Raw genomic sequence first — 57,671 nt, forward strand, 5'->3', positions numbered from 1 at the left:
CTATAGGGGCATAGTTTAAAGGTAGAACTAAGGTCTCCAAAACCTTCAGTGTGGGTTCGATTCCTACTGCCCCTGTTAAATCACGGTTCAATTTTCATAGTTTAATCTATGAAAATTTTTATTATTTGCCGATGTGGCGGAATTGGCAGACGCGCACGACTCAAAATCGTGTTCCGTGAGGAGTGTCGGTTCGACCCCGACCATCGGTATCATTACAAGAGTATAAACCTAAAGGGTCAATGCTTTGAGAAACCAGCGCATTGGTCTTTTTTTTTAGTATTTTAAGTTATGGAAAATAATTTATAAAAGTTCGAATAATTGTAATATATTTGATGATTTTTACGTTTCTACCTTAGATATAATAGAAACAAAGAAAGGTGGAGGGAACGGATGAGAAAACGTAAACTAAGTTTTAAGGAATTAGTAATGGATAATAAGCAGGAAATTATAAGTGATCTTAAAGCATTAGAACGAATTGAGACAAAAATTGATGATAAACATTCGGAAAAATAAGTATTTTCCTGAATAATAATAGTTGAGCAACCAAGCCGGGTTGCTCTTTTTTATTATATGAGAAAGTATTTCGCTAAGATGAGGAACAACCATCATGATAATAACGATTTCTTCACGTAAACGATTTTATGGTCCTCATTATCAAAAATAACACAAGAATCTCGTCGATAGCGGCGAGGTTTTTTTGTATGTATTTTATTAAAAATTGTAGTTTAATATTTTATCAAAAAAAATAAAACTTATTGTTTCAGTTTTTGTTCTAATGTAATATACTATATACAAATGAGTATAGCACATTTATAATAAACCTAAAGAATGTAACATATTTAATATAAACAAGGGGGTGGTAATTATTAAATTATCTAAGCGTCAGGATGAAATCCTCCAAATTGTTAAAAAAAACGGTCCTATTACAGGGAAAGACATCGCTGAGAAACTATCATTAACTAGAGCTGCACTTAGACCGGACCTTGCCATTTTAACAATGTCAGGTAACTTAGATGCAAGACCGCGCGTGGGTTATTTTTTTAATGAAAGCTATGAAACAAAACAACAGGCTAAAAGGTTTATCCACCAAAAAGTAGCGGATTATAAAGCCCATCCGATCGTTGTTGGGAAATCAGCCTCCGTCTATGATGCGATCGTTCAGCTGTTTTTAGAGGATGTGGGCACACTTTATGCGGTTGATACAAATGGACATCTTGCCGGGGTTGTTTCTCGAAAGGATTTGCTCAGAGCATCACTAGGAAATCAAAATCTAAGTGAATTACCTGTTAGTGTCATTATGACGAGGATGCCAAATATTATTACGATAAATCCGGATGAGACCTTGCTCGAAGCAGCCAAAAAGATGATTCATAATCATATTGACTCCTTACCAGTTGTAAAAGAAGTCGCGGAGCAAAAAAGTACATATTTGCTGGTAGGACGAATCACCAAAACAACAATAACGCGAGCATATTTAGAAATTATGGAAAACAAATCACCCTAAGGAGCGTGGCTGCCATTTTGGTACAGAAGGAAGTTGTTTATGTTGTATCTGACTCAGTAGGAGAAACTGCTGAGTTTGTAGTAAAAGCAGTGGCAACACAATTTAATGGCGGGCAGGTAGAAATACGCCGGAATTCCTATGTGGATGACTTTGAAGATATTGAAGATGTTATTTTATTGGCGAAAAAAGGCCGTTCGATTATAGCCTATACGATTGTTATTCCTTCATTAAAAGACTACTTAGATCGGCGTGCGAAAGAAGAAAACATTTTAGCAGTCGATTTACTAAGTCCTTTAATGAGTGCGTTTGAAACAAGCTTTAATAAACAAGCTCACCATCGACCTGGATTGATGAGGAAAATGGATGAAGAATACTTCCGAAAAATTGAAGCGATTGAATTTGCCGTAAAATATGATGATGGTCGTGACCCGAGAGGAATCGTAAAAGCAGATATTGTCTTAGTCGGTGTCTCACGTACATCGAAGACTCCATTATCCATGTACTTAGCACATAAACGGTTTAAAGTAGCCAATGTTCCTTTGGTTCCAGAGGTACCGCCGCCAGATGAACTATTCGAAATACCACGTAAAAATTGTATCGGGTTAATCATCTCACCCGATAAATTAAATGAAATTCGTAAGGAACGTCTGAAGGCTTTAGGTTTAGCCTCACAGGCTAGCTATGCAAGCTTTGGGCGAATTCTTGAGGAACTTGACCATGCCGAAAAAGTGATGAAGCGCTTAGGCTGTCCTATTATTGATGTATCGAATAAGGCAGTTGAGGAAACGGCCGGATTAATTTTAGACGTGTTAAAAAAGGAGAGGAGCTAACAATAATGGAAAAATTCGTATATTTATTTCATGAAGGAAATGGCAATATGAAAGGTTTACTAGGGGGAAAAGGGGCAAACCTGGCGGAAATGACGCGTATTGGTCTTCCGGTTCCTTACGGTTTTACAATTTCAACTCAAGCATGCAATGCATTCTATGAAGCTAGCAAAACCATCCCTACGATAGTTGAAGTCCAGACCTTAGAAGCTCTTGCACGTCTTGAAGAGAAAATGGGCAAAAAGCTAGGTGACCCCACAAATCCTTTACTAGTTTCGGTTCGTTCCGGTTCTGTCTTCTCCATGCCGGGTATGATGGATACCATCTTGAATCTTGGAATGAATGATGAAACTGTGATTGGGGTGGCCCAATTAACGAATAATCCACGGTTTGCTTATGATTCATACCGTCGATTCATCCAAATGTTTAGTAATGTTGTCCTAGATATTGATACCTACTACTTCGAACAATTATTAGAAGAAATACGCGAGGAAAAAGGCTATTCCACAGATCCTGAAATGAGAGCGGAAGATTGGAAAGAAGTCATAACAGGCTATAAAGGAATCGTTAAAAAGCATAAACGCAAGGAATTCCCGCAAGATCCTAAAGAGCAGTTATTTCTTGCCATCCATGCAGTCTTTAACTCTTGGAATAATCAGCGTGCGATTGTCTACCGCCGCCTTAATAAAATTGCTGACCATTTAGGAACGGCTGTAAATATCCAAAGTATGGTGTTTGGCAACATGGGAAATGATTCAGGCACGGGTGTAGCCTTCACAAGAAATCCATCAACAGGTGAGCATGTCCTTTACGGAGAATACTTAATCAATGCCCAAGGAGAAGATGTGGTAGCAGGAATTCGTACACCACAGCCAATCGCCACATTAAAGGACGAAATGCCTGGAGTTTATAAGCAATTTACTGATACATGCAAGCGTCTGGAACAGCATTATGAAGAAATGCAGGATATCGAATTCACGGTAGAGGGTGGCAAGCTATTCATCCTCCAAACCCGGAATGGAAAAAGGACAGCGCAGGCTGCGATTCGCATCGCGGTTGAAATGGTCGAAGAAGGAATTATTGATAAAAAGACCGCACTACTACGAGTTGACCCAGAACAATTAGATCAACTCCTTCACCGCCGGATTGATGACAAATTTGCAAAAAGAGTTTTAGCAAAAGGTTTGCCGGCATCACCGGGCGCAGCGACAGGTCAAGTCGTCTTTGATGCCGATGAAGCGGAGCAATTAAACAATGATGGTAAAAAAGTAATCCTTGTTCGTCCGGAAACGACTCCAGACGATATTCACGGTATTGTTGCATCCCAAGCGATTTTAACAAGCCGTGGCGGCATGACGAGCCACGCTGCCGTTGTTGCGCGAGGTATGGGGAAAGCCTGTATTTGTGGATGTGAAGCATTAAAGATAGATCTAAAAGCAAAACAATTTACGATTGGAGATACTCTTGTTAATTATGGTGATATCATTACAATTGATGGCTCTACCGGTGAAATCATGCTCGGTGAAATCCCAATGATTGACCCTGAACTTTCGGATGAGTTCCAGCTGTTGCTTGCCTGGGCAGACCAAGAGCGTAAATTAGGGGTTCGAGCCAATGCTGATAACCCAGAAGATGCCAAAAAGGCATTTGAATTTGGTGCAGGTGGAATTGGATTATGCCGGACTGAACATATGTTTATGGATTTAAAACGGATTCCAACCGTGCAAAAAATGATTCTTGCAGAGAATTATAATGAAAGAATGGAAGCATTGAATGAGCTTTTACCAATGCAACAAGGGGATTTCGAAGGCATTTTCGAAGAAATGCAAGGACTACCTGTCACGATCCGTTTACTAGACCCGCCATTACATGAATTTTTACCGGATAAAGAGGAATTGTTAGTGGAGGTAACTAAGCTTCAAATCTTAGATCCACAATCACCAGAATTGAAGAAAAAAGAACAATTGCTGAAAAAGGTTCGTCAATTAGATGAATTTAACCCAATGCTTGGCCATCGTGGCTGCCGTCTTGGGATGATTTATCCGGAAATTTATGAAATGCAAGCGAAAGCCATTTTCTATGCAGCTGCAAAGTTAGCTGAAAAAGGCATCGAAGTGCAGCCGGAAATTATGATTCCTTTAGTTGGCCATGTGAATGAGTTAAAGGATATGCGTAAATTGGTGATTGATGCGGCATTACTCGTCCAAGAAGAAACTGGAAAGAACTTCAAGTACACAATTGGGACGATGATTGAGGTTCCACGTGCTGCATTAACTGCGGATAAAATTGCCGAGGAAGCTGATTTCTTCTCGTTTGGTACCAATGATTTAACACAAACCACCTTTGGATATAGCCGTGATGATGCAGAGGGAAAATTCCTGCAAGCCTACATCGAAAATAAAGTGCTTCCGGAAAATCCATTTGCTGTCCTAGACCAAGAAGGGGTAGGGAAGCTTGTTGAAACAGGTGTAAAGCTTGGCCGTGCAACAAAGCCTTCACTAAAAACAGGTATTTGTGGAGAGCATGGCGGCGAAAAGAGCTCGATTGATTTCTGTTACAAAACGGGCTTGGATTATGTCAGCTGTTCACCGTACCGCGTACCGCTTGCCCGTTTGGCCGCGGCCCAAGCAACGATTCGTCACGAACAAAATAAACAAGAAGTTTTTACTACCGCATAAAATATGAAAGAGGGATGTGTGCAACTGGCACCATCCCTTTTGTTATGCTTGGAATGGGATAGTCGTACAGTTAATGCAAATACTAAAAAAAATTATTTAAAGGAGACTTATTCATGGGGGCTATTGAACGCAGCGGTTATCGATTTGTACCAGAATTTAGTGTCATTCAACAAAATGGGGCTATTCATGTCTACCATCATGATAGCTTCATTGAAGAAATCAAATTCCAGTTTGCAGGAAAGTTTCCTGAACTAGATCAGATAGAAGACCTAGTTGATCAATATTGCAATCAACATCAACTCTAAAACCGAATACTTGTTCGGTTTTTGCTTTTGTGTTAGAATAGACTCATAAAAACCAATTTCTAGAAATGGAGGGAAATCATTGAACAAATTAAATGCCATATACCCTCAAGCGATTGAACATACAAAAATGAAAATATATGAAGATATTAACCATTATTTCGAAACGAAGGACACACCGCCAACCTTTGAGCAATACCTAATTGACCGCAGCCATTATGTTGAGCAAATCTGGATCAATGTTTGGCTGAATAAGTCGACTAATGATGTACCTCGAAATGAAAAAAAGCAATTTTTAAGTGAAAAAGGCTTTGAGGTTCAGGGGATTGACCGCAAGTTGATTAACAAGTTATTTAGAGATGAAATGCGCATGTATCAGCCTTTTGATGCAATGGGCTGGATTAATGAAACATTTGCAGGGAAAGAAAATGAGTGGAAGAGCCACTATCAAGATGCGAAGGTCAATTTTATAAAGCAAGAAGAACTAAAACAACTGGAAGAACAGAGGCATTCGATTCGAAGTGAAATTGAAGACAGCGCCGTCGGGATTCTGGAAGAACAATATGAGTTATTCTATTTATTTGTTCGTTACTTTGTAGCAAAACAGTTAGTGGCTGATCTTCAAAATAATGTAAAGTTTCAATCGGTTGATACCTTTGCATTGGAAGAAAAATTAGTTGATGAAGGCCAATTCAATCCCTCAGCCTATACAACTGTGGCCACTTTTTTTGAAGAACTGACAGGGGATATCCATAAAACCATGAATTGGGGCAGGAGTTTTTATGAATATCAAACCTATTTCTTTGTTTATGAAAGCTTGATTGCTGACTATTTGTCTGAGCTTATTCCAGAAAAAATATTGGAGCAGCTTCCAGCAAACCTTAAAGAAGACTTTTATGATACTTTTCATGAAAAACTATCGGCTTCCTTCGTAAAAGGCAGCATTGCTCAGCTTCTTTACGATATCGAGGGTTATTTTATCGAGGATATCCAAGCAGAATACCTGTCTGATTTAATTAATTTGGCAGAAATTCCATTTGAAGCAAAGGTTCACAAGGAAATTTTCGATAAAGACTTACAAGCGCGTGAGCAGAAAGAAAAAGAAGTGCAAAAAGAACTCGAGCGGAAAAAAGCAGAAGAAGAGCAGATGATGAAGGACATCTTTGCAACGGAATACGACCCTTCATTAAAACGTCAGGTTCGTTATGTTCTCCATATTGGAGAAACGAATACGGGGAAAACCCATCATGCACTTGAAAGGATGAAAGATGCATATAGCGGCATATATTTAGCACCGCTTCGACTGTTAGCACTGGAGGTTTTTGATAAGTTAAATGCCGAGGGGATGCCCTGTTCTTTAAAAACCGGTGAAGAGGAAAAAGTCATTTCAGGGGCAAATCATATATCCTGCACTGTTGAAATGTTTCACGAAAAGGAGTTTTATGAAGTAGTCGTCATCGATGAAGCACAAATGATTACCGACAAAGATCGTGGATTTTCCTGGTATAAGGCGATCACGAAAGCCAATGCAGAAGAAGTACATATTATCGGAAGCAGAAATTCAAAAACGATGCTCCTGCAGCTATTAGGCAGCTCAGATATAGAAATTCATGAATACAGCCGGGATACCCCACTTGAGGTAGAAACGAAGGAGTTTCATATTAAACATATTAAAAAAGGTGATGCACTGATATGTTTTTCACGCAGGCGTGTTCTTGAAACCGCCTCACGATTGCAAAATGATGGTCATACCGTAAGTATGATCTACGGAGCTATGCCGCCAGAAACAAGAAAAAAACAGATTCAACAATTTAATTCGGGAAAAACAAAAGTGATCGTTGCTACGGATGCGATAGGAATGGGCCTTAACCTACCGATTCGCCGGATTGTTTTTTTGGAAAATGATAAGTTCGATGGGACAAGACGGCGTCTTTTGACCTCCCAAGAAGTAAAGCAAATTGCTGGCCGGGCTGGTCGAAAGGGAATTTATAATATTGGCAAAGTGGCCTTTACTCGTGATATCAGAAAAATGAGGAACTTATTGTTACAGGAAGATGAGCCAGTTCATACGTTTGCAATTGCGCCAACGAATTCTGTTTTTGAACGATTTCAACGCTATTATCACGATCTAGGTACTTTTTTTGAGTTATGGGGAAAATTTGAAAGTCCAACAGGGACAAAAAAGGCTTCCTTAGCTGAGGAAAAGTCTCTTTATCAAATGATTGCGGGCACCGAAATCGAAGCAAGACTATCATTAATGGACCTTTATGGATTTTTACATCTGCCTTTTTCGAAAAATGAGCCTATATTGACAAAGCAATGGGAAGAAAAAATGTATGCGATTATCCATGGGAGAGAGCTACCCGAACCAATTGTTAAGGAACGGAGTTTGGAAGAATTAGAACTCAGCTACAAAGCAATCGGGCTTCATCTGTTATTTTTATATCGACTGGGAGAGCGAACGACAGCCATCTATTGGGAACGTCTCCGTGAAGAGGTTAGCGATAAAGTGCAGGACCGGTTAAAAACGGATATAAATAAATTTGTTAAAAAGTGCAAAACGTGCGGGAAAAAACTGCCATGGGATCATTCGTTTCCGACGTGTGAAGCCTGTTATGCAGCGAAGACCAGAAGATATCGGTATGATGAATATTAAGAGTGACCCGAGTTCTTATTTATGGAACTCGGGGGCTTTGGATTATTTTTCTAATAAAATCAATTGAGTATGAATAAGTTAAAATAATACTCTATAATCTGTCCGTTGAAAGTGAAGTGAAAAGAGAATGCAACTATCAATAACAGTAAAAGGCCCAGGTGCTGAAGTTGTTTCTTACCTTATCGCCAAAAATCCAACCAATTTATATGAACGAGGGGAAAAAGGACTGACTGTGCGCCTCGTCTATCCGACGTTTACAAGCGAAGAAGTTCAGTTTTTAATTTATGTAAAAACGGACCCCGTTGACTTGGTAAAAAACTCATCTGATTTTTATGATATTACTCATTACATAAATGACCGTGAATTCGCGGCAAGCAGTATCTTTGTTTCCTCGATTCGTAAAGCCCTGGGAACTGCACTTAACGGGAAGCCGGCAGAGGAATATGCCTCATGGGTCGAGCATCCCTTTGAAATGGAACTAACCTTTGGGCCGATTGCCACTGATTTGAGTAATCGGGAACTTGAAGCGTTATTTGCTCCAATGGGTTACACCATTAAGATTGAATACGGGGAAAGTTTCCTTCGCGAAAAGAGTTCTGCCCGATTTATCACCCTAATAGGAAAACAAACGCTCCAGAATGCACTTAAGCATATTTCGATTTTAATTCCCGTTATTGATAACTATAAGCATTATTTTATTGATGAAAGAGAATTGGAAAAGCTGGACCGCTACGGAGAAGGCTGGCTCGAGAAGCATCCACAAAAGGCGTTCATTTTAAAACGTTCTTTACGGTTCCAAAAGATGATTTCGCAGTCAAGATTTTATGAAAAAGAGACGAAAACTGAGGAGAAGCATGAACCTCCGAAGCTCCGTTTAAATGATCTTCGCTATGAAGCCATTATTAAATATATCAAGGCCCTGCCAAAGAAAGGAACTATTGTCGACTTTGGTGCCGGTGAAGGGAAGTTATCTGTTCAGTTGGGATTTATTGAGGGAGTACAAGAGATTCTTTCTGTCGAGCCTTCCAATAAGGAACGATTAAAGGCATTGGAACGATTCGAACAAGCTAAAGAAAAACGTGGATTTGTCGAGCCCCAATCGTTAGCAGGATCGTTATTTTATTATGATGAACGGCTAATTTACAAGGATGTTATGGTTTTATGTGAAGTGATTGAACATATTGATGAATACAGGTTAGCGGGTGTATTCGAAACCATTTTTAAAGACTATCGGCCCGAAGTGTTGATTGTGACAACCCCTAATCAGGAATACAATGTTGTCTATGAAATGGATGTGGCAATGAGGCACCATGATCACCGCTTTGAATGGACAAGGGCCGAGCTTCGACAAAAAGTGGAAGCTTGGTCAAAACTTTATCCATACCAAGTAAGTTATCAAGGCATCGGTGAAGAAAACCAGCAATTCGGACAACCTACTCAAATGGTCATTTTCAAAAGGGAGGAGATATGATGACGGAAATAAATTTGCCTCATGCGGGTATTGTCTTACTTGTAGGTCCGTCCAATTCGGGTAAAACGACTTTACTAAATCAACTGATTCAAGAACAACAGATTTTTTCATCGGAAGTGGTAAGTTCCGATCAGTTTCGTGTTTTAGTTAGTGATATTGAATTTATTGATTGGAATCGGCGCCCTAAAAATGAAGCAGATGCTCTTTTTTATGAATACCAACAAATTTCAAAAGAAGCGTTTGAAGCGATGGATTATATCATTGCGAAACGTTGTGGTCTCAATAAATTAACGTTTATCGATGCTACACATTTACGTGATTATGAGCGTGAAAAATACCTGCAAATGGCAAAGAGGTATCATGTTCCAGCAATTGCAATCGTGCTGAATCTGGCAGAAACTGAATTGCTCAGACGCGATTTAGCGAGGGATTTCCCAAGGGGTAAAAACCGTATCAAGCAGCAATACCAACATTTCAAGAAGACGCTGCGCTCCATCAAAAAGGAAGGTTTTCGACGCTGTTACATATTCGGTGAAGAAGAACTGCAAGTATTAAATGTGAACCGACTTGATAATCCATTACTAATTGATGTGGGCAATGGCATAGATATTATTGGCGATATTCACGGTTGCTTTGAAGAGTTTAGCGAACTCTTGTCAGAGCTTGGCTATCGTGAAAATGAAGAGGGGTATTTTATCCACTCAGAGGGGCGGAAAATCCTTTCCCTTGGGGATGTGATGAGTCGTGGACCCCGTTCGATCGAGACGTTGCAATTTTTTCAAAAGCATGTGACAGCAGGACTAGCCTATATGATTGACAGTAATCATGGGTGGAAAATCGCCCGCTGGCTTGACGGCAAGAATGTAAAGCTTGCTCATGGTGATGAAAATGTAAAGGCCGAATTTGATGAATATGAAAGTAAATTTGGTAAAGATGAGACCGAGCGTTTAAAGGAACAAATAAAAGAACTGCTGTTAGAGGCAAAATCACATTACGTCATCCGGAAAAATGGTGTCAACGTCGCTGTTGCCGTCCATGCAGGAATCAAGGACCATTATATCGGCAAACAATCGCCGCGCATTTCCGATTTCTGTCGGTACGGAGATACGGATGGTCTCGACGAAACCGGTAAACCCGTCCGAAAAGATTGGTCCATTGCACATCAGTCTAGTGAACATATTCTTTGGGGGCATGATCCTAGAACGCAGCCATTATTGGTTAATAACACCCTCAATATTGACCAAGGTGTTGTTTTTGGCGGTAATCTAACCGCATATTGTTTCCCGGAAAGGAAATTGGTTTCTGTCAAAGCAAAAGTGGATTATGCAAATGTGCCCGACAATCCATTGAAGGAATTGGAAAGTAAGAGGCTCGCACCACCGAATATCGGAAAATTCTTAGATGGATATTCTGTATTAACAGAACAATATGGGGAAATCGCATTTTATGCGGATAGCACGAAATCAGCTTTGGATGATCTTTCTCATTATACCCTGCCCTTGGAGGAAATTGTCTATCTTCCGCCAACGATGAGTCCAACTCCGAAACCATCAAGCTTGCCTGGATATTTAGAGCACCCATCCGATGCATTTGATTACTACCAAGCGAATGGTGTGGATACCATGATTGTTGAGAAAAAGCATATGGGCAGCCGCGGCATTTTGTTTCTTTTTAAAAATAAACAAGTCGCTAAAGAGTATATCGGGAGAGAAACATTAGGTTCGATTTACACACGGACTGGCAGGGCATTTTTCAAAAAAGAACTGGAAGAACAAATTTTACAAGTGTTAAATTCAGATCTTAGTAGTTATTTTGAAAAATACGGCACGGATTTTGTCTTGATGGATGCCGAGATCCTCCCATGGAATCTGAAAGCAAAAGAATTAATTATGAATCAATACGCACATGTGGGAGAAATGGCCCTCTTTGACCGCAGAAAATTACGAGAGCAACTGAAGAAAGCTGCTGCAAACGGTAAGGATGTTGGAAGTTGGCTCGAGGAAACGGATGAAAAGATTCACAATGCCCTAGTGTTTAATGAAGTGTATCAAAAGTATTGCTGGGAAACGGAAGGTTTAGCCGGAATTCAAATTGCACCTTTTCACACATTAGCCCACAGTAATGAAACCTTTTTCGGTCAACCACATACATGGCATATGGAAAAAAATAAAGAATTTAGCGACCTTTCGGATTTGTTTTTGGAAACGGAATATCGAATGGTTAATGATGAGGACTCCATGAAGTCGGCTATCAAGTGGTGGGAAGAAATGACCGAGGATGGGCATGAGGGCTTTGTAGTCAAACCGGAGTCTTATGTGGCACGACATAAAGGTAAACTCCTCCAGCCGGCTATAAAAGTAAGAGGTCGAAAGTATTTGCATATTATCTATGGCATTGATTATTTACAACCGGAAAATTTGTCCCGACTTAAGCAGCGGAATGCTGGGAAGAAACAGCGTAATGCCTTAAAGGAATTTGCTTTAGGTGTGGAAGCGGTGAATCGCTTTGTTAGAAGAGAATCCTTGGAGCGCTACCATGAGTGTGTGTTAGGTGTCCTTGCACTAGAATCGGACCCAGTTGATCCACGACTATAGGTAGAAAAGTCGACGAACTTGTCCTGGCGGCAAGTTCGTTTTTCTATGTGGAATAACTTATTATCATTCGCCCATATGATAGTAAAGAAGGAGTGTGAGAAAATGGCTGTTCATGTAGTAACTGCTGGTGAAAATTTGTGGAAGATATCCACGAGGTATGGGGTTTCCATCCAAACGATTGTTGAGCTTAACGGGTTACCATCAGCGAATACCATTGCCCCGGGGCTTGCTTTGTATCTTCCGGATAACTTGCCGCCACTCCGTTCGTATCGTATTAAGGCTGGTGATCATATCTGGAAGTTGGCCCAGCAATTCAACATGAATCCTGCGGCGATACTTGCTGCCAATCCAGGTGTTCATCCGACGCAGTTGGTGATCGGCCAAACTATTAATATCCCATCCCCGATAAAATTAGACATGGCGACACTGGGGTTTTTAGTGCCATCATCCGAAGTCGCAAATCTAACAACTTTGAATTCTCTCGCATCACAGCTAACGTATTTAGCGGTTGTCGCTTATTCGTTTACTGAGGAAGGTTATGCCTATAATCAGGTCGAAGATAAAGCTATTGTTGCGAGAAGCAATCAATTGAACATCGTCCCATTACTGATGATTCGAAATTTGGCAGGAACTGATTTTAGTGCGGAGTTGGCAGGAAGGGTTCTGGAAAATCCTCTTTATCGCGCGAATTTGGTGGCAAGTATTGTGAATTTAGCGACGCAGCGGGGGTTTGGAGGCGTCAGTATCGACTTTGAATTTATTCCACCGGCCCGCCGGAATGATTTTATTTTGTTTCTAACCGCTTTAAAAAATGGCTTAGGTGGGTTGCTATTACATGTAAATGTCCATGCCAAAACGGCTGATATTCCGACCAATCGGATTATTGGTGCCTATGATTATGCAGGTATTAGTCATGTCGCTGATTTAGTCGCGGTGATGACCATGGATTATGGATACCCTGGCGGACCGCCCGATCCAATTGCCCCGATCTGGTGGTTGGAGCACGTCATTCAATACTCGCTTACTCAAATTAATCCTAGGAAACTACAAATTGCCATCGCATTATATGGATATGACAAGGTTGTGGGCACGAATAAAACGCATGCTCTCTCAGTAACAGCAGCGCAAAATCAAGCCATTTCGCTTGGCGGTCCGATTGAGTTCGACGACTATGCTAAATCACCGTGGTATCGGTACTGGCATGGTAGTGAGGAGCATGTGGTATGGTTTGAAGATATTAGGAGTTTTATAGAAAAGTATCGGTTAATTGATATTTATCAATTAGCTGGGACGACTTTTTGGCAAATTAGTTTGCCGGCACCACAGAATTGGGCCTATCTTAGTAAAAATATCAACGTGGTGAAGAGAATCGTTTAAATTACACGGTGGTTGGCAGGGGGGTTTTGCTTTTGCAACTCAGAAATAAAAAACACAAAAGGAAAGAATGACTACTTGTTCATAGTTTCCTTTCCTTTATAAGAAAAACGATTGAAAGTGAGAAAACCGACAGGGATCCAGATTGTGTACAGTGTATTAAGGTTTTAAATTTTTTTATATATGGGTTCCCTTCCTCCAATTACTTCCATAATCCTTCTTGCTGCTTCTTTGAGTTTATCTCCACAGAAAGAAATATGATCTTCACTAATCTTTGAAGCAAAGCCGATACAGGCAATAACCATTGTTATGTTGCCATAAGGGTTAAAAATAGGTGCTGCAACACCGAAAACATCTGGTGTATGCTCTTCATAACTTACTGCATATCCCTTTTGTTTAACCTCGTTTAAACTTTCCTGAAATGTTTCAAAATCTGTAATGGATTTATCAGTAAATTGTTTAAAATTAACCTTTTGAATAATTTCTTTCGTCCTTTCTTCCTCAAGAAATGCTAAGTAACACTTACCAAAAGAAGCACTGGTTAGCGGGAAATGCTGTCCTAATTTTACTGTCACTTGAACAGGGTTATCAGGCAGATCAAGTTCCTCCTTGGCAACATACATTAATCGATCATTGGATAATGGTTCAAGTAAAACACTTGTTAGTCTTGTTTCTTCGCATACCCACTTGAGGTATGGTTTAGCAAGCTTGAGGTAATCGGTAAACTCTGAAGCTCTAGAGCCTAAGATGATAAGATATGGCCCAAGGTTATACTGTTTAGAATTATCATCATATGAGACATAGCGATAATGATTTAATAATTTTAGAATTCTATGACAAGTACTTTTATTTATTGATAAATTCTTAGAGATTTGTGAGAGGGACCGTTCCTTACTTGTATAACGACTTAAATATTCTAGAATTTTAATAGAGGCCTCTAGAGCAGGAACCTCTGATTTTTCCTTTTCATTTTGTTTTTGCATGAGCAAGCTCCTATTCAAAATTCCTGTACACTATACAGGTGTAAGTTGGGTTAAATTATAATTGTCACCATACTGTTTGTCAATATTGATAATTTTCTAAAAATTACATTGACTTATGAAGTAGATTAATAGTATTATTGTTCCAAGTAAGGAATAGTGTTCCTGGTGTGAAACTAAATTAATAGTAAAACCTCATTCCTAAATGGCCAAATGTAAGAGGAGGATGAAAATTGAGAAATGTTGTCATTATTGATGCAGTACGTACTGCGGTGGGACGAATTGGAGGCAGCTTGAAGGATGTAGAAGTAGACTTCCTTGCTGCAAAAGTTATCGGAGAAATTGTATCACGAACAGGAATTAATAAAAATGAAGTGGAAGAGGTGATTTTGGGACAGACCAAACAAAGTGCGGATACTCCTAATCTGGCCCGATTGGCTCTTTTGCGTGCAGGACTTCCAGTTGAGGTCCCAGGTTATACCGTTCACAGACAATGCGGTTCAGCACTTCAGGCCATTAATAATGCAGCCATGCAAATTATGAGTGGGTTATCAGATGTAATCATAGCCGGCGGCGCCGAATCAATGAGTACAGCACCCTATTATATAAGAAAGGCTCGCTATGGATTCGGTTCAGGAAATGGAGAGATTGTCGATCCTAATACGGAAAGTCAACCTCGTTCACAGCCAATTGAGATCTATGGGAATCTCAACATGGGATATACAGCGGAAAATTTAGCCGAGCAGTATAAAATATCGAGAAAGGAACAGGATGAATTTGCCTTTCGCAGTCAGGAACTTGCCCAAAAAGCAATACAGAATGAGCGGTTTCGAAAGGAAATTGTTCCTTATGAAGTCAAGCAACGAAATGAAGTAAAGACTTTTGAGATCGATGAGCACCCGCGTTTAACCAGTTTGGAAAAGATGGGGAATTTGAAACCGGTGTTTAAAGAAAACGGTACAGTAACTGCGGGAAATAGCAGTGGACGAAACGATGGGGCTTCTGCCGTTTTAATGATGTCGGAGGACGCCGCATACAAGTATGGTTTTAAACCAAAAGCAAAAATTATTGCTCAAGCTGTTTCAGGGGTGTCTCCGGAAATTATGGGGATTGGCCCGGTTCAGGCTACGAAGAAAGCGCTATCTATGGCAGGTCTCGCTTTAAATGATATCGGTTTAATTGAATTGAATGAAGCCTTTGCTGCTCAAGCTCTTGCTGTAATAAAGGAACTTAATTTGGATTTAGAAAGAGTAAATGTAAATGGCGGGGCCATTGCATTAGGTCATCCTCTTGGAGCTACAGGTGCCATTCTAATGACAAAACTTTTGCACGAAATGGAACGAAGAGAAGAAAAGTATGGATTAGTCACACTCTGTATTGGCGGGGGTCAAGGTATTACAACGATCGTAGAAAATATGCAAATTTAGTGAATTTTTTTTGAGAATAATGTCCCGTATACGGAATTTATATTCCGAATGCGGAATAATAAACATAAGCAAATACTTGGAGGGCTTAGAATGATTAATCATATCACAGTGATTGGCGGTGGCACTATGGGAAGAGGTATCGCCTATACCGCTGCATTAGCTGGGTTTGAAGTAACTTTACAAGACATATCTAACGAAGCGATTGAAAACGCAAGAGAATATATCGAAACTTTGTTAAATAAAAACGTGGAAAAAGGATACGTCCAATTAGAACAGGGGACAGACGCAAAGAAAAATCTTTCTTTTACAACGGAGCTTGCAGAAGCCGTAAGTCAAACCGACTTGGTCATCGAAGCGGCCTTAGAAATTATGGAGTTGAAAATCAATATCTTTAAGCAATTAGATGAGCTGGCACCAGCCCACGCTATCCTGGCTACAAATACTTCAACAATGAGTCCGACCGAAATTGCAGCCGCAACGGGAAGGCCAGATCAATGTATCGCCATGCACTTCTTTAACCCGGTTCATCGCATGAAATTAATCGAGGTTATTCGAGGATTGGATACATCTGATTCGACAGTAGAAGTGGTTAAACAAGTAGCGGAAAAGCTGGGGAAAGTAGCAGTTGAAGTCAATGAGTTTCCTGGTTTTGTAACAAGCCGAATGAATTGTCTAATTGGAAATGAAGCCATGAACATGCTAATGGAAGGAGTGGCGTCAGCCGAAGACATTGATAAAGCCCTTAAGTATGGTTTAAATCATCCGATGGGTCCACTTGAATTGGCAGATCTTGTTGGATTGGACAGCCGCCTACGAAATATGGAATATCTGTATCATCAATTAGGAGAAAAGTATCGACCATCCCCTTTGCTTGTGAAATATGTTAAAGCAGGGCGATTAGGAAGGAAATCAGGCCGGGGATTTTTTGATTACACTAATAAATAAGAAATGGGAAGGAATGTGGAGAATATGAATTTTCAATTATCAGAGGATATTAAGTTTTTAAAACAAAGCATTCGGGATTTTGTTGATAGCGAAGTGGATCCGCTTGCAATGGAAATTGAAGAAAAGGATGAAATTCCTGAAAAAATTATGAAAATGTCTAAGGAAATAGGCTTATTTGGATTAAGCATCCCGGAAGAATACGGCGGAACGGGAATAGGAATGGTTGGCAAGTGTGCGATTTACGAGGAATTAGGTAGAACACATAATGGATATACCACCGTCATCGGTGCCCACACAGGGATCGGTTCTGTTGGGATCGTAGAGATGGGAAATGAAGAACAAAAGCGAAAATATCTGCCCGCAATGGCAAGAGGGGAAATGATCGGTGCCTTTGCTTTGACAGAACCTAGTGCAGGCTCACATGCAACGAACCTGAAAACAACCGCGGTAAGAAAAGGAGATAAATATATCTTAAATGGGAGCAAACATTACATAACAAACGCTCCTATCGCGGATGTCTTTACGGTGATGGCAGTAACAGATCCATCGAAGGGAGCAAAAGGAATTACCTCCTTTATCGTCGAGAAAGACTTTCCTGGGTTCACCGTCGGAAAAAACGAAAAGAAAATGGGTCTTCACGGATCCCATTCCGCAGAAATTTTCTTTGAAGATTGTGAAGTCCCTGTAGAAAATGTGCTTGGTCGAGAGGGACAAGGGTATGTCAACGCTTTGAAAATTCTTGCCAATGGCCGGGCGGGACTTGCAGCAAGAAACCTAGGTTCTTGCGATAAGCTTTTAGAGATGTCTATTCAACATGCAAATACTAGAATTCAGTTTGGTAAACCGATTTTTGAACAACAAATTATTCAACATTATTTGGCTGACATGGCTGTTGATATAGAAGCCTTAAGAAGCATGACCTACCGAGTGGCATGGATGGTAGACCAAGAGATGAAGGTCATTAAGGAAGCGGCCATGGTAAAACTGCTGGGTTCCGAGGTTTATAATCGTGTCGCAGATAAAGCAGTACAGATTCACGGAGGAATTGGTTATATTGCTGAATACCCTGTGGAACGTTTTTACCGGGATGCAAGAATAACCAAGATTTATGAAGGAACATCCGAAATCCAAAAAAATATTATTGCATCACAGTTAAAACGGGAATATCTCTAAATTGGTAGAATAGGAGGATTTCAGATTATGAATATTTTAGTTTTAGTGAAACAGACCTTTGATACGGAAGAGAAAATTGTGATCCAAAATGGACAAATTAGTGAGGAAAATGTTGAGTTTATCCTTAATCCATACGATGAGTATGCAGTTGAAGAAGCCGTCAAAATCAAGGAAGATTCAGGGGCAGGAATAACTGTATTAACGGTTGGGCCGAACAGGTCTGAGAGCGTTTTGAGAACAGCACTTGCTATGGGAGCAGACAAAGGGGTTATCGTTGAATTAGAGGAACAGGCAGACGAGTATGCCATCGCCAAGATCATCAAAGCAGCAATTAAAGGGCAGGAGTACGATTTAGTCCTCGGTGGAAATATGGCGGTAGATTCTGGATCCGGCCAAGTTTCCATTCGGGTGGCTGAAGAATTAGGTATACCTCAAGTCGCCACGATTACCAAACTCTCTCTTGAAGGCAGTAAGGCAATCGTTGAACGTGATATTGAGGGAGACGTAGAAGTGATTGAAGTGAATCTTCCCTTCCTGGCAACAGCTCAACAAGGATTAAACGAGCCGCGTTATCCATCTCTTCCAGGGATTATGAAAGCAAAGAAGAAGCCTCTTGAACGTTTCACATTAGAGGATCTGGAGTTATCTGAAGATGACTTAGCTACGCGAACAACTGTTCAAGATCAATATTTGCCACCAAAGAAACAAGCAGGAAAAGTTTTAGAAGGCGAAATTGGTCAACAGGTTCATGACCTTGTTAATTTGCTTCGCAGTGAAGCTAAAGTAGTCTGATTATTTTGGTGAGAAGGGGAAATCACATGAGTAAAAAAGTACTTGTTTTTGTAGAAAGCAAAGATGGAAAGCTTCGCAATGTCTCTTTTGAAGCCTTGACAGTAGCCAAGCAGCTGGCGGGTGGAGGTGAAGTCATTGCCGCGTTATTTGGTACCGGAGCAACTGAATTTGTACAGGAAGTAAGTCAATACGGATCCAATAAAGTATATGTTCTGGAAGACGAAGTCCTGGTAACTTATACGACCGATGGATACACCCAAGCACTATGTCAGGTCATCGAGGACGTGCAGGCCGAAGTCATTCTGATGGGCCATACAGCAATTGGAAAAGACGTGGCCCCAAGAGTGGCTGCAAGATTTGGTGCTGGACTCGCTTCGGACTGCATAGGAGCAGATTTGGAGAATGGCGACATCGTCTTTACTCGTCCCATTTATGCAGGGAAAGCTTTCCAAAAGAAGGTATTTAACCAGGGTAAGGTCTTTGCAACGCTAAGGCCGAATAACTTCGAGCTAAAAGAAAACCCTGTCCAAGCTGAGGTTGTTTCATTCCAACCTGTTATTAAGGATTTAAGGACAATTGTTAAAGAAATCGTTCGCAAAACGACAGGTGGAGTTGATCTGAGTGAAGCAAAAGTGATCATATCCGGCGGCCGCGGCGTGAAAAGCAAAGATGGATTCCAACCTCTTCAGGAATTAGCTGAAGTTTTGGGCGGTGCGGTCGGTGCTTCACGTGGAGCATGTGATGCTGATTTTTGTGATTATGCTTTACAAATTGGACAAACAGGAAAAGTTGTCACTCCCGATTTATATATAGCTTGCGGGATTTCCGGTGCCATTCAGCATTTGGCCGGAATGTCCAATTCGAAAGTGATTGTGGCCATCAACAAGGATCCGGAGGCTCCAATTTTCCAAGTAGCGGACTACGGAATTGTAGGCGATTTGTTCGAAGTTGTTCCTCTTTTAACGGAAGAATTTAAAAAAGTATTGGTTCTCAGTTAAATATCAAGTTACAGATATGTATGTTGAAATATGCTGGTGATCTAAGTCCCCTCTTAATAAATAAGAGGGGACTTATCCTCGGGACCTAGTATCTCCTTCCAATATGATATGTGAAATGGAATAATTACCCATCAATTTTAAAGTTCAAATCTTTTTTCTATTATTATTATTTAATCTGGAGCGTATTCGAAACTAACTAAGAATTAACAATGGAGGGAACAGGATGTTATTACTACTGAATTTTCTTGCTTTCCTAGCCGTGACAGGATATGCGGTTTATTTGTTTGTCCAACTCGTTTACAGCCGGTATTTGTTTGTGAAGCTTGGTAAAAAAGTCGATTTTGAGCCCAACCTTAAAGAACGAATCAATGCGGTGTTAGTGAATGTGTTTGGCCAGCGAAAATTGTTTAAGGACAAGAAAAGCGGTCTTATGCACTTAGTATTGTTTTATGGATTTTTTATCATCCAGGTAGGACTCGTTGAAATCATTATAAAGGGATTTATCAGAGGTTATGAATTTCCTTTCGGCGGCGCATATAAATATTTCAGTCTCTTGCAGGAGTGGACTGTATTCCTCATGTTGTGTGCTATGGTATATGCTTTTTATCGCCGATATATTGAGAAGCTGAAGCGGTTGCAATTGAAGAGAGATGCCAAAGCAGCGTTTGTTATTATAGCTCTAATTACGCTGACTATAGCGATCCTGCTTACGTTGGGATTTGAAAAGGTTATGCTGGGGCAAAACCCCGATTTCTCCCATGCTCCATTCTCCGGAGTGATTACTGCAGCGTTCTCAGGTATCGGAAAGGCGGCAGGTACCGCTTTGTTCTATCTATTTTGGTGGCTGCACCTGTTAACCGTGTTATCTTTCATGGTGTTTGTACCGCAGTCGAAGCAAGCGCATGAGTTGTTCGCGATGTTTAACATCTTTTTCAAGAAGGTTGGTCCTGTTGGAAAATTGAGAAAGATTGATTTTGAAGACGACGGTGTAGAGGAATTCGGGGTCGGGAAAATTGAGAATTTTACCCGGCAGCAGCTGATCGATTTGTATGCATGCGCAGAATGCGGGCGTTGCACAAATATGTGCCCGGCTTCAGTAACCGGGAAGACATTATCTCCCATGCATCTGATCGTTAAGATGAGGGATCATTTGACAGAAACAGGAGCCTCGATTACTTCTCGTAGTCCCTGGATGCCTAGTTTTGTTTCCGGCACTTCTGCATTAGCCCCTTCATTAACAGCTGGATTAGCTGCTCAGGAAACTGCGTCAACGGTTGAAATGCCTAATTTGATCGGAGATGTGATTACCGAGGAAGAATTGTGGGCTTGTACGACATGCCGGAATTGTGAAGACCAATGTCCGGTTGCCAACGAACATGTGGATAAAATCATTGATTTGAGGCGTTATTTGGTTATGACTGAAGGCAGTATGCCTAACGAGGCTACACGATATTTTCAAAATATTGAGCGACAAAGTAACCCATGGGGAATTAACAGGAAGGAGCGTATCAAGTGGCGCGAGGAACGTGATGATATCAATGTTCCAACGGTAAATGAGGTAAAAGAATTTGAATATCTGTTTTGGGTTGGATCGATGGGATCTTTTGATAAACGAAGTCAAAAGATTGTGCAGTCATTTGCCAAAATTATGAACACGGCCGGTATCAGCTTTGCCATTCTTGGTAACGAAGAGCGAAATTCCGGAGATACGGCACGCAGAATGGGGAATGAATTCTTATTTCAGCAATTATGTCACGATAATATCGCTAACTTTCAGGCCTATGGTGTGAGGAAAATCGTAACCATCGATCCCCACGCTTATAACACATTTAAACATGAATATCCCGAGTTTGGTTTGGAAGCGGAGGTTTATCACCATACTGAGCTGATTTGGAAGTGGATCCAGGAAGGCCGGATTAAACCGGTGAAGGAAGTTAACGAAGCGATTGCTTATCATGATTCCTGTTATCTGGGCCGCTATAACAACATCTATGATATTCCACGCCAAATTCTTAAATCTGTTCCCGGCGTAAAAATCTTAGAGATGGAACGGAATAAAGAGAATGCCATGTGCTGTGGAGCCGGCGGCGGCAGGATGTGGATAGAGGAAACGCAAGGAAAACGGATTAACGTAGAACGTGTTGAACAAGCGCTCGATCTTAGTCCAACAATGATCGGAAGTAACTGTCCGTACTGCTTAACCATGTTAACCGATGGGACGAAAGCAAAAGAAGCAGAAGATCAAGTTAGAACAAGGGATATAGCGGAGATTGTTGAAAGTTCATTGGCAGGATAGTAGCTTGCAAGGAGTGCACATATAAGAATGGGCTGCAATTTCTATCAATACAACAGGAAATGTGATCTTGTTATTTATTGTACTAAAGGCCCTTTTAAATCAAGGAGTGAATCAAAATGGCATATCAAAATATTTTAGTAGAACTAGAAGAACAAATTGGGATTATTAAGCTCAACCGACCGGAAGTCAGAAATGCATTGGATGCTCAAACCTTGACGGAAATAAGCTATGCATTGGAAACTCTGGAAAATGATGAAGGAGTTGGGGTAATCGTTATTACGGGAGCGGGGGAAAAATCATTTGCAGCTGGAGCGGACATCAGGCAACTAAGAGAAAAGCAGCCATTAGATGCTCTCATTCCTGGGATGTCCGGTGTTTACCGCAGAATCGAAAATTGTAACAAAGTAACGATTGCAGCCATTAATGGATTCGCATTGGGTGGGGGCTGTGAACTGGCAATGGCCTGTGATATTCGTATCGCTGCTGATCATGCAAAATTCGGGCTCCCGGAACTTAATTTATCCATCATTCCGGGTGCGGGAGGAACCCAGCGTTTAGCCCGGATCATAGGAAAAGGAAGAGCGTTAGATATGATTTTGACTGGCGATATGTTAACCGCAAAACAAGCAGAGGATATCGGTCTAGTTTCCAGGGCCGTTCCGATGGAAGAATTGTGGCAGACGGTAAAAGCGAAAGCGGAAAAAATTCTAGCAAAGGGTCCGTTTGCTGTCAGAATGGCCAAACTTGTTATTAATCATGGATTTGATAAAGATATGGACACGGCGCTTATGATTGAAAAACTGGCACAGGCCGTATTGTTTGGGTCTCAAGATAAAAAAGAGGGGACACAAGCATTTCTCGATAAAAGGCAGGCTCACTTCAAAGGAATGTAAGAGAAAAATTGCAAACAATTACATAAAGGAAAGAAAACAAAAAGTAGCTCCGAAAACACAATTTTCATCTTGTATTTGGGGCTACTTGTCATTAACTTTTCTTTAAAGTCGATAGGGTGACTTAGTACTTGGTTACAGCAACTTTATTTAATTCAATTAAGTAGTAACTTTATTCAATTATTTGGCTGTTGGTTTCTCTTTCCCCATAGAGTCAAATAATTGTGTAGATGATAAGGCATTGAATGGTAAAGTTACATTGTGTTTAAGCCCTTCGTTATACGCAGCTTTTAAGTCTTTAAGTAAAACAGCCAAGGCAGTGTCTGCTGTCCATTCAGAAACATCGCTCCAATTTCTAACTACCCAGCTATCACCGGTACTCACTTTTAATAGGTTTAATACTTCTTCTTGAGGTAAGTTATAATGTTTTGCTAATTTAAGTCCTTCAGCTAAACCATTCATGTTAATACCTAGAATCATATTATTAGCTAATTTTGCTACTTGGCTGTTTCCTGGTTCCTCGCCATAGTAGAATGTGTTGGATCCAATCGCATCAAAGTATGGTTGGAAAGATTTCACGATTGTCTCGGAGCCTGATGTCATAATCGATAATGTTCCAGCTAGAGCACCTGAAGCACCACCGCTTACGGCAGCGCTAATTAATCTCAAATCACTTTCTTCTTCGACCTTTTTGCCCAATTCATTCATTGTATCAGGGTCAAGTGTACTCATAACAATAATTGTTTTACCTTTTGGTTGGGCAGATAATAGAGCACCTTCACCAAAAATAATGTCGACATTTTGGGCATAGTCACGAACCATGGAAATAATCGCATCGTCCGCTTGTTCCGCTACTTCTTTTAAAGTTTCGACCATTGTGAATCCTGCAGCTTCTGCCTTCTCGTAAACACCTTTAAAAGCATCATAACCGATTACTTCAAAACCAGCTTTCTTTAAATTAACCGCCATCGGGAAGCCCATTGTTCCTAATCCTACAAATCCAATCTTTTTACTCATGATAAATTCCTCCTATATCATAATAAATTAAATTTTTATTCACATTTTGTTCACACTTAGTATACATCTCCTATTGACATGAGTAAAATGAATTAAAGTAATGTAACATATGTATATAATTCATGGATTGGAGATAATATTCATGAACAACTTCCTTTATAGTATCCAAATACAAAATTTTTACTAATTAAACTATGAAAAAATGGAATGCATCGTATGAGTTATATGTATTTTACGAATAACGAAAACTACGGTATAGTGAGTTTTGTCACATGCGAATAACGTTTTAGGAGGAAAATAACATGGAAACAGATCGTTACCAAAGAGGATTAGATATTATGAATGAGATTACTGTAACAGATAACCAGGAAATTGGAACACACAGTGATATTATAGCCGCATTTAAAGATATTGCACCTGATTTAGAAAGTTATATTGTTGAATTTGCCTTCGGAGATATTTATTCAAGAGAGGGCACAACTCCACAACAAAAAACGATTGCCACAATCGCTTCTCTTGTAGCTTTAGGTACTGAGCCGCAATTGGAATTGCATATTAACGTAGGAATTACAATTGGATTAACTCCAAAGGAAATTGTTGGAACTGTAGTGCACTTGATTCCCTATACAGGCTTCCCTAAGGTCTTGAATGCTCTAAAAATTGTTAAAAAAGTTTTTGCTCAAAGAAATGTAGAAGTTACGAATAAAGAAATGCAGCCACAACAATAAAACAGCTAACACGCCTTAAACGCCACCTGCTAACCCAGGTGGATTTATTTTACTGAGAATGTGAATAATTGCACATAGATTTAAAAAATACAGCAGGAATTAACTAAGAGAGCAGGAGGATATTAAGTGAGTAATACGAGTGAAAAACTTTGGACAAAAGATTTTATTATTATGTCCATCATTAACTTCATAATAATGATTATTTTTTATTTATTAATGGTTACAATGGCTTCATACGCTGTAAAAGAATTTCATGCTTCAGTTTCACAAGCTGGTCTTGTAGCAGGAATTTATATTGTCGGAACATTAATAGGTCGAATCGTTACAGGTCGAATTATTAACAAAGTTGGTACGAAAAAAATATTAATGATTGGTCTAATTCTATTCCCGATAACCATGTCATTCTATTTTATTCAAGCGGGGATTACCGTATTGATCATTAGCCGTCTGGTAAATGGCTTTGCAGTTGGGATTGCTTCTACAGCTATAAGTACAGTCGTAGCGCAAATTTTACCAATTTCTCGTAAAGGTGAAGGAATTGGTTATTACAGTATGAGTTCAACACTTGGAACAGCCATCGGACCGTTCTTTGGTTTGTTTTTGAGCCAACACACTCATTATTCTGTTATTTTCATGTTGTGTATGGTTTTTGCCATTTTAGCGCTAGTCAGTGCCTTATTTACAAAAATATCGACAATCCAAGCACATACGGTTCAAGAAGAAAAAGGCTTTCATATTTCTCAATTTATTGATGGAAAAGCACTTCCTATCTCTATTTTGACATTATTATTTGCATTAGGCTATGCAAGCCTAATTGCTTTCCTTAACTTCTTTGCAGAAGAACGGGATTTACTTAGTGCATCAAGTTTTTTCTTCTTAGCATACGCTATAGCAGTTCTTTTCACACGTCCATTTACAGGTCGTATGATGGATACAAAAGGTGCTAACTATATTGTATATCCATGTGCAATTCTCTTTGGAATAGGTTTACTTCTTTTAAGTATCTCGCATAGTTCTTTCCTTCTATTACTTTCAGGCGCTATCATTGGTATTGGTTTTGGTAATCTTTCTTCTGCATTTCAAGCTCTTGCGATTAAAGTAACGACGCCAGAAAAAATGGGATTAGCTACTTCCACCTACTTTATTGGTTTAGACATAGGACTTGGATTCGGTCCTTATTTCTTAGGATATTTAGTACCGGTCCTTGGCTACAGCAATTTGTATGTAGGGTTAGGTACTTTAATGTTTGTCCTAATTATTTTATATCTATTCTTACATGGTCGGAAAGACCATTTAGTATTAAATAATAATGAAATACGTTTAAAAGAGATGTCGTCTAATTAATCGCGATTTACTTTCACATTGAAGCTCTCGTTTTGAATAACCTTTATTCAAACGAGAGCTTTTTTCGATAGATTATTGAATAGATTTTTATAAAAAGGTTACTGACGGATAGAATGCACTACTGTTTTTCATTTTCATGATTAGGAGGTAATTCAGCTGAAATATACTGGATAAATTCACAAACTGCAGGTGAGGCGTATTTCTTTTTTTTTGAAATTAATCCTAGATTCCAAGGGAAGCTTGGATTGACGATGGGAATCGCCTTAATTAAATCTTGATCAACTTTTTTGGCAATGGGTCTTGGGAAAATCGATATCCCTAAGTTTTCGCCAATCATTCCACTAATAAAATCCCACTCAGAACTTTCATAAGCAATTTCCGGACGAAAACCAGCTCGTTCGCACTGTTGAATAATGAGTTCATGAATAGCAAATTCTTTCTTAAATAAAATGAAGATTTCATTTTGTAACTCTTTCAGTTCAACTTTTTCCCTCTGCGCTAATGGATGGGAATGATGTACAAACAGCGACAGTTCTTCATAAAAAAAAGGAACAACATCAAACTCCTTTTCATCCACCGGTAACATAACCACACCAAGATCTAATATTCCGTCTTTGATTTCCTGTTTCACTTTTTTTGAATCATCTTCAAAGAGTTTTATTTTGATATCGGGGTAAAGATTATTGAATCCTTTAATGATTTTTGGGAAAAATAAAAAACCAATTATTGGCGGTATGCCAATTTTTATTTTTCCTTTTTTTAAGTTCATTAAATCATATAGGTGAATGGATAAATCATTTACCGATTCCATTATCATTTCCCCCTCCGCTAAAACGATTTCGCCGGCATCCGTTAATTCAATTTTCTTTGCGGAACGGTCAATCAGTTCTACATTTAATTCACCTTCCAAACTTTTGACTACTTTGCTTAGTGTAGACTGTGACAAATGGAGGGATCTCGAAGCTTTAGTAAAACTTTTGTATTTGGCAACTTCAATAAAGTAAGTGAGGTGACGTATGTCCATGAATGTAATCTCCAATCTATGAATTATATACATATGTTTTATTCCTAAAATTCATTGTACTCATATAAATAGTAGATGTATACTAAGTGTGAACAAAATGTGAATAATGCAGAATATCCCCATATTTTACTACGAAGTGTAATAGTTGACTTTCCCTGCTATTACTATTTAAATTATTAATATTCAGAATAATTGAGAGGTGAGTACTATATGTCCCTTGATCCTTTTTCAGAATTGGTAAAAAAAAATGATATTGATCTACTCAAAAAAAAATATCATGAAAAATGGAAAAACTTCTTCTTCAATCCACTTCAAATCGGGAAGCAGCCTACGGAATTAACTGAAATAAGAGATGTAATTTTACAGTCTTGGAATCGGAGTAAGCAATATAAGGATCTGAATCCGATGATTCAAGGGTCAGTAAAAAATATCTCTGATGAAGAGCTCAAAGAAATAAGGGGAAAAAGTGAAGTTTTTTATCTAGCGCAGCCAGTACTTAAACAGGCGGGTCAAGAACTTTCTAATTATAAACATGTACTCATGTTTTGTGACAGTGATGGCATAATTTTAGATCATTATGGAGATCATCCTGTAGCTCGTCATATAGGAAACTCAGTGAATGCAAATAATGGGGCTCAGTGGTCAGAACGTTGGGCAGGAACCAATGCAATTGGTACCTCAATTATTTTGAAACAGCCTGTTCAGATTTTTTCTTCCGAACATTTTTCTCATAGTTGTCATGAATGGGTGTGCTCATCAGCCCCTATTTTGGATCCGCTTACTAGTGAATTGTTAGGGATCATAAACCTCTCTACAACTAGTGATAGTTACCATACTCTTAGCATGATGAAAACCGTTGGAATTGTGAATCAAATTGAAAGGATCCTATTTCACAATTACTACCAAGCACGTGAAATGATGCAAAACATTTACATTGAAGCGATTAGGAAATGGAAAAACCAGATTGTTATCTTATGTAACTCACAAGGTGAAATTCTAAGGATAAACAGTGATTCTCAGGTCGATGAGATCACATCGTTAATGTCACTTACAGTAGAAAACAAAGAATTGACCACGAAAAAGGAATGGGAGGATGAAGTAACTCTTCATGGCGGTCAATATCAGGCAAGATACAAAAAAATTCTTTGGTACGATAGATTCATAGGTTTAATTGCTATTTTAGAGAAAAAGAATAGAATAAGTCATTCAACTGCTAACCATAATCACTATGCAAAGTACTCTTTACAAAGCTTATTTGGCAAATCAGAAGCATTTAAGAGCACCATTCAATTAGCTCGAGTTGCGGCCTCAAGTGATTCTAATGTTTTGATTACCGGAGACAGCGGCACGGGGAAAGAGTTAGTTGCCAGCGCCATACATCAGGCAAGCAACAGATCTGATTATCCTTTTATTGCTTTGAATTGTGCTGCTATACCAAAGGATTTGCTTCCTAGTGAGCTTTTTGGATATGTGGCTGGTGCCTTTACAGGTGCAAATCCGAAAGGAAGCATAGGGAAGTTTGAATTAGCGAATAAGGGAACACTTTTCCTGGATGAATTAGGTGATATGCCTCTGGATTCACAAGTACAACTGCTTCGGGTAATACAGGAGCAGGAAATTATCCGAATCGGGGATAAAACACGTATCCCTATAGATGTTCGCGTCATTGCAGCGACCAATAAAAATCTTCCTGAAGAAATAGTAGCAGGGAAATTTCGGAAGGATCTTTATTACCGGCTTAATGTCTTTCACATTGAATTACCGGCATTACGATATCGTTCAGAAGATGTTCCATTACTATCTGAAAATTTTGTGCAAAAGCTGACCATAAAAAAAAATCACGGTCCATACCATATAACTGAAGAAGCTATGGAAATATTAAGAAGTTATTCTTGGCCCGGAAATATTCGTGAGTTGGAGAATGTGATGGAATATGCAGTCAATTTTTCAGTCAACGGTATCATTACCCCTGAAAGTCTACCAAAACATTTCCATAACCCAAAGACCTTACCTATTAATACGGTGAAAATAAATCCCGTCAATCAGGCTGAATTAGAGTGGATTAAACAAGCGTTAAAACGTTCAAAAATGAACGTCACAGATGCAGCGAAAGAATTAAACATGAGCCGCAGCACCCTTTATCGAAAATTAAAAAAATTGGGTTATGATATCAAAAATTTAAACTAACAGAATAAGTACAATAACAAAAGGAGGCTATCGAAGCCTCCTTTTTGTTATTGTATGCAATTGCCTTATACACCATTAACCTGAATTATCAGCTTCTTCCTGTAATGTATCAAAAGTGAGAATAGTTATCGCAAAATTAGGAATTGTTGAATAGGTAGGGTTCATTTCCCATATTTCTAAAATTCGTTGTTTCAAATTTACTACACTTAAAAAAAACAAAATTAAGAAAATACAGAAAATACCTTAAAATTTAGTTTGGCACGGTAATTGCATATTAATTATGTGATTCAACTAAGAAGGCTTAATAAATGAAACCGTATTCAATGAAAAGGTGAAAATAAGCCCAAAAACTAAGGAGGAAAACAATTATGAAATCAATGGAACAGAAAACAAAAGCTATCTCAAAGGAAGCAGATTATCTACGGGCATTGTACCAGGAATGGAGCGACCGTATGGAGGCAAATCCGAACATGACGGTAGCGGATTTCCGAAGCCTTTTTGACGAATGGGAAAAACCTACGTTTGAGCCTGAGGATGTGACTTATAAGACGGATAAGGTAGGTGGTGTCGATGTCATCTGGGCATACCCTATTGGGTGCGACAAATCGAAAGTATTAATCTATACTCACGGCGGCGGGTTTGCCGTAGGATCTTCTTCAAGCCACCGGAAGCTGGCTGGCCATATGGCCAAGGCACTAGGAGTGTCATCTGTAGTATTGGATTACCGCCGCAGCCCGGAGAATCCTTTCCCAGCACAATTGGAGGATGCTGCTTCTGTTTACAAAGCTTTACTCGCATCAGGCATTAAGGCAAAGGATATCGGTACAATCGGCGATTCTGCAGGAGGAAACCTTGCTGTTGCATCGGTGCTGAAATTCCGTGAATTGGGTCTTGAACTTCCAGGTGCCGTTATTGCTTTCTCGCCATGGCTTGATATGGAACTAACCGGCAGCACGCTTGAAAGTAATGCCGCTACCGACGCGCTGATCACCGTCCCATTGCTCGAAGGAATGATTAGTATGTTTATGGGTGATGACATTTCGAAGACTCGTGATCCATTAGCCAACCCGCTGCACGCCGATTTCAATGGCTTTCCACCGCTTTACATCAACGCGGGTGGAGTCGAAATGCTACTGGACGATGCGCGCCGTTTACATACTCGCGCCACTGAGGCCGGTGTACAAGCCACACTGTCAGTTGTAGATGGAATGCAGCATGTTTTCCCATGCCTGGCTGGTCGCGCTCCTGAAGCGGATGAGGAAGTCAGCAGGATTGCAGCTTGGTATCGGGCACTGTAAAAATAGGGACTAGGGGGAAAATATAATGAATCAACACAATAATGATAAGACAAAAGGGTTAGATTTCGATGCGGTTGTTGTTGGGGCCGGGTTCGGCGGCCTTTACGCTGTTCATAAACTCCGCAATGAACTTGGCCTAAATGTACGTGCCTATGATAATGGAGCAGATGTCGGCGGCACTTGGTACTGGAACCGCTATCCGGGAGCACTTTCGGATACCGAGAGCTTTCTCTACCGCCTCTCTTTTGACAAGGAACTTCTTGAGGAGGGGGATTGGAAGCACAATTACCTAACGCAGCCGGAAATCCTTGGCTATATGAACACCGTTGCTGACCGCTTCGATCTACGACTCAGCTATCAGTTCAACACCAAGGTTACAGCAACCCATTTCAATGAAGAGACTAACTTTTGGGAGGTCACCACTGATAAGGGCGAAACTGTCACAGCGAAGTTTCTAGTTACCGGGCTTGGGCTTCTTTCAGCAACGAATGTGCCTAAATTTAAGGGTATGGAGACCTTCAAAGGTGAACAATATCACACTGCTAGATGGCCAAGCTCAGGCGTTGACCTGAAGGGTAAACGAGTAGGCGTAATTGGTACTGGTTCAACCGGGGTTCAGGTGATTATTGCCACTGCCCCTGAGGTCGAGCATCTAACGGTTTTCCAACGGACTCCGCAATACAGTGTACCGATTGGATTAAGGGTACAATCCGATGCTGAAAAAGCGGAAATAAAGGCAAATTACGAAGAAATATGGAAACAGGCGAAATCCTCAGCTGTGGCCTTCGGTTTTGAGGAAAGCACGATATCAGCGGTTGAGGTTTCGAAAGAGGAACAAGAGCGTGTATTTGAGGAGGCATGGAATACTGGGGGCGGATTCCGCTTTATGTTCAATACCTTCAGCGATATTGCCATCAATCCCGAGGCTAATGAGGCTGCGGCCAATTTCATCCGCAAGAAAATCAAAGAGATCGTTAAGGATCCTGAAACGGCACGTAAGTTGATGCCAACCGGTTTATATGCCAAACGTCCGCTGTGTGACAACGGCTACTACAATACATTCAACCGAGACAATGTCTCACTCGTCGATGTCAAGGAGAACCCGATTGTAGAACTTACACCAAATGGAGTGCGTACAACGGATGGCGAATACGAATTGGATGTGTTGATCTATGCCACTGGATTCGATGCAGTGGATGGAAACTATACCAAGATCGACATGCGCGGACGCGGTGGTGTCACGGTGAGCGAAAAGTGGGCGGATGGACCGACGGGGTATCTCGGCATGACAAATACCGATTTCCCAAATCTGTTCATGATTCTCGGTCCAAACGGTCCTTTCACAAACCTGCCGCCAAGTATCGAAACTCAGGTCGAATGGATAACAGATACCGTGAAGTACATGGTCGATAAAGGCTTCAGCACGATCGAACCAACAGTGGAAGCCGAGAATGATTGGGTTGAAACCTGCCGTTCAATCGCTGATATGACCTTGTTTCCAAAAGCTGAATCGTGGATTTTCGGTGCGAACATCCCTGGTAAGAAGAATGCGGTCTATTTCTACTTGGGAGGTTTGGGGAATTACAGAAAGGCGTTGGAAGAGGCGGGTTATAAGAACTTTGTTTTCGACCACGCCATGGCTAACGTGTAACGTGGAATAAATTAGTACTACTAACGGAGCCGGGGACAGTACAGTCCTTCCCGGCTCTAAATATTCATGAGAATAAAAATGAATCCCGCTGATTTCCGGGCCTCTGCTTAACTATCAAACAATAAATGAGTAGAATAGGAGAATATTATGTATTTAAGTCAGCAAACTTTTAATTCTGCTTTACCTACAAATGTGATTTTTGGAGTAAATAGTGTCGAGGAAAACTTAACAGTAAAAATTAAAGAATTCAATAAATCAAAAGTTTTTATAGCTACTGATCCAGGGCTTGTTAAAGCTGGAATTCCAAATAGGATACAATCTCTTTTAAATGAAAACGGGATTAATGCAATCGTATTTTCAGAAATCGAGCCCGATCCTCATGCTGTAACAGTAATGAAGGGGGCGGAGGTATATAAGGCCGAATCATGTGACATGATTCTCGCGGTTGGTGGAGGAAGTGCAATGGATTTCTCAAAAGCCGTTGGAGTAATGGCTAGTCATCCCGGCCATATCCTTGATTATCGCCGTGGTGAAAAACCGGTAGTTAACGAAATTCCAACGTTGTTTGCTATTTCTACAACAGTTGGTACTGGCTCTGAAGTAACGACTGTTTCCGTAGTCACTGATCATGAGGCAGGGAGGAAATATGTTGTTGCTTCACCCGTATTGGCTCCTAAGATAGCATTTGTTGATCCATTGTTAACCATTTCACTTCCACGCCATGTAGTTGCAGCTACAGGCATTGATGCATTGGTTCATGCGCTTGAAGCTTTTACTTCTGTAAAATCAACCCCAATTACTGATGGCTTAGCCCTTCAAGCAATTAAAATGCTCAAAGATCATTTGCCGCCAAGTTATGCACATCCTAATAACCTTGAAGCAAGATCACAAGTGCATTTAGCAAGTACAATCGCTGGGATGGCTTTTGGTCTTGGTGGTGTTGGGCTTGTACACTCTTGTTCCCATCCGATGTCGGCTATTTACCATGTTCCGCATGGTCTGGCGAATGCGATTCTATTACCTTATGTTTTTAAACACAATCTAATCTCAAACTATAAAAAATATGCAGATATTGCTAGAATCTTTGATCCTTCTTTAACGTTTGAAAATGATAAATTGGCAGCGGAACGACTAGTGGACTTACTAAATGATTTTACTCAATCATTGAATATACCAAAAGATTTTAGTTATTTAGGAATTGAATTTACAAAGGAAATGGTCGATCGTTTAGCGCATGATGCAATGGAAGATAAAGGGACCATTCCAAATAATCCGCGAAAAGTTTTCAAAGAAGATGTGATTGAAATCTATAATAAGGTTTTACCATTCTATCAAGAAGGGGAATCAGCAGAATAATGTATATTAATGGGAAATGGATAGAAACTGAGCAAGTATTAGAAGTCAAAAATCCTGCAAATGGTAAAGTGGTTGATAAAGTATTTTTAGTTGGAAAAGAAGAGACACAACGTGCTATTGAAGCGGCCAAAATTGCCTTTCCGGCATGGTCTGGACTAACTGGAGAACAGCGTGCTTCTTACCTACATAAAATAGTTGATATTTTAGTAGAAAAAAAGGAGCACCTTGCCCAAACCATTACGAAAGAAATGGGGAAAACAATTCATAATGCCCGTTATGAAGTAGGGAATACAATTGCTTTCTTTCAATGGTATGCGGAAGAAGCACGCCGTGTTTATGGTGATCTGGTTCCTCCATCTGCACCAAATAAAAGAATTTCTGTTCTAAAGCAGCCAATTGGAGTTGTTGGGGCAATTACGCCATGGAATTTTCCGTTATCAATGGCTGCAAGAAAATTAGGTCCTTCATTAGCTGTTGGTTGTACGGTTGTATTTCGGCCATCACGTGAGGCACCTTTATCATCTCTAGAGCTTTTCAAAGTGTTTGATGAAGCCGGTCTTCCGGAAGGTGTTGTGAACCTTGTCATTGGAAATTCTTCTGAAATTGTTGGAGAACTAATGGCCAGTGACACGGTCCGAAAAATTTCATTTACAGGATCAACAGAAGTCGGAAAGAAGCTCATTCGACAATCTGCTGACACAGTAAAACGTGTATCCATGGAGCTTGGTGGACATGCTCCGTTTATCGTATTTGAAGATGCAGATATCGACCTTGCCATTGAAGGCGCTATTAGCAGTAAGTTTTCATCAACTGGTCAACAATGCGTTTGTACGAATCGTATTTACGTACATGATTCCATTTATGACACATTTGCACGCCGCTTTGCGGATAAAGTTTCATCCATGAGAATTGGTGATGGATTAGATGAAAATACCCAGTTAGGTCCTTTAGTGAATCAGGAGGGTGTTGATAAAGCACATGATCATGTTACCGATGCAGCAGGGAAAGGAGCTAGAATTCTTTGCGGTGGTAAAGTGCCAACTGAGAATGAATATGAAAATGGCTATTTTTATTTACCGACGGTCCTTGCAGATGTTAACGAAGCGATGAAAATTACCTATGAAGAAACATTTGGTCCTGTAGCGCCATTAATTCGCTTTAGCAATGAGGATGAGGTTGTCGAAAAGGCCAATAACATAGAATATGGGCTGGCTTCTTATTTTTATACGAATGATTTGTCAAGAGCACACCGAGTTGCAGAAAAACTTGAATATGGAATGGTAGGTGTGAATGACCCGGCACCATTTGCTGTGCAAGCGCCATTCGGAGGGGTTAAACAAAGCGGATTAGGAAGAGAAGGTGGTCGGTATGGCTTGGATGACTATCTTGAAACAAAATTAGTTTCTGTAGCAATTCGTAGTGAAAATCGGTAAAAAACGAAATGGTATCAATAATGCAACTATCATTTCTGTAGAAAATTAGTAAGGATAATTTTCAGAAATTTAACATTATTATGAATCAACAGCGAAATTAGGAGGTTTCAGATGAAAATGGATGAAAGCGTTAGAAAAAAACAGATGAAGAAGGTTGCTCTAGCTAGTGTTGTAGGAACATCTATCGAGTGGTATGACTTTTTCCTTTATGGAACAATGGCTGCACTCGTTTTTCCACAATTGTTCTTCCCAGAATCTAGTTCTTACATGGGAGTCTTACAATCTTTTATAACACTATTTGTAGGCTTCTTGGCTCGTCCTATTGGAGCCATAATCTTTAGCAGTTACGGTGACAAAGTTGGGCGAAAGGCTGCTTTGGTTACTTCCTTATTGTTAATGGGAATTAGTACTACCCTTATGGGATTATTACCCACTTATCATAGCATTGGTACGGTCGCACCGATTTTACTTGTCCTATTAAGATTTATTCAAGGGATTGGTGTCGGTGGAGAATGGGGTGGTTCGGTCACTCTTTCAGTTGAGTGGAGTTCGAAAAAATCAAAAGGTTTAACGGGAAGTATGACGCAATTGGGTGTTCCAATTGGTATGATATTCGCTACTTTAGTTGTTTCTCTTTGTATGTCCTTAACAGGAGATTCCTTTGAAGCTTGGGGTTGGAGAATTCCATTTCTTCTGAGTTTTGCTCTAGTATTTATTGGTTTATATATCCGATTAGGGATTGAAGAGTCTCCAGAATTCGAGAAGTTGAAAGAAGAGAAGGCCACAGCAAAGCAGCCAGTCTTGGAAACTATTAAAGGATATCCAAAAGAGATTCTTTTAGCTGCTTTTACACGTCTTGCAGATAATATTCCTTTTTATATATGTACAACATTTACTGTTTATTACGCTACAACTCACCTTCATATGGATAAACAATTGATCACGAATGCTGTATTGCTCGTTGCGATCACATTCTTATTTATTGTACCTTATGCAGCTCATTTGTCTGATAAATTTGGACGAAAGAAAATTATGTTCTCTGGAATGATCATGACACTTTTAGGAGCTTTGCCGTATTTTTATTTAATAAATACAAAAGAGCTAGTACTTATTGCAATCGCTATTGTCCTTTTAAGTATCGGCCCGGCTGTTATCTATGGTCCACAAGCAACTCTACTTGCTGAAATCTTTCCTGTACATTTAAGATTTAGTGGATCATCCCTTGCCTATCAATTTGCTGCTATCATTGCTGGTGGATTGGCACCTACAATATCCTTAACATTACTAGAGAAATTTAAAAGTCCCTATGCCATCACTATGTATATCGTCGTTTGTTGCGTCATCTCTATTACGGCTTTAACCCTCCTTAAACCAAAAGATAAACAAACACAAATTATCGTTGAGGAGCATGTTCGAGCTAGCAATGAGTAAATAAGAAAATACATTTAGAATAGTCTTTAAAATAAAAATTTGACAAAGGGGAGAAACTAGGTGAATTTTTCAACAAAACTTCATGAAACGGCAAAATACTCAGGCAGCAAGATTGCTTATTACTTTAAGGACCAATCAAGTACATATGCTGAATTGAATCAAGCAATCACACAATTTGCCTCAGGTCTGGAAAAATTAGGGGTCAAGAAAGGAGACCATATTGCATTATTGTTAGATAACTCTCCTCAGTTTGTGATTAGTCTATATGGGGCGTTCCGATTGGGTGCGACTGTCATTCCGATTAATCCTATTTATACAGCCGATGAAATAGGGTATATGCTTGATAATGGTGATGTTAAGGCTGTTGTTGCCTTGAAATCGCTTATCCCATTACTGGAGCAAAAGCAAACATCTTTGCCAAATGTAGAGCACTATGTGTATGTTGAGACGGATCAAAAGACAGAGGATTCAGATAGCCTTTCTAATTACTCTAATTTGAAATCTAAATTGAAATCATTTACTAGTCTACTGGCTACCGGGAATTTGGACTTTCAAGAACCGGAAATTCATGCGGATGATGTTGCCATTATTCTTTATACATCCGGAACAACTGGAAAACCCAAAGGTGCTATGTTGACTCATAAGAATTTATATTGTAATGCCATGGACGTAAGCCATGATTTAAAAATGACCAGCGATGATCGAATTATAAATGTTCTGCCAATGTTTCATGTTTTTAGTTTAACTGATTGCTTGAATGCACCTATTTTATCCGGGGCAACTATCCTGATTGTACCCAAGTTCAGCCCGAGGGAAATTTTCCGGTTAGGTAAAAAATATAAACCAACGGTATTTTTTGGAGTACCAACGATGTTTAACTTTCTCTATCAATTCCCTGAAGGAAACCCGGAGGATCTTGAATCACTGAGGTTCTGCTTCTCAGGCGGAGCCTCCCTTCCTGTTTCTATGTTAAGAAATTTTGAGGAAAAATTTAATGTGGTGATTTTAGAAGGATACGGATTATCCGAGGCATCGCCAACAACTACTTTTAACCCTCTTGACCGTGAACGTAAGCCGGGATCCATTGGGACATCCATCACTCATGTGGAAAACAGAGTTGTGAATGAGTTTGGCGAGGAAGTTCCCGTTGGAGAAGTAGGAGAGCTGATTGTCCGCGGCCCGAATGTCATGAAAGGCTACTATAAAATGCCTGAAGAGACAAAAAGGGCAATTAAAGATGGCTGGCTTTATACAGGTGATCTGGCAAGAATGGATGAAGATGGATATTTTTATATTGTCGATCGGAAAAAGGATATGATTATAGTAGGAGGGTATAACGTTTACCCGAGGGAAGTCGAAGAAGTCTTCTATCATCATCCCGACATAGTGGAGGCAGCGGTCTTTGGTGTACCGGATCCAAATCGCGGTGAGGCAGTGGTAGCTTATGTTGCCACCAAAAACCCTTTTATAACAGTGGAACAACTGCAAGCCTACTGTAAGGAACATCTGGCAAAATATAAACTTCCTTCGGTCATTGAAATCATCGAGGAACTGCCAAAAAGTGGAACGGGGAAAATTTTAAGAAGAGCGTTAAAAGAACAGCTGGTTGAAAAAGTTGCATTATAACATCAATGCTATATTTATACATTAAGATTTTATTAGTTGGTTTAAGTGATATCGCTAAATTGGTATTATTCCTAGCATCTAAATGATAGCACTTTTATTACTGGAATTCAGTATAGAGTGGATGGTGGACTAGGAGCGAAATAAGCCTAGAACAAAGAAAAACTTTCCCATAGGAACATATAAAAATAATAGACTGGGTAAGGAGTAGACATCGATGCATGCATTAGAAGGAATTAAAATACTCGATTTATCAAGAACATTAGCAGGCCCGTTTTCTACCATGTTGCTTGGAGATATGGGAGCCGATGTGATAAAGGTTGAGCAGCCTGGACAAGGAGATGAATCCAGGCGCTTCACTCCTCCTACGTGGAATGATGAGAGTTGCTATTATCTTAGTTCAAACCGAAATAAACGGAGCATTACGGTCGATTTAAAAAGTGTAGAGGGTAAAGAAATTATTTATAAATTAGCGAAGGACGCTGATGTTTTAGTAGAAAATTTTCGAACAGGTACATTAGACAAGCTGGGTTATGGTTATGAGACAATAAAAAAAATAAATCCCCGTTTGGTGTATTGCTCTATATCAGGATTTGGCAGAACGGGTCCCGAAAGGAATAGAGCCGGCTACGACCTTCTTTTACAAGGGTTTGGAGGGTTAATGAGTATCACAGGTGATGCCAATTCAGGACCGGCAAAAGCAGGTATGTCCATTGTAGATTTAACAACGGGGATGTTTGCAGCTTATGGAATTTTAGGTGCATTATTCTCTGCACAAAAAACAGGAAAAGGACAATTTGTTGATGTAAGTTTGCTTGATGGACAAGTTGTCTTGTTGAATCATCTGGCAACTGGATATCTTGCAACGGGTAAGCCTGCTGGAAGAATGGGATCAGCTCATCCTTCGATTGTTCCATACCAATCGTTTAGGGCAAAAGACATGGATATCATTTTGGCTGTAGCTAATGATCGATTATGGACAAAGTGTTGCCAGGCCTTTAATTGGATAGATTTAATGGAAGATGCTCGTTTTGAATCAAATGCAAAGCGAGTAGCCCATCGTCAAGAACTTGTGAATAGTATGTCTGAGAGACTGATTACGATGGAAAGCAAAGACATTTTTGAAAAGATGGATCATGCTGGGGTCCCATGTGGTCCAATTCACACTATTGATCAAGTTCTCAATCACCCTCAGGTTCAAGCAAGGGAAATGATGATTGACATTGAACATCCGAATGTGAAGAATTTGAAAGTGCCGGGATTTCCAGTTAAATTTTCGGAAACTCCATCGAACGTTCGACGCCACCCACCTTTGCTTGGAGAACACACAGACGAAGTCTTAGGAGAACTTGGTTACTCCGAAGCACAAATTGAAAATCTAAAAAGTGGGATGGTAATATAATTTAGAATTTATTGAAGTTAACTCACTAACTATTTCGCTGCTTCGGCAGCTTTTTTTCATTTTCCTACATTAAATTCACGTTAGTTCCAAAAGAATTTTTTGCTAGTAAAGGGGCAGCCTGGGGAAAATAAAGATAATAAATATACTCAAAGGGCTGTTGATTAAATGAAAATAAAGTGGTTCTTCACCCTAGCTTTTGTGTTATTAATGACCATTGTTACTGTCGCATCTGCTGCGACTCCTTTAAAGGTGTTTGTGAATGGACAACCCGTTTATTTCATACCCCCTATTGTAAGGATCATAGACGGACTTCCCTTCGTGTCTATTGATGCGATAAGTAGCGAACTTAAACTGGATGTCGAATATGATGAGAAAAACAATACGGTTCATATTTCAAATAAAAGAGAACCTCAATCGGAAGTTGTTGCTACATTAAAGAAAGCAAAAGCGACTCTTTATGCTACAAAAAGAGAAGGGGATTTAGAAAAATTTAGATTGGAGATTAATGGAGAAACTAGATGGTTCCCTTACTGGAGGAATTCAGATTCTCCTTCGTTTGGTCCGAGGTTATTTTCTGAAGATATTAACCAGGATGGAAAAGAAGAGTTAGTCATCATATTAACAACTGGACATGGTACAGGAATCATGATTACAGAAGCTCATGTTCTACAGAAAACGAATACAAACGTTGGAGAAGTATATGAGGAAAAGTTAATTGATAATCCAGTGGCTATCATCAATAAGAATGTAAAAACGAAAAAAGTATCTAATAACCAAATTGAGATAACGATCGGTAAGAATAAAACTAAGGATACTTTTTATGAATACTTGAAACATGAGAGTATTGATTTTTCTGTATATAAAGGAAAACTAGTGGCTTATGTGAGTGGCCATCTTTCTCCACCAACAGAAGGCGGAATTTTGATTACCTATCAATTCAAGGATAATATGTATCAAGCGGAAAAAATAGAATACCTAAAAAACAGTCCGGATTTTATCATGGAGAGTTCTTTTCAGTAATGTGAATTTTTGATGCCACAATATACCAATTTCAGTACATCCTATAAGTAGGAGGGATTGATTATGGGATTTCGAATTTTATTAATCTTAATCTTAATTAGTTTCCATTTTTCAACAATAGTCAGTGCAAAAGTGCCACTCAAAGCTGCATTTATTCGTGACCATCAGCTATGGATGAAAAAAGGAGAGAAAGAAATACAACTTACAAAGAATCGTTATGTATATGGTCAAGAATGGTCATATGACGGACGCTTTATTGCTTATATTGATGGTGATGAGAAGGGAGAAAAAACAGATTTATTCATATATGATACCAAGGAAAAGGAAAACTACCAGCCTTATGTAAGGGTTGAATCCAATTACTTTAAATGGTCCCCGATAAAAAATCAATTAGCCTATAATTCACACGGCGTTTTAAATGTAACAAAAGTAAAAAATGGTCGTCCGCAAGGTTTTGAAAATGTTTCATTAGGGGTTAGCGGTTTTGAATGGTTTCCAAACGGGAAAGAATTGATAGCTGCCTCACAATCCAGCTTGCGTCCTACCGGTTGGGGGCCAATTCCACTATATAGAATTCCGGTGGATGCGAATCTTGTTGCTGATAAAATGAAGCATTTTTACACCATTCAAACAAAAGAGCCTGATTTGTTTGCGATTGATGCTGACTATTTTAAATGGAGTAATGATGGAAAGTGGGTTAGTTTTTTAGCCACTCCTACAGCTTCCTGGTCTATGGATAGCAATTTGTTATGTGTCATTTCATCAAAGGGTGAACGCTTTCAAGTCGTCGGTAAAATGCTAGGGTTCAAAAACTGGATGAAATGGGCACCAACTGCAAATCAACTAGCCTATATTTCAGGAGAAGGAAGATTTTTTGTTGAAAACAAGAAAATGACCATTGCCGACATGCCCACATCTCAGCAACAAAAGGAATTTACACCAGAAGGGTTTGTTGATCTAGATTTGGAATGGTTCTCACCAGACGAGGTGATTGTGGCTCGTGCAAAAGAGAATAAGGAGTGGAAAGAAGGACCTGTTCCAACGATGTTCACTGCACTTTATGCTATCAACATAAGAACAGAGGAACAAAAACAAGTATCTTTTCCAAAGAAAAATGAAATGGATGAAATTCCTCAAGTAGTTGGATCTTATCTTTCATGGTTTCGTAAAAAGGCAACGGAATATAAAGGTGATGTCTGGATGAAGGATGATTTAAATGGTCAAGGGCAGATTTGGCTTAAGAATGTTGATTCGGCTCCCGTGTTTTTTACACCGAAGTGAATATTATTATTTTTAATTTTGGACAAACTCTAAGGAAAAAGGAAAGGCTGGAACCAAAGCTTGATTAAAAGACTTAACTATTACATTCTGATCTTCGTTACGGTGCTCACAGCATCTGTTCCTTCTATAAAAGCAACTGCTATGGAAAATATGGCTCAGCAAATAAATCAGCTAATAAATAACGAACCTGCGTTAAAAGGAGCAATTGCCGGCATAAGCATCCGTAACGCCTCTGACGGAAAAATCATCTATTCTCACCAGGGTGATGTCCGCTTAAGACCTGCATCCAATATGAAACTATTAACTGCAGCTGCCGCACTTACTGTCCTCGGAGAAGACCACACCTTCACGACGGAGATCCATACGGATGGACTACTGAAAAAGAAAACCCTCCATGGGAATCTGTATTTAGTAGGGAAGGGTGACCCAACTTTACTGAAATCTGATTTTGATAAAATGGCAGTAGCAATTCAAAAACGCGGCATTAATAAAATTAAGGGAAACCTTGTCGGTGATGATTCTTGGTATGATAATGTCCGTTATTCACTCGACCTCCCTTGGAGTGACGAAACAACGCATTACGGTGCACAGATATCAGCACTCACCGCCTCACCAACCAGAGCCTATGATGCAGGATCGATCAAAGTCCTCGTGCAGCCTGGAACAAGAAAAGGCGACAAACCCACCGTGAGAATGACTCCGAAAACCAATTATCTAAAAATAGTTAACCATGCTATAACTGTTCCGGAAGATGGCAAAAAGGATATCACTATTGAGCGGGAACACGCGAGGAACATCATAACAATCGAAGGATCCATCCCAACAAAGGCAAAAACGGAAAAAGAATGGATTGGAGTCTGGGACCCCACACGATATGCCTTGTCCCTTTTGAAACAATCCTTAACAGAACACGGGATACAGGTGACCGGAAAACTAAAAACAGGATTGGTGCCTGACACCGCCAGAATTTTATTGACCCATCAATCGATGCCGTTATCTGAGCTGCTGGTTCCGTTTATGAAACTAAGCAATAACGTCCATGCTGAAATATTAGTTAAAGAAATAGGTCGAGTCGTGAAAGGTGAAGGTAGCTGGGAAAAGGGACTGAGCGTTTTAAATGCGGAGCTTACAAAATTCGGTGTTAACCCCAAAACATTGGTGCTTAGGGATGGTTCAGGCGTCTCCCATGTCGACCTGATACCGGCCAACCAGCTGACACAGCTGTTATTTGCCGTCCAAAAGGAAAAGTGGTTTTCGAGCTATTATCACTCATTACCTGTTTCTGGTGAAAGTGAAAAGATGGTCGGTGGAACTTTAAGAAATCGGATGAAGGATCCTTCGATTCGAGGAAAAGTTTACGCAAAAACGGGGACTATTTCTACGGTTAGTTCAATATCAGGCTATGTAAAATCAAAAGGTGAACAAACCTTAATTTTTTCAATCTTTCTAAATAACTTAGTGGATGATTCAAAAGGAAAAATGATAGAGGACCAGCTGATTACTATTTTAGCCAATCAATAGGTACACCCCACATAGATGAAATTGTACTGCTCAAACACAATTGAAGAAATTAATTTCTTGAAAATTTAAAGTATTGATTTTACTATAAATATAATGATAAAAGAGTTATACCATGGGAGAGACATATGAATATGAATATGAATATGAATAGGAAACAAGGACAGATACTATCTGAACGATTTGAGGTAGCTTTTAACCAAGTGCACGATGCCTTAAGGGATATCGTTCAAATTAATGATGACAGATTCGTCGTTCTCGTAAAGGTTGGGGCGAAAAAATATCAAATCATTGAAACGTATAAAAAGGACCTGGAGCAATATGCCAGGCTGCGAAATGCGATTGTGCATGAGAAAATGGAAATTGGCTTTTATATTGCTGAGCCCAATGCGAAAGTTGTTTCTCATATTGAAAAAATTGCCAATGTGTTCAGTCGTCCTAATTATGCCCTGTCAATTGCTACGAAAAATGTGGTGTACTTTGATTACCGAGATAGCATTTTAAAAGTAACAGCAGCCATTAAAGAACACGGTTATTCGAAGTTTCCAATCTATAAAAACAAGAAGTGTGTCGGCTTACTCACATCCAGTTCGATTGTGAAATGGATGGCACAGAATATGGAAAACAGTTCTGTCAATCTTTCCGATAGCCATGTGTCAGATATCATGACCTACGAGAAGGAACATCCGATTGAAATCGTCGCTAAAGATATTAATATTTTTGAGGTGGAGAATATCTTTGAAAAAGCACATAGGAAGAAACAGAAAATAGAAGGTGTAATTATTACTGAACACGGAAGAGCGGATGAGTCCCCACTTGGTATGATTACAGCTTGGGATCTTATTCAAATTGATTACACAGTAGACTAATTTATTGAAAAAATGTTATCAATAAATTTACAAGAAGTCGGGAAAACTGTATAGGATGGACTCCTAATAAAAGGCGGGGATAAACTTATGCGGAATTATCGATTTCTTATCAATGAGCAATTTCAAGCGAACAGCATAGCGGAAGATTTAAGAATACAACTGGACGTCAATCGATATAGTTACGTCAATATTCTATCTGTTGACAATCGAAATGAAGTACTTGTCCAAGTTTTTGAATCTAGCGGAGGAGCAGAGGAAACGGTTGAAACCTTTATGCAAGATTACCAAAAAGGGATAATTATTGAATAACCAGTAAAGTTCTCCGGCTTTGGAGAACTTTTATTTTTTTAAAAAAACAAGCATACCTCTAAGGCATGCTCGTTGTATTTGGCTAATTTTGCTTAAAATTCAAACTCGCTTAATTGGTCCATATGAGAGGCTATCAAAGCGATAATGGTGGTTGCTTCTTCTTTACTAAAAATGAAATGGGACTCATCCTTGATTAATTCATCGTCCGTGGTCCAAATCCGGTTAACGCGCTTAAGGACACCGTCTCCAGTTGCTTGAACCAATCCAAATTGATAGGTTACTTCGACCTCATCTTCATGTTTGAAGGCTGTTACCTCTGGAGTGGACCAATCCACATCAATTTCCTCAAAGATGTCGTCACTATTAACTTGTGCTGCCTCGTAATACTCTTCTTCCTCATCATCTTCTACATAAACAGTTTCGACCTCATCATCATCTTCCTCAGAGACCTCAGTAGTCTGAAGATAGACCCCATCATCTGTATAGTGATCGTCACCGTTCATGTAATCATGAAGGCTAGCGTGCACTTCCTCGATAATGTCTTCAATATCTGAAAGGATGACTTTCGCAGTATGTCCGCTGTCAACATCGAAGGTATCGATGTAAAATTCTTCGTTTTGCGGATCAAAGAACAGTGAGCAAAAATAATCACGCTCCAGTTCTTCGGTATCAACATCTGCGGTATCGACATAAAACTCGATCCTTGGATGTTTGGCGGCTCTTTCAACTGTCATTTGACCGACCTGATCATATTCTTCACAAATTGACTCCAGGTGTTCTTGCAGTTCTCCACATACTCTGTCAAACCATTCTAACGACATCAAACATCCCATCCTTTCAAAGTTAATCGAGGTTATTATTACCAACTTTGAAAAAAATATGTTTTTTCTAATAATATGGAAGGAATAACAAATAGGAAACTAGAACAGAGTGAATAAGTAACCCTATTTTATGATTCTACTTAAGATTGGAGGGATCCCATGAAATCCTTAATATATGAACTAAATCAAATCTGCACTAATTTTCCCTTAAGAGAAAAAATTGTGATTGTTGATTCTCATTCCATTGGGGAACAAATCAATGAAACTTTTGTTAAGGCAGGATATCAAGCAATTAATCTCAAGTATAAAACTGTGAATGACCTTGCCCGAACAGTTGTTGACCTGAATTCAGAGCAACCGCAAAATATCTTAGATCAGACAGTGGGTGTTCATTTTATTTACAATCTTCTTAAAGAGTTGAAAAACCAAGAGAAGCTTCGTTACTTTGCGGGAATGGAAATCACTCCTGCTTTTAGTCATGCGATATATACAACCATTCAAACCTTACGATTAGCCGGATATACAAAGGCTACTTTGAAAAAGAATGCGTTTATTAGCCCAGACAAAGCGGAGGATATTTACGAGATTCTTGCTGAATATGAAAATACCTTATGTATTCATCAATTTACCGACAAGGCAGGATTAATAAATAAGGCACTGGAAGCCACCCAAATTGATGATAAGGGAGTTTTTATTTTACAATCCGGTCTAAACCTATCACAACTGGAAGATCAATTCCTAAGAAGAATCATCCCTGAGTCCGTTTATAAACTGCCGCTTGCACCGGTATTGGGAATCGATCCTCCTGAACGGTCAAGCATCAGTTCGGTTTCTTGGGGACAGCCGGCTCCGCTCAGTTATCTCTACCAACAGGGTGAAGCAAACGGGGAGCCCAACTTGGAGCTTTTTACTGCGAAGACAGAAGAAATTGAAGTTAAACAAATCTTAGAAAAAATTAAAGCGACCAAAGCTTCACTAGATGAGAGTGTTGTTTACTATACAAACACCGATGCCTACATAACCGTGTTTTATCACCTGTCCCAAAAGTTAGATCTGCCCTTTACTTTTGGTGAAGGACTGCCCGTTTCATTTAGCCGCCCGGGACGTTTGGTTTCCGGATTAATAAGTTGGATTCAGTCTAACTATAGTGTAGAAACCTTTCTTGATTTGCTGAACGAAGGATTAATTGAATTTGGCGAAGGTGCACCTTCTAAAGCTAAAATTTCGCGAGTGCTTCGGGATTTACAGATTTGCTGGTCACAAGAACGGTACCTAACTCATCTCACCATTGAAATTGAACGTTTAGGCGAGAAACTTTTACAAGCAGAAGATAAATCTATTTTTGAAGTTAGGTTAAAAGAAATTTCGTGGTTGAAGCAGTGGTATACTGACCTGTTTAAAAAGTTGCCCCCGTTAAATCTAACCATGAATTATAAAAAAACATTAACTGGAATCACCTATCTTCTCAAAAATAATTGTAAAACAAGTTCATCACTTGATGAAATGGCCAAGTCTGCCTTATTGGAGGAAATTGAGAGGATTCTCCCCTTTGCAGATGAATCGTTATCAAGCTACGATTTGTTTGAAAAGGTAAAAGATCTTCTGTTAACTATTCAAATTAATCAATCGGGTCCAAAGTCAGGTCATCTTCATGTTTCTTCCTATAAGCGAGGTATTTATAATAGCCGGTCGCACTTATTTTTTGCAGGCTTGGATAACAAGAAGTTTCCGGGTAATGCAAGCGAAGATCCGCTCTTGCTCGATACAGAGCGAATTCAGTTAGGGAACGGTTTGCCATTACTACGTGAAAAGGGTCAAGAAAACTTGTATACAATGTTACAAGCTCTAGCGAATTCAACCGGTCATGTCACGGTCAGTTACTGTGATTTTGATATGAGTAATAATCGGGTAGTTAACCCAGCATTTGTTGTTTTGCAATGCTATCGTTTAATCACCGGCAATAAAGATGCAGATTTTGAAGCGTTAAAATCACTGCCATCATCAATCATTGCGAATGATATTTTTGAAGATAAAGACTATTGGAATGAGAAATTAACCAATGATCGTGCGCAGCAGCTCAATGAAGGGGTTTTAAACCATTTTAACAATATTAAACTGGGAATCACGGCGGAAACCGCACGAAATACTAGAAATTACACGGAATATGATGGGCAGATTCAGATTGATGCCGAAGCGTATGATCCTCGCATCAATCAGGATAAACGCTTGAGTGCAGGTAAACTTGAAACCCTGGCTAAGTGTCCGTATTCATATTTTTTAAAAGAGATTCTAAAAGTTAGGACCGTAGAGGATGTATCGTTTGATGCAAACAAATGGCTCGATGCAGCGACCCGAGGAAGCTTGCTTCACAGTATTTTTGAAAACTTTTACAAAAAATTAATACAAGATCATGCCAAGCCTTCCTATGCCAATCATTTAGAACTTATTTTAGAAATAGCACAAGGTTTAATTGATAAGCAAAAAGAAGTATTGCCGCCTCCAAATGAAAGAGTCTATCAACGTGAACGGACGGATATCTTAGCTTGCTGTGAGATATTTCTAAAAGAAGAAGAGGAATATAGCGAAAATTACCAACCACTTCATTTCGAATATTCCTTTGGGATTGGTGAAAAGGATCCGGCAATAATTACTCTTCCTTCAGGGAAAATAAAAATTTCTGGGATTATTGACCGTGTTGATCAATCTAAGTACGGCAAATACCATATCATTGACTATAAAACAGGGAGCACGTACGGTTATGCTAAGAATGCGGCCTTCAAAGGCGGACGACAGCTCCAGCACATGATTTATGCCATGGCGATCGAGCAGCATTTGAATCTCGGCGAGGGTGTGGTCGAGGAGAGTTCGTATTACTTTCCAACCCAAAAAGGATTGGCGCAAAGGTTTACGAGGAAGCAGGACAAGGAGCTCCGAACCAATGGCTTAGATATTTTGGAAAAACTAATTGATGCTGTAAAACATGGTCATTTTGAAATGACCGATGATGTGAATGATTGCAAATTTTGTGAGTTTAAGCTGGTTTGCCGCCGCCATTTTTATGATAAAGAAACACTGGAAATGAAGCAGTCGAATCAGAAGCTAAAGGGGGTTAGAGCCTATGACTAAGGAAATTCTCGATCAAGCGGCTAGGGATAAAATTAAATCACAGCTCAAGACGAACTTTTTAGTTGAAGCTGGCGCCGGTTCAGGTAAAACGACGAGTCTAGTCGATCGGATGGTCAACCTCATTTATACAGGTACTGCCGAAATTCAGGAAATTGTGGCGATTACGTTTACCAGAAAAGCGGCTGATGAGTTAAAGGTCCGCTTTCAAGCAAAATTAGAGGAAGCATGGAAAAATGAACAGGATCTTGATATCAACTTTCGTTTAGGCTTGGCACTTCAAAATATTGAAAGCTGCTTTTTAGGAACGGTCCATGCCTTTTGTGCCAAACTACTGCGTGAGCGCCCAATAGAAGCAAATTTAGATTTAACGTTTACAGAGCTTGAGGAAGCCGATGACATCGACATTTTAGAAGAAGCTTGGCAGCTTTATTTACAAACCTTAATGGACGAAGAAGCGCATCGCTTTGAAATCATTGAAGAATTAGGGATAACGGTTGAAAACCTATTCCCTTGGTTAAAGGGGTTAAAAGAATATTCAGATGTGGAATGGGTGACGGAAACGCGACCGAAACCAGAGCTGCAGGCGGATTATCAATCTTTCATGCTCATCATAAAAGAAGCAAAAAGATCCGTACCTGAAGAAGAGCCTCTTAAGGGATATGACAGCTTGCAGAAAGCGATATTAACTGCAGTTCAAAAAGAAAGATTCATTAATCCCGAAAAGGAAAAGGATATCATTAGCATTTTAGAATTATTTGATAAGAATTTAAAACCAACTTATAATCGCTGGCCATCTAAAGAAGATGCAAAATTTTATGAAGAAAAAGTCAAGGCAACCTTTGAAGTTTCAATCAAGCCACTTATTCAAGCATGGAAAGAGTATTGTCATCCGAAAATTATTCGTTTTCTAGAAGAAGCAGTCCAGGGTTATCAACATTTAAAAAGAGAGCGATCCCTGCTAAACTTTCAAGATTTAATGATTTATACATCAACGTTGCTAAAAGGTAATCCAGAAGTTCGCGCCTATTTCCAAGCAAAATACCGCTATCTACTCGTCGATGAGTATCAGGACACTGACCCGATTCAGGCTGAAATCATGTTTTATCTAACGAGTGAAGATATTAATGAAAAGACATGGACAAAATGCAAACCGAAAGCCGGTTCCCTCTTTGTGGTTGGCGATCCCAAACAAGCCATTTACCGTTTTCGCCGCGCTGATATTGATACATATAATCGCGTTAAGCAGTTAATCGAGGAACATGGCGGAGAAGTGCTTCAATTGACGACCAATTTCCGGTCACTTGACACCGTGACCAAAGAATTAAATAAGGTGTTTCAGAAGCACTTACCAGAAGTGGAATCTGATTATCAAGCCGCCTATCGACCGTTAATCGCCTATCATGAGGGCACTGGCGCTGGTTTTACGGGTATCAAGCGTTTAACTGTACCTGCTGATTATAAAAAGAAGGAAGAAGTCATCTTAATCGATGCGGAAAACATTGCACTGACTATTCAAACCTTAATCGGGCAGGGGCACCAAGCAAAGGATTTCATGGTGCTGACGAGGTATACTGATGGCGTCGCTGTCTATGCGAAAACGATCGAGGATATGGGTATTCCTGTTAGTATTAGTGGGGAAGTAATTCTAGGTGAAACTATGGAGTTCCAAGATTTATGGATCCTCTTAAAGTCATTCTTGGATACTACCGATGAAGTGGGCTTCATTGCCGTGTTACGGGGGATTTTCTTCGGAATAAGTGATCAAGAACTATATCAATGGAGACAAGCCGGTGGCAGATTTTCCATTTACGCCAATATCCCTACTGAAATTTCTCCTGAGGTGAGTGATAAATTTAGGTTCGCATTGGAAAAATTACAGGGTTGCCAAAAGCTTATTCGCACTCTATCACCAACCGCAGCAATTGAACGAATCATTGAAGAAGTCGGTTTCTATCTATTACTTTTGAAAAATGGCCGCAACAAACGAACGTATAAAAGTCTACTGCAAATGCTTGAAGCCCTTCGAAAACAAGAGGCAGCTGGGAAGACCACCTATAAACAAGTGTTGGAAGTGCTGACCGAGTTGATTTTTGAAAAAACAGTTGTTGCAAACTTGGAAGATGAGGCAGATGCGGTTCGGATTATGAATATTCATAAAGCAAAAGGCCTAGAAGCACCGATTGTCTTTTTAGCCCATCCAACTAAGTTAGTCAGTCCTGAATCCTTTTTATCACAGCATATTAAACGGGAGGACCATATTTCAAAGGGCTACTTTACGTTTACCGTAAAGAACGGCTATTCAGATAAAGAAATTGCTTTACCTCCTGAATGGGAAACACATAAGGCTAAGGAACTGGAGTACCTCACGGAAGAAGAGCTGCGGATCATTTATGTTGCAGCCACTCGAGCTGAACAGGCCCTTATAATCAGTTCGCACACTGGAAATAAGAAAAACCCTTGGAACATCCTTTTCGAAATGGATGATATCGAGGAATTAGAACTTCCAGAAGTAGAACCCTATGTCGTTCATTCAATAACAGAGGAGCTTACTCTTTCAGAATTTCAAGCTAGAACGGTTAGTAAAAACTCATGGCTTGATCAAAGTAAGTTAAAAACCTTTGAACAATGGTCTCCAACAAAAGACAAGGATTATTCTGAGGTGATCACGATTGAACGAGAAGCGGGCGGTGGGAAGGATTGGGGAACGCTGATTCATGATGTCTTTGAAAAAGCTGTTCAAGGCCAAGACCTTTCTAATTATATAAAGGCAGCTTTACACAAATATAATATTTTAGAAGATAGAGAAAAAGAAGTATGGTCTTATCTGGAAAACCTGCAAACTTCACCCCTTTGGGATGAGTTAATGACAGCAGAGGAAATGCTGACAGAAGTCCCTTTTACCCTTAAAGTTGAAAAGGGTGATTCTCTATATTCTTCTATATCTAAACATCCTGATAATCTACATCCCTTTTATGTCAAAGGAACGATTGATCTCATCTATAAAAAGAATGGCACCTGGACGATTGTTGATTATAAAACTGACCGAGCTAAACAGGACAAAGACTATGAAAAACTCCAAGCATTTTATCGCAGCCAACTTTCCTTTTATAAGGATGCCTGGGAGGAGTTAACCAGAGAAACCGTAAGCAAAGAATTACTTTACTTTCTTGACCCAAATAAAATAATGGCTACCTAGTGTGCTAATAGTTAAATTTCGTCGCACTCCATAAACCGAAGCCTTTAAAGTTTTATAAATCCGGCTGAAATTTAAACACGAAAATTCCACAGGCTTTAAGCTTGTGGGATTTTCTTTAGAACTACGATTTTACCAAGACTATTTCACCGAAACCTTGGTATTCTCAAATTCCTCTTCAGCTACTTTTTTGACTCTCTCACAAAATTGAACGACGATTTTATCACTAGCAAAAAATAAGAATAATTTGAGGAAGGATTTTAGCGGTTGATTCGTGCAGGTATATTTAAACAGAGTTTTCTGATCATCGAGTGCTGTTAATTCATACAAAGCAGTGATTTCAAACATCTTGGCAAGTGTAAAGCCCACTTTTAATTTCCGTTTAGCAGGAGTATTTACATATTCTATTGTCTCAACATCGTACTCCTCGATTCGTTTTCCTTCTTTGTATTTCTGACGATAGATGCTTCCTACTCCTTCAGTCGTCACTTTGACCGGTTGATGATCCACGACTTGTGGCATAATTTTTTGCATGTCCTCTACTGAGCCATTTAACAATCCCCATACCTGATCAATCGGAGCATTAATTTTAATTTCCTTCGACCATTCTTTCAACAATCATCACCTCGTGCTAATTTTTTTATAATTATTAATTATTCTGCACTTAACAGGAATATCCTTTCTTTTAAAGTATGATACTGAGCCAATGCCCAAATCAATTAGTGTGTGTCGTTCCTTTCCTTACAGATAAAACCAACCAATTTCGCCTGAGCAACTTTGAATAGTTTTCACTTATCGTGTGATATTATATAAATTAATCGAAGAAAACGAGGTGTCTACATGAAAATTGAAGTTTGGTCAGATTATGTATGTCCGTTTTGTTATATTGGAAAACGCCGATTAGAATTGGCGTTAGACCAATTTCCACATAGTGATCAGGTAGAGGTAGAATTTAAAAGTTTTGAGCTTGACCCAAATTCTCCAAAAAATGTTGGACTGAACATCCATGAAGTATTAGCCGGAAAATATGGGATGAGTATTGAAAAAGCGAAGGAAGCAAATCAAGGAGTGGGGCAGCAGGCAGCCACGGTAGGGTTAACTTTCAATTTTGAAGAGATGAAACCTACAAATACGTTTGATGCCCATCGCCTGGCTAAATTTGCTAAGTCACAAGGGAAGGAATCAATTGTTTCTGAAAAGTTGCTACAAGCCTACTTTACAGATTCGAAACATCTTGGTGAGTTTGAAACATTGGCTGACATTGCTGAGGCAGCAGGATTAAATCGTCAAGAAGTGTTAAATGTCCTAAATGATAAAAATGCCTATGCGAGTGATGTTCGCAATGATGAATCCCTTGCTCAGCAGTATGGTGTTCGCGGTGTACCTTATTTTGTCATTAATCAAAAATATGCGATTTCTGGTGCCCAACCGACAGAAACATTTATGGGGGCGCTGCAAAAAGTCTGGGAGGAAGAGTCTCCGACACCAGTACTTCAAGATCTATCTACGGAAGAAGATGTTAGTTGTGCAGATGGCAACTGTGTAATTCCTGAAAAAAAGTAGATATTATTCCAAAAATAAGGATGGGAAAGGAAACTCTGTTTCCTTTCCCATTTGCTTTTTAAGCCTTATTAGCGTCTGCGGACTCTTAAATTCCACATATTGCCGTCTTTCCAACAACGGTTGACTATAGTATTGGGACTAGAACCTCTACGCCATCCAGTCCATCTGCAGCGTCTTGAAGTTCTTCTTCTAGAAGTATTCCGGTTTCTAGAAGTATTCCGGTTTCTAGAAGTGTTCCGGTTTCTAGAAGTATTCCGGTTTCTAGAAGTATTTCGGTTTCTAGAAGTGTTCCGATTTCTAGAGGTATTCCGGTTTCTAGAAGTATTCCGGTTTCTAGAAGTATTCCGGTTTCTAGAAGTATTTCGGTTTCTAGAAGTATTTCGGTTTCCAGAAGTATTCCGATTTCTAGATGTATTCCGTCTAGAAGTGTTCATACGTGAAGTCATCTGCTGTCTTGAAGTTCTTCTTCGGGATGTTTTTCTTCGTGTAGTGCGACGATCATGACCAGGATCACGGAACATAAAGCCCCAGAAATCACCTTGTCTTACTTCATCGGCTGCCTGTTGAATATCTTCCGCTGAAAAATCGCTCATAGTAACTTAGCACCTCCTTTAAGCTTGAAAAGGGAGCAAGACCACTAATTGACCTATTTGTCCAAGTAACTCACTCTTCTTCTACTAAATTACGTGTGTACAGGTACATTTGAATGAGGAAAAAGCCTACGCTCGAAAAAAAAGCTGTCCGAGTGGGACCTCCAACCTTTGTTTTTCATACGAATAAAGGAAGGGGGAATAAAAAAATGGACGAGGCTGCAATACTACCGCTCTACAAACTCTTTATAAGACCAATCGACTTGCGGGAGCTGAGAAGGGACATTTGGATCGATGATCCCATTCCGGCCCAGTTAACAATTGAAGGAAAACGACTCGATATTGATATTGCCTATCGAGGATCCCACATCCGTGATTTAGCGAAAAAGTCTTATCAGGTTTCCTTCTTCAAACCTAAAAGGTTTAAAGGTTCCAAACAAATTCACTTGAACGCAGAATATAAGGATCCTTCATTAATCAGAAACAAACTGTCATTTGATTTCTTTGCCGAGCTTGGCGTATTATCGCCTCAGTCGCGTCATATATTTTTAAATCAAAATGGTAAGGCAGAAGGTGTCTATTTGGAAATTGAAAGTGTCGATGAGAATTTCCTAACAAGAAGGGGCTTACCGAACGGAAGCATTTTTTATGCTGTTGATGGGGATGCAAATTTTTCACTGATGAGTGATCTAGACAAGGAAACCAAAAAGTCCCTCCAATTAGGATATGAAAGGATAGTTGGCGGACGGGAAGAAGATTTTTACTTACAGGAATTTATTTTTAACATTAATACGTTCTCAAAAAGTGAATTCGAAAAAGAAATTCACAAATTTGTTAATATCGATAAATATCTCCGCTGGATGGCTGGTGTTATTTTTACATCCAATTATGATGGCTTCGTTCATAACTATGCCCTTTATCGGAATGGAGAAACACGCCTTTTTGAGATTATACCCTGGGATTATGATGCGACATGGGGCCGAGATGTCAATGGGAAAAAGATGGAGCCTGATTATGTTCCAATTGATGGATTTAATACATTAACCGCACGCATTTTATATGTAGATACCTTTCGTAAGCAATACCGATTGCTTCTTGAAGAAATAATGGATCAGCATTTTACAGTAGACAATATGATTCCGAAGGTTGACAGACTGACAAAATTAATTCGTCCGTTTGTTATTCAAGACCCATATAAAAAACAAAATATAGATATATTTGATCAAGAAAGTGCGGTTATATCGACATATATTGAGGAAAGAAAAAGGTATATCAATAGGAAATTAACCATTCTGGATTAATATCACAAGTGAGAATGGTGCCATCCTGTTTGTTGGATGGTTTTTTTTATTTTAAGAATAAGTAAAAGTAGGATTTCACAAAGATATGTCGAAATTCTAAACTATCTGTTATTTTAAGGAATTATTTTCAATAAATTGTTAAAAAGGAGGGTTTTTGAAGTGGCATCTTTTTGTTCGAATTGTGGAATGGAACTTAAAAGTGGACAGCAGTTTTGCAAAGAGTGTGGAACAAAGGTTAGGAGTCCTGATTCCTTAGAATCCGGACATTTCCCGCAGATGGAGCGAGCGACCATCAAGGAAAATACATTCCAAAAGAATAATAAAAATACATATATTGCAATCTTTACAATTGTTGGTCTGATATTGATCGGGGTTTCAGCCTTTTTTGTTGTAAATATGTTAAAAGAACCCAAAAAGGAGGTTTCAACCACTCCTGTTACTTCCACTGTAAAAGAAAACGACTCCGACTCATCAGTGTCTACTCCAAAGGATGATGAAAGTGTTGCTATAAATGGGGAAGATTCTACTCTAAGAGACTATACAAGGAAATTGAATCAATTAAAAATAACTTCTGGCGGTACAAACATTGCGATTGGTAATTGGGAAATAAGCAATCGAAATGGAATGTTATCATTAAAAGCAAGAAACATTTCATCAAAAGATTTAAATCAAATTTTTGAACTCTATGATGAAGGGAATTATAGGCCACTACAATCATGGGCACGTGAAGTCTATTTCTTATCAGAAGATTTAGCGCAGGAATTGAATGCTGATTGGAAGATTGAGGTAGGTAATACCTGCTCACCTGAACACCCATTTTCCTTATCTGATTCTGATTTAGCTGCATATTCCGGTTCATGTGGCTATTCTATACCGGTATTATCAGGAACAGACAAGGATAATTTAGCATTAGTTATAAACAGTCCGGTATTTTTCTCAACGGTAAACAATGATTTACCGGTTACAAGTGAATATATTTTACCTGACAGTGATATCAGAAAGTTATCAGGAAGTGAGATTGAGTATTTAACACTTGAAGAACTCAGTTTGGCCAGAAATGAGATCTTTGCAAGGCATGGCCGTATTTTTAAAACAAATTCCTTACAAATCTATTTCGATCGGAAAACATGGTACAATCCGGACCCATATTATGACGATACATTAGATAGTATTGAAAGGTTCAATGTAAATTTGATCAAAAGCCGAGAGGAGTATCTGAAGTAATGTCTAAGAAAGCTAAGATTGGAATCACATGCATTATCCTTTTGGCAATTATACCTGTGTACTTTTTCTTTTTTCAGACAGAAAAGGAAGAAAACGAGAGTATAAGGAAGAATGTAAAGGTGGTCCAAAAAACTACAAAAACAGCTTCAACAGACATAGAGGCTGAAAAAACTGAAACGGCATCAGCAGACCAAGATAACAAGTCAACAGTCAATAACGAAGAATCGGTTAAGGTAGAAATAAGTAAAGAAGACCCAAAAAGGGTGAATCCTCAGGTTGATGATGAAAAAGAAAATGTTCAATCAGACTTTTTAGTGGTGATTGATCCCGGTCACCAACAGCGCGCTAATTTGGAACAGGAACCTGTCGGACCGGGTGCGGCGGTGACCAAAATTAAAGTAACCGGCGGAACATCCGGTGTTGCCACAGGGAAGCCGGAGTACAAATTAACGTTAGAGGCTTCGCTTATTTTAGGTGAATTACTTGAAAAAAGAGGGGTAAAAGTCATCTATACCCGAACGACTCATGACGTAAATATGAGTAACAAAGAAAGAGCGGAAATCGCCAATCAAAATCAAGCTGATTTATTTGTACGTATCCATGCGGACGGATCAACAAACAGGAATGTAAATGGACTTTCTATCTTAACTCCTTCGGAGGATGACAAATTTACCAAAGCTATTTTTCAAGATAGTTTACAAGCTTCACAGCTAATTCTAAATGAGACTCAAAAAAATTCGGCGGTTAAGGTAAATGGTATTTCATATCGGGGCGACCTATCAGGCTTTAATTGGTCCCAAGTGCCTAGCACGTTAATTGAAATGGGATTTATGAGCAATCCAACCGAGGATAAAAACCTGTCAGATACGGGTTATCTTACCAATTTACTCACGAACATTGCAGAAGGAATCACGCTCTACTCAAGCAGTAAGCAATAGTTGCAGTTAAAAAGGGTGCAAGCACAACCATCAGTGCCTGACACCCTTTTTTTATTATGTTAAATCCCTTTAGTTGATAATTAAAAAAACCATCCGAATTCGGATGATCTAAAGACTTAGTTAATTGTTACATGAATTAAATTTCTATGACTGATCTCAGTTAGTAATAAATGAATAAAGTCAGTGCCAAGTTCCAGTCGGATGGCTTCGTGGTAGGCATCAATTAAAAAAGTATCTTGTAGCAGCTGCAGTGATTTCAAAATTATATCCCTCGTTATTTTAGATTCTATGATTATCTTAAAATAAATCAAAACTTTTTGGGGGTATTATGATTAAATTCCACAAAAAGTTCAAACTAGGATAAAAATTTTTACCACTGTGATTTTTTTACTTGTATCTATGCAAAATTTGCTTCTAAAAGAAAGATTCGATGCATCAACATTATTAATATAATTGATATATGAATTCAAGCAAAGGATTAGAGGTGGGAAGGCATGCTGAGAAAGGTCATTATGGT

General features: G+C 39.4%; 45 protein-coding genes, 2 tRNA genes and 1 pseudogene (1 of these 48 running past the window's edge). 41 read left to right on the plus strand and 7 right to left on the minus strand.

All coding sequences use genetic code 11. The features are described 5' to 3' along the window. The first annotated feature begins 4 nt into the window (after positions 1-4). The 11 genes from BDR01S_RS15455 to BDR01S_RS15500 all read left to right on the plus strand — a co-directional run bounded on the left by BDR01S_RS15455 (position 5) and on the right by BDR01S_RS15500 (position 13,409). A tRNA-Trp gene (locus tag BDR01S_RS15455) sits at positions 5-75 on the plus strand. A 52-nt stretch (positions 76-127) separates the two neighbouring features. Beyond that, positions 128-209, plus strand: a tRNA-Leu gene (locus BDR01S_RS15460). A gap of 181 nt (positions 210-390) precedes the next feature. Continuing rightward, positions 391-513 carry an FbpB family small basic protein gene (locus BDR01S_RS24955; RefSeq protein ID WP_082797449.1) on the plus strand — a complete coding sequence of 41 codons (123 nt, stop codon included), beginning with the start codon at positions 391-393 and terminating at the stop codon, positions 511-513. A 349-nt stretch (positions 514-862) separates the two neighbouring features. Further along, positions 863-1,504 carry a transcriptional regulator CcpN gene (gene ccpN, locus BDR01S_RS15465; protein ID WP_082797451.1) on the plus strand — a complete coding sequence of 214 codons (642 nt, stop codon included), beginning with the start codon at positions 863-865 and terminating at the stop codon, positions 1,502-1,504. 17 nt (positions 1,505-1,521) lie between these two features. Further along, positions 1,522-2,334 carry a pyruvate, water dikinase regulatory protein gene (locus tag BDR01S_RS15470; protein WP_066260157.1) on the plus strand — a complete coding sequence of 271 codons (813 nt, stop codon included), beginning with the start codon at positions 1,522-1,524 and terminating at the stop codon, positions 2,332-2,334. A gap of 5 nt (positions 2,335-2,339) precedes the next feature. Next, entirely contained in the window at positions 2,340-5,009 is a 2,670-nt protein-coding gene (gene ppdK, locus BDR01S_RS15475; RefSeq protein WP_066256325.1) for a pyruvate, phosphate dikinase, read from the plus strand. Positions 5,010-5,122: 113 nt separating this feature from the next. Then, complete coding sequence (locus BDR01S_RS15480; protein ID WP_066256320.1) at positions 5,123-5,314, plus strand: YbxH family protein; 192 nt, start codon at positions 5,123-5,125, stop codon at positions 5,312-5,314. A 79-nt stretch (positions 5,315-5,393) separates the two neighbouring features. Further along, positions 5,394-7,967, plus strand: coding sequence for a DEAD/DEAH box helicase (locus BDR01S_RS15485; RefSeq protein WP_066256317.1), 2,574 nt, complete (start codon positions 5,394-5,396; stop codon positions 7,965-7,967). 127 nt (positions 7,968-8,094) lie between these two features. Next, complete coding sequence (locus BDR01S_RS15490; protein WP_066256314.1) at positions 8,095-9,438, plus strand: methyltransferase domain-containing protein; 1,344 nt, start codon at positions 8,095-8,097, stop codon at positions 9,436-9,438. Further along, a complete protein-coding gene (locus tag BDR01S_RS15495) occupies positions 9,438-12,032 on the plus strand; it encodes a polynucleotide kinase-phosphatase (protein ID WP_218007874.1) in 2,595 nt (864 codons plus the stop codon). The genes BDR01S_RS15490 and BDR01S_RS15495 overlap by 1 nt, the downstream gene beginning before the upstream one ends. Before the next feature lie 102 nt (positions 12,033-12,134). Further along, positions 12,135-13,409 (plus strand): LysM peptidoglycan-binding domain-containing protein, encoded by a 1,275-nt coding sequence (locus tag BDR01S_RS15500; RefSeq protein ID WP_066256309.1) that lies wholly within the window; start codon positions 12,135-12,137, stop codon positions 13,407-13,409. Between the two features lie 164 nt (positions 13,410-13,573). On the opposite strand, the gene BDR01S_RS15505 is transcribed toward BDR01S_RS15500, so the two are convergent. Further along, a complete protein-coding gene (locus tag BDR01S_RS15505; RefSeq protein ID WP_066256306.1) occupies positions 13,574-14,389 on the minus strand; it encodes an IclR family transcriptional regulator in 816 nt (271 codons plus the stop codon). A 230-nt stretch (positions 14,390-14,619) separates the two neighbouring features. Here BDR01S_RS15505 and BDR01S_RS15510 point away from each other — a divergent pair, with 230 nt between their 5' ends. From BDR01S_RS15510 to BDR01S_RS15540, 7 genes are all read left to right on the plus strand, one after another. Further along, positions 14,620-15,813, plus strand: coding sequence for a thiolase family protein (locus BDR01S_RS15510; protein WP_066256304.1), 1,194 nt, complete (start codon positions 14,620-14,622; stop codon positions 15,811-15,813). A 93-nt stretch (positions 15,814-15,906) separates the two neighbouring features. Beyond that, the gene (locus BDR01S_RS15515; protein WP_235846584.1) at positions 15,907-16,758 is read left to right on the plus strand and encodes a 3-hydroxyacyl-CoA dehydrogenase; all 852 of its coding nucleotides are present in this window, start codon (positions 15,907-15,909) and stop codon (positions 16,756-16,758) included. Between the two features lie 24 nt (positions 16,759-16,782). Continuing rightward, a complete protein-coding gene (locus tag BDR01S_RS15520) occupies positions 16,783-17,931 on the plus strand; it encodes an acyl-CoA dehydrogenase family protein (RefSeq protein WP_066256300.1) in 1,149 nt (382 codons plus the stop codon). A 27-nt stretch (positions 17,932-17,958) separates the two neighbouring features. Next, positions 17,959-18,723, plus strand: a complete 765-nt coding sequence (locus tag BDR01S_RS15525; RefSeq protein ID WP_066256297.1) for an electron transfer flavoprotein subunit beta/FixA family protein — start codon at positions 17,959-17,961, stop codon at positions 18,721-18,723. 26 nt (positions 18,724-18,749) lie between these two features. Continuing rightward, positions 18,750-19,721 carry an electron transfer flavoprotein subunit alpha/FixB family protein gene (locus tag BDR01S_RS15530; RefSeq protein WP_066256295.1) on the plus strand — a complete coding sequence of 324 codons (972 nt, stop codon included), beginning with the start codon at positions 18,750-18,752 and terminating at the stop codon, positions 19,719-19,721. Between the two features lie 223 nt (positions 19,722-19,944). Next, positions 19,945-22,017: a (Fe-S)-binding protein gene (locus tag BDR01S_RS15535; protein ID WP_066256292.1), complete on the plus strand. Its 2,073-nt coding sequence runs from the start codon at positions 19,945-19,947 to the stop codon at positions 22,015-22,017. A gap of 116 nt (positions 22,018-22,133) precedes the next feature. Beyond that, positions 22,134-22,910: an enoyl-CoA hydratase/isomerase family protein gene (locus BDR01S_RS15540; protein WP_066256289.1), complete on the plus strand. Its 777-nt coding sequence runs from the start codon at positions 22,134-22,136 to the stop codon at positions 22,908-22,910. Between the two features lie 177 nt (positions 22,911-23,087). On the opposite strand, the gene BDR01S_RS15545 is transcribed toward BDR01S_RS15540, so the two are convergent. After that, positions 23,088-23,924 carry an NAD(P)-dependent oxidoreductase gene (locus BDR01S_RS15545; protein ID WP_066363243.1) on the minus strand — a complete coding sequence of 279 codons (837 nt, stop codon included), beginning with the start codon at positions 23,922-23,924 and terminating at the stop codon, positions 23,088-23,090. 302 nt (positions 23,925-24,226) lie between these two features. Between BDR01S_RS15545 and BDR01S_RS15550 the strand changes: the two genes are divergently transcribed. After that, a complete protein-coding gene (locus tag BDR01S_RS15550) occupies positions 24,227-24,652 on the plus strand; it encodes a carboxymuconolactone decarboxylase family protein (RefSeq protein WP_066256284.1) in 426 nt (141 codons plus the stop codon). Positions 24,653-24,778: 126 nt separating this feature from the next. Continuing rightward, positions 24,779-25,996 (plus strand): MFS transporter, encoded by a 1,218-nt coding sequence (locus BDR01S_RS15555; RefSeq protein ID WP_235846582.1) that lies wholly within the window; start codon positions 24,779-24,781, stop codon positions 25,994-25,996. A gap of 118 nt (positions 25,997-26,114) precedes the next feature. Here the strand turns inward: BDR01S_RS15555 and BDR01S_RS15560 are convergent, their stop codons facing one another. After that, positions 26,115-27,020 carry a LysR family transcriptional regulator gene (locus BDR01S_RS15560; RefSeq protein WP_066256281.1) on the minus strand — a complete coding sequence of 302 codons (906 nt, stop codon included), beginning with the start codon at positions 27,018-27,020 and terminating at the stop codon, positions 26,115-26,117. Between the two features lie 234 nt (positions 27,021-27,254). On the opposite strand from BDR01S_RS15560, the gene BDR01S_RS15565 reads away from it, so the two are divergent. The 13 genes from BDR01S_RS15565 (at position 27,255) to BDR01S_RS15625 (ending at position 44,398) form a co-directional block, all read left to right on the plus strand. Next, entirely contained in the window at positions 27,255-29,207 is a 1,953-nt protein-coding gene (locus BDR01S_RS15565) for a sigma-54-dependent Fis family transcriptional regulator (protein ID WP_169801446.1), read from the plus strand. A 368-nt stretch (positions 29,208-29,575) separates the two neighbouring features. Next, positions 29,576-30,505 (plus strand): alpha/beta hydrolase, encoded by a 930-nt coding sequence (locus tag BDR01S_RS15570; RefSeq protein WP_218007875.1) that lies wholly within the window; start codon positions 29,576-29,578, stop codon positions 30,503-30,505. Positions 30,506-30,530: 25 nt separating this feature from the next. Further along, positions 30,531-32,156: a flavin-containing monooxygenase gene (locus BDR01S_RS15575; RefSeq protein WP_066256274.1), complete on the plus strand. Its 1,626-nt coding sequence runs from the start codon at positions 30,531-30,533 to the stop codon at positions 32,154-32,156. Between the two features lie 147 nt (positions 32,157-32,303). Then, the gene (locus BDR01S_RS15580) at positions 32,304-33,512 is read left to right on the plus strand and encodes an iron-containing alcohol dehydrogenase family protein (protein ID WP_066256270.1); all 1,209 of its coding nucleotides are present in this window, start codon (positions 32,304-32,306) and stop codon (positions 33,510-33,512) included. Further along, positions 33,512-34,945: an NAD-dependent succinate-semialdehyde dehydrogenase gene (locus tag BDR01S_RS15585; RefSeq protein WP_066256267.1), complete on the plus strand. Its 1,434-nt coding sequence runs from the start codon at positions 33,512-33,514 to the stop codon at positions 34,943-34,945. The genes BDR01S_RS15580 and BDR01S_RS15585 overlap by 1 nt, the downstream gene beginning before the upstream one ends. A gap of 111 nt (positions 34,946-35,056) precedes the next feature. Then, a complete protein-coding gene (locus BDR01S_RS15590; RefSeq protein ID WP_066256265.1) occupies positions 35,057-36,376 on the plus strand; it encodes an MFS transporter in 1,320 nt (439 codons plus the stop codon). A 60-nt stretch (positions 36,377-36,436) separates the two neighbouring features. After that, positions 36,437-38,002, plus strand: coding sequence for a fatty acid--CoA ligase family protein (locus tag BDR01S_RS15595; RefSeq protein WP_066256262.1), 1,566 nt, complete (start codon positions 36,437-36,439; stop codon positions 38,000-38,002). 214 nt (positions 38,003-38,216) lie between these two features. Next, positions 38,217-39,401 (plus strand): CaiB/BaiF CoA transferase family protein, encoded by a 1,185-nt coding sequence (locus BDR01S_RS15600; protein ID WP_066256260.1) that lies wholly within the window; start codon positions 38,217-38,219, stop codon positions 39,399-39,401. 165 nt (positions 39,402-39,566) lie between these two features. Next, positions 39,567-40,421 carry a stalk domain-containing protein gene (locus BDR01S_RS15605; protein WP_066256258.1) on the plus strand — a complete coding sequence of 285 codons (855 nt, stop codon included), beginning with the start codon at positions 39,567-39,569 and terminating at the stop codon, positions 40,419-40,421. A 63-nt stretch (positions 40,422-40,484) separates the two neighbouring features. Then, complete coding sequence (locus tag BDR01S_RS15610) at positions 40,485-41,702, plus strand: translocation protein TolB (RefSeq protein ID WP_066256257.1); 1,218 nt, start codon at positions 40,485-40,487, stop codon at positions 41,700-41,702. 60 nt (positions 41,703-41,762) lie between these two features. Next, the gene (gene dacB / locus BDR01S_RS15615; protein ID WP_066256254.1) at positions 41,763-43,223 is read left to right on the plus strand and encodes a D-alanyl-D-alanine carboxypeptidase/D-alanyl-D-alanine endopeptidase; all 1,461 of its coding nucleotides are present in this window, start codon (positions 41,763-41,765) and stop codon (positions 43,221-43,223) included. Positions 43,224-43,366: 143 nt separating this feature from the next. Continuing rightward, entirely contained in the window at positions 43,367-44,089 is a 723-nt protein-coding gene (locus BDR01S_RS15620; RefSeq protein WP_066260150.1) for a CBS domain-containing protein, read from the plus strand. Positions 44,090-44,176: 87 nt separating this feature from the next. Beyond that, the gene (locus BDR01S_RS15625; protein WP_066256251.1) at positions 44,177-44,398 is read left to right on the plus strand and encodes a hypothetical protein; all 222 of its coding nucleotides are present in this window, start codon (positions 44,177-44,179) and stop codon (positions 44,396-44,398) included. Positions 44,399-44,490: 92 nt separating this feature from the next. Here the strand turns inward: BDR01S_RS15625 and BDR01S_RS15630 are convergent, their stop codons facing one another. Then, positions 44,491-45,219, minus strand: a complete 729-nt coding sequence (locus BDR01S_RS15630) for a hypothetical protein (RefSeq protein WP_066256250.1) — start codon at positions 45,217-45,219, stop codon at positions 44,491-44,493. 159 nt (positions 45,220-45,378) lie between these two features. On the opposite strand from BDR01S_RS15630, the gene BDR01S_RS15635 reads away from it, so the two are divergent. Next, on the plus strand, positions 45,379-48,345 hold the full coding sequence (locus tag BDR01S_RS15635; RefSeq protein WP_066256249.1) for a PD-(D/E)XK nuclease family protein: 2,967 nt from the start codon (positions 45,379-45,381) through the stop codon (positions 48,343-48,345). After that, the gene (locus BDR01S_RS15640) at positions 48,338-51,541 is read left to right on the plus strand and encodes a UvrD-helicase domain-containing protein (protein ID WP_066256248.1); all 3,204 of its coding nucleotides are present in this window, start codon (positions 48,338-48,340) and stop codon (positions 51,539-51,541) included. The genes BDR01S_RS15635 and BDR01S_RS15640 overlap by 8 nt, the downstream gene beginning before the upstream one ends. A gap of 138 nt (positions 51,542-51,679) precedes the next feature. Here BDR01S_RS15640 and BDR01S_RS15645 read toward each other — a convergent pair whose 3' ends face one another. Continuing rightward, complete coding sequence (locus BDR01S_RS15645) at positions 51,680-52,156, minus strand: SRPBCC family protein (protein ID WP_335582587.1); 477 nt, start codon at positions 52,154-52,156, stop codon at positions 51,680-51,682. 222 nt (positions 52,157-52,378) lie between these two features. Here BDR01S_RS15645 and BDR01S_RS15650 point away from each other — a divergent pair, with 222 nt between their 5' ends. Next, complete coding sequence (locus BDR01S_RS15650) at positions 52,379-53,101, plus strand: DsbA family oxidoreductase (RefSeq protein ID WP_066256242.1); 723 nt, start codon at positions 52,379-52,381, stop codon at positions 53,099-53,101. A 120-nt stretch (positions 53,102-53,221) separates the two neighbouring features. Continuing rightward, entirely contained in the window at positions 53,222-53,605 is a 384-nt protein-coding gene (locus tag BDR01S_RS25395; protein WP_169801447.1) for a hypothetical protein, read from the plus strand. 14 nt (positions 53,606-53,619) lie between these two features. Here BDR01S_RS25395 and BDR01S_RS26750 read toward each other — a convergent pair. Next, positions 53,620-53,694: pseudogene (locus BDR01S_RS26750) on the minus strand (hypothetical protein); the annotation flags it as partial. A gap of 206 nt (positions 53,695-53,900) precedes the next feature. Between BDR01S_RS26750 and BDR01S_RS15655 the strand changes: the two are divergent. The 3 genes from BDR01S_RS15655 to BDR01S_RS15665 all read left to right on the plus strand — a co-directional run bounded on the left by BDR01S_RS15655 (position 53,901) and on the right by BDR01S_RS15665 (position 57,154). Then, a complete protein-coding gene (locus BDR01S_RS15655) occupies positions 53,901-54,992 on the plus strand; it encodes a CotH kinase family protein (protein WP_066256240.1) in 1,092 nt (363 codons plus the stop codon). Positions 54,993-55,151: 159 nt separating this feature from the next. Then, positions 55,152-56,216 carry a YARHG domain-containing protein gene (locus tag BDR01S_RS15660; protein WP_066256238.1) on the plus strand — a complete coding sequence of 355 codons (1,065 nt, stop codon included), beginning with the start codon at positions 55,152-55,154 and terminating at the stop codon, positions 56,214-56,216. Next, the gene (locus BDR01S_RS15665; protein WP_066256234.1) at positions 56,216-57,154 is read left to right on the plus strand and encodes an N-acetylmuramoyl-L-alanine amidase family protein; all 939 of its coding nucleotides are present in this window, start codon (positions 56,216-56,218) and stop codon (positions 57,152-57,154) included. Before BDR01S_RS15660 ends, BDR01S_RS15665 begins: the two co-directional genes overlap by 1 nt. A 116-nt stretch (positions 57,155-57,270) precedes the next feature. Here BDR01S_RS15665 and sda read toward each other — a convergent pair whose 3' ends face one another. After that, a complete protein-coding gene (gene sda, locus BDR01S_RS24960) occupies positions 57,271-57,414 on the minus strand; it encodes a sporulation histidine kinase inhibitor Sda (protein WP_310366335.1) in 144 nt (47 codons plus the stop codon). 234 nt (positions 57,415-57,648) lie between these two features. Between sda and BDR01S_RS25400 the strand changes: the two genes are divergently transcribed. Beyond that, positions 57,649-57,671: the 5' end (the start) of a hypothetical protein gene (locus BDR01S_RS25400; RefSeq protein WP_157406187.1), read on the plus strand. Its footprint extends 145 nt past the window's final position; the window shows 23 of its 168 coding nt (coding positions 1-23); its start codon is at positions 57,649-57,651; its stop codon lies off the right edge, out of view.

The organism is Neobacillus drentensis NBRC 102427 (assembly GCF_001591445.1).
Taxonomy (GTDB): domain Bacteria; phylum Bacillota; class Bacilli; order Bacillales; family Cytobacillaceae; genus Neobacillus; species Neobacillus drentensis.

What these genes read in the sequence shown, in the direction of transcription:
- BDR01S_RS24955 (WP_082797449.1), top strand. Translation starts at nt 391, where the DNA reads ATGAGAAAACGTAAACTAAGTTTTAAGGAATTAGTAATGGATAATAAG.
- ppdK (WP_066256325.1), top strand. Translation starts at nt 2,340, where the DNA reads ATGGAAAAATTCGTATATTTATTTCATGAAGGAAATGGCAATATGAAA.
- BDR01S_RS15480 (WP_066256320.1), top strand. Translation starts at nt 5,123, where the DNA reads ATGGGGGCTATTGAACGCAGCGGTTATCGATTTGTACCAGAATTTAGT.
- BDR01S_RS15490 (WP_066256314.1), top strand. Translation starts at nt 8,095, where the DNA reads ATGCAACTATCAATAACAGTAAAAGGCCCAGGTGCTGAAGTTGTTTCT.
- BDR01S_RS15495 (WP_218007874.1), top strand. Translation starts at nt 9,438, where the DNA reads ATGACGGAAATAAATTTGCCTCATGCGGGTATTGTCTTACTTGTAGGT.
- BDR01S_RS15500 (WP_066256309.1), top strand. Translation starts at nt 12,135, where the DNA reads ATGGCTGTTCATGTAGTAACTGCTGGTGAAAATTTGTGGAAGATATCC.
- BDR01S_RS15505 (WP_066256306.1), bottom strand. Translation starts at nt 14,389, where the DNA reads ATGCAAAAACAAAATGAAAAGGAAAAATCAGAGGTTCCTGCTCTAGAG.
- BDR01S_RS15520 (WP_066256300.1), top strand. Translation starts at nt 16,783, where the DNA reads ATGAATTTTCAATTATCAGAGGATATTAAGTTTTTAAAACAAAGCATT.
- BDR01S_RS15525 (WP_066256297.1), top strand. Translation starts at nt 17,959, where the DNA reads ATGAATATTTTAGTTTTAGTGAAACAGACCTTTGATACGGAAGAGAAA.
- BDR01S_RS15530 (WP_066256295.1), top strand. Translation starts at nt 18,750, where the DNA reads ATGAGTAAAAAAGTACTTGTTTTTGTAGAAAGCAAAGATGGAAAGCTT.
- BDR01S_RS15535 (WP_066256292.1), top strand. Translation starts at nt 19,945, where the DNA reads ATGTTATTACTACTGAATTTTCTTGCTTTCCTAGCCGTGACAGGATAT.
- BDR01S_RS15540 (WP_066256289.1), top strand. Translation starts at nt 22,134, where the DNA reads ATGGCATATCAAAATATTTTAGTAGAACTAGAAGAACAAATTGGGATT.
- BDR01S_RS15545 (WP_066363243.1), bottom strand. Translation starts at nt 23,924, where the DNA reads ATGAGTAAAAAGATTGGATTTGTAGGATTAGGAACAATGGGCTTCCCG.
- BDR01S_RS15550 (WP_066256284.1), top strand. Translation starts at nt 24,227, where the DNA reads ATGGAAACAGATCGTTACCAAAGAGGATTAGATATTATGAATGAGATT.
- BDR01S_RS15560 (WP_066256281.1), bottom strand. Translation starts at nt 27,020, where the DNA reads ATGGACATACGTCACCTCACTTACTTTATTGAAGTTGCCAAATACAAA.
- BDR01S_RS15570 (WP_218007875.1), top strand. Translation starts at nt 29,576, where the DNA reads ATGAAATCAATGGAACAGAAAACAAAAGCTATCTCAAAGGAAGCAGAT.
- BDR01S_RS15575 (WP_066256274.1), top strand. Translation starts at nt 30,531, where the DNA reads ATGAATCAACACAATAATGATAAGACAAAAGGGTTAGATTTCGATGCG.
- BDR01S_RS15580 (WP_066256270.1), top strand. Translation starts at nt 32,304, where the DNA reads ATGTATTTAAGTCAGCAAACTTTTAATTCTGCTTTACCTACAAATGTG.
- BDR01S_RS15585 (WP_066256267.1), top strand. Translation starts at nt 33,512, where the DNA reads ATGTATATTAATGGGAAATGGATAGAAACTGAGCAAGTATTAGAAGTC.
- BDR01S_RS15590 (WP_066256265.1), top strand. Translation starts at nt 35,057, where the DNA reads ATGAAAATGGATGAAAGCGTTAGAAAAAAACAGATGAAGAAGGTTGCT.
- BDR01S_RS15600 (WP_066256260.1), top strand. Translation starts at nt 38,217, where the DNA reads ATGCATGCATTAGAAGGAATTAAAATACTCGATTTATCAAGAACATTA.
- BDR01S_RS15605 (WP_066256258.1), top strand. Translation starts at nt 39,567, where the DNA reads ATGAAAATAAAGTGGTTCTTCACCCTAGCTTTTGTGTTATTAATGACC.
- BDR01S_RS15610 (WP_066256257.1), top strand. Translation starts at nt 40,485, where the DNA reads ATGGGATTTCGAATTTTATTAATCTTAATCTTAATTAGTTTCCATTTT.
- BDR01S_RS15620 (WP_066260150.1), top strand. Translation starts at nt 43,367, where the DNA reads ATGAATAGGAAACAAGGACAGATACTATCTGAACGATTTGAGGTAGCT.
- BDR01S_RS15625 (WP_066256251.1), top strand. Translation starts at nt 44,177, where the DNA reads ATGCGGAATTATCGATTTCTTATCAATGAGCAATTTCAAGCGAACAGC.
- BDR01S_RS15630 (WP_066256250.1), bottom strand. Translation starts at nt 45,219, where the DNA reads ATGTCGTTAGAATGGTTTGACAGAGTATGTGGAGAACTGCAAGAACAC.
- BDR01S_RS15635 (WP_066256249.1), top strand. Translation starts at nt 45,379, where the DNA reads ATGAAATCCTTAATATATGAACTAAATCAAATCTGCACTAATTTTCCC.
- BDR01S_RS15640 (WP_066256248.1), top strand. Translation starts at nt 48,338, where the DNA reads ATGACTAAGGAAATTCTCGATCAAGCGGCTAGGGATAAAATTAAATCA.
- BDR01S_RS15650 (WP_066256242.1), top strand. Translation starts at nt 52,379, where the DNA reads ATGAAAATTGAAGTTTGGTCAGATTATGTATGTCCGTTTTGTTATATT.
- BDR01S_RS15655 (WP_066256240.1), top strand. Translation starts at nt 53,901, where the DNA reads ATGGACGAGGCTGCAATACTACCGCTCTACAAACTCTTTATAAGACCA.
- BDR01S_RS15665 (WP_066256234.1), top strand. Translation starts at nt 56,216, where the DNA reads ATGTCTAAGAAAGCTAAGATTGGAATCACATGCATTATCCTTTTGGCA.